Genomic DNA, 57671 nt, shown 5'->3' with positions numbered 1-57671 from the left:
GGATATGCAGATCGACAGAGCTGTCGAATTTGGTGCAGTTGATATCTTTTACAAGGGTAGAAGCATCCTTCAGACTGTAGATCTTATTTTTGTCCACCTTTGTGTCAGCCGCTTTTCTTTTCTTAGTTGCCATTTGTCAATGTGTTTTTAAAATTGCCCGTTAAAAAGGGCGTTGACATAATTAGTTTTCCCAGGGAGCTTTACCATCTACGGTGATACCCATACTGCGCGCAGTACCGGCTACCATGCTCATAGCGCTTTCCAGCGTAAAGCAGTTCAGGTCGGACATTTTATCTTTGGCGATAGCCTCGATATTTGACCAGTTCACCTTACCTACTTTATTACGGTTAGGCTCTTTGGAACCACTCTGCAACTTCGCAGCTTCCAGTAACTGAACGGCTGCGGGCGGCGTCTTGATTACGAAGTCAAAGGATTTGTCGGTGTAAACGGTCAGCAATACAGGCAATACCTTACCCATCTTATCCTGGGTACGGGCATTGAACTGCTTGCAGAACTCCATGATATTCACACCCTTGGAACCTAAGGCAGGTCCGATCGGAGGCGCAGGGTTAGCCTGGCCACCCTTTACCTGCAATTTTACGTACGTTGCAATCTCTTTTGCCATAAATGTGTGTTTTAATTTGGTGAAAACGTCCCGCTCGCCGCGGAACTCCCAAACTAAAAGGTGTTAAAATCTAATCTTTTAATTAAATTTTGCCTTTTAAAGGGGATGCAAAGGTAGGTAATATAATTAAGTTGACAAAAAGTTTTCAAAGTTAGGCATTCTTTTTGCTCACTATGAAAATTTTTTACAATTCTATTGCAATTCTCCGCTATTTTGTTAGCCACCAAACCCGCGTATTTTATAAAATAATGTTTTACGGAACAGCTTGCCGGTTTTCAGGTACTTTGTTACAAAAGCCTGCTCCTCCTCTACCCGTTTTTCCAACCCGGTCTGGGAATCCCGCAGTGCTTGTATGTTCTTCCCTAATTCGGCGTCCGGCCCCTCCAGCCCTGACAGCTCCTGTTTTGATAACTGCAGGGAGGACGCAATACTGTCTATCATGCCCCTGATCTCCGCATCTGGCCGGGAAGGCCTGAACTGATTATTTCTATAGTTCACATATTCGTTAAACTGGTTTACCGCCATATTATAATGGTCGCCGCTGCTGTTGTAGCGGTGTACTACCCCATTCCGCGCATCTATGGTCTTATTCTGCTGCATGGCCGCTACCGCATTCTGCAGGTACTGCAGTTGTGTGCCGGTAAAGGTGTTGGTAATGCCGTTCCGTATGATCCGGTCTGCCGTATGCTGGTACCGGCTCAGCTGGTCCTCCTTATTATATATGGCCAGGCTGTCCTGGTAATGGAATACCGGGCGGCTGGCTGCGAGGGCCCAGTTGTTATCCCGGAACTCCTCCTGCCTGAACGGATGCTCCAAAAGCTGGAACAAAGGATCAAAAGGCATATGCGTTTTCACGAAATTGCCAGGCTGCACCAGGAAGAAACTCCCGTTTGCCCGCCGCACGAACTGCCCGTTTACAAGCGCGCCGGCGCCCCAGGTAGGATCCGTCATATACCAGGTATTATCAATATTTACCGCAACCCAGGCATGGGCTGCGTCAGCCAGTTTGCCATTGATCTGGGTATACCCGGCTACCAGGTATACCGGTATGCCGGCTCTTCTACACACCATGTAATACAGGGAAGCGTAGCCCTGACATACACCCTGCCGGGTAGCCAGGGTCTTATTAGCCGCATCCGCGGTATCCTTATAAAGCCCTGGTTGGTACATGGCCGCCACATCATAACTCACATGGACGGTGATCCAGGTAAACAGCTGTTTTACGAAATCGCGTGCCGATGAGGTATGTCCTGCCAGGTAATCGCTTAACTGTTCAGGCGTATGGGTAACGGAATCAGGTATTATAAATGCGGGTGCGGGTTTAGCCGTGGGCGCCTGGGCCTGTGCATTCAGTGTCATTCCGAACAGGACCGCCAGCAATAACATTACTCTCATAGATATTCTCGGGAAAAACCAGGGCAAAGGTACGGAATAATCGTCAGCTAACCTGACTGCTCCCTATTCGCAGTATCTATCGTAACTTTAGATAAACTCACCTGTATGAAATATCTATTGTTATCAGCCGCCCTGCTTTGCCTGTTGCTCCACCATCCTGCACAGGCCCAATCAGCAGACGAGCAGGCTGCCCAAAAAGCCTGGATGGAATACATGACGCCCGGTCCCATGCACCAGATGCTTGCCAAGGCAGACGGGGACTGGACTTACGAAATGACTTCCTGGATGAGCCCCACTGCGCCCCCGACAAAAAGCACGGGTAATTCCACTAACCGCATGATCCTGGGCGGCCGCTACCAGGAGTCCAAAATTACCGGCACCGTTATGGACATGCCTTTTGAAGGTCTGGGCAACATGGGCTACGACAATGCCAAAAAGGTATTTGTGAGCTCCTGGGTAGACAACATGGGCACCGGTATTGCCTACATGGAAGGCAAATGGGACGACGCCACCAAATCCATCCATTTCACCGGCAAAATGCTGGATCCCATGACAGGCAAAGATTGCGAGGTGAAACAAAATGTCTACATGGTAGACGAGAACACCCAGAAAATGGAGATGTTCACTGTAACTGACGGCAAAGATGTTAAAACCATGGAGCTTACCATGAAACGTAAGCAGTAAAGGGTTAACCAAAAACAGCAACGCCACAATCACGGATGATTGTGGCGTTGTCTTTTTATAGTTTGTCAGCCTTAGCTGATCTTTTCTACCTGCATAAAGTTGAGCTCTACCGGGGTAGCGCGGCCGAAGATCTTTACAGTCACTTTCAGCTTTTTCTTGTCTTCTATCACTTCTTCAATGATACCGTTAAAGTCATTAAACGGACCATCGATGATCTTGATGGTTTCGCCTACGATGAACGGCTCGCTCATGGTAATGCCCTGGTCGCTCATCTCATCCACCTTACCTAACATCTTGTTCACTTCTGCCTTACGGAGGGCGATGGGATGTTCCTTACCCAGGAAGTGAATAACGCCGGAAACGTTACGGATGGACTGGATCACTTCGTCGGTCATTTTACCGTCGATGGCTTCGATCATCACATAACCGGGGTAGAAGTTCTTTTCGCGCATCACCTTTTTACCGGCCTGCACTTTATATACTTTTTCCACGGGCAGGAAAACCTGTGTAATTACATTGCCCCAATCGGAACGGCGCACCTCAATATCCAGGTACTCTTTCACTTTCTTTTCCTTGCCACTAACAACACGCAGTACGTACCACTTTGTTTCCTGAGTAGGGTTATTGGTATTGGTATTGGATGCATCCATCATTTAAAACATTTTATAATATTGAGTTAGCACTACATTGGAAAGCGCATCCATGCCCCAAACTACCAGTGTGATGATAACCGTAGCTATCAGCACGATCATGGTAGAGGATTGCAGCTCTTGCCATGTAGGCCAGGATACCTTATGAACCAGCTCGTGATAAGACTCCTGAAAATAAGTTCTGATTTTGTTCATGGTATAAAGTTAACCGTTGGGTTACTGATAATGCTAAAAGTGAACGGTGATAAGTGAATGTTTTGTGTTTGCAAATATCATTCACCTGTCACTATTCACCTTGCATCTTTTTTCTTTAGCACGGGCAACAGGATTCGAACCCGTATCAACGGTTTTGGAGACCGCTATTCTACCATTGAACTATGCCCGTTTGAAGTTGTAAGTCGCAAGTGGCAAGACGTAAGTTAATTTATTATTATCTAATTACAAACTTACAGCCCACTACTTGCAACTTACAACTATATTTCCAAGACCGTTAATTATTTGATGATCTCAGTAACCTGACCAGCACCTACGGTACGGCCACCTTCGCGGATAGCGAATTTCAGACCTTTATCCATAGCGATAGGCTGGATCAGTTTTACAGTCAGAGACACGTTATCACCAGGCATAACCATCTCAACGCCAGCAGGCAGTTCAACTTCACCGGTAACGTCAGTTGTACGGAAGTAGAACTGAGGACGGTATTTGTTAAAGAACGGAGTGTGACGGCCACCTTCTTCTTTGCTCAGTACGTAAACTTCGCATTTGAATTCAGTGTGCGGGGTGATGGAACCAGGTTTACAGATAACCATACCACGGCGGATCTGGGTCTTTTCAATACCGCGCAGCAGCAGACCAGCGTTATCGCCAGCTTCGCCTTCGTCCAGTATTTTCTTGAACATTTCCACACCAGTACAGGTAGATTTCATTTTTTCAGTCTGCAGACCAACGATCTCAACTTCCTCACCTACCTTGATACGGCCCAGTTCGATACGACCTGTAGCCACGGTACCACGACCAGTGATAGAGAATACGTCTTCTACGGACATCAGGAACGGCTTGTCAACCGGACGGGGAGGCAGGGGAATGTAAGAATCCACAGCGTCCATCAGTTCGTCGATAGCACCAACCCATTTAGCGTCGCCAGCCAGCGCGCCGGTAGCGGAACCTTTGATGATAGGAGCGTTATCACCGTCGAAGCCGTTTTTAGACAGCAGGTCACGGATCTCGATCTCTACCAGTTCCAGCAGTTCAGCATCATCAACCAGGTCAACCTTGTTCATGAATACTACTATACGGGGTACACCTACCTGCTTAGCCAGCAGGATGTGCTCCCTTGTTTGCGGCATAGGACCATCTGTAGCGGCAACCACCAGGATAGCACCGTCCATCTGCGCAGCACCAGTGATCATGTTTTTCACATAGTCAGCGTGGCCCGGGCAGTCAACGTGAGCATAGTGACGATTAGTTGTCTGATACTCTACGTGTGCTGTATTGATGGTAATACCTCTTTCTTTTTCTTCAGGAGCCGCGTCGATCTCGTCATAACCTCTCTTCTCTGCCAGACCCTTGTTAGCCAAAATGGTTGTAATGGCAGCAGTCAAGGTAGTTTTACCGTGGTCCACGTGGCCGATGGTACCAATGTTTACGTGGGGTTTATCCCGCTTAAAGGTTTCTTTTGCCATTGTATTTTCTTTTTAGATGGTTTGTAAAGATTGTATTAATAGTTGTTTTTAAAACTGTTTTACAAACTTGCGCAGTTGATGAGAATTGAACTCATTTCTTTTTCCGGTCGCGGAACTGCTCTGCCATTGAGCTACAACGCTTAGTCATAAAAACTTGATCAGCAGGCCGAAAAAGGTGATACTGAAACAATGTTTGAATCTGATGAACCTGTTTGGAGAAAATTGAACTTACGACTTCCCGCAAGCCGGGGCATAAAAATCGTATTTCTTTAATATCCTGTTTCAAAGATGCCGCCGCCTGAAAAACAAGCGCCGGCCATTTGATAAAAACAGTCGTCATAAGACTCTTGAGCTGTTGATGAGAATTGAACTCATGACCTCCCCGTTTCCACGGGATGCTCTTCCATTGAGCTACAACGCTAAAATTACTGGGCGATTGAGGAGTGCCTCCTTGTTTCGCCAAACTTACTGAGCTGTTGATGAGAATTAAACTCACGACCTTCCCGCTACCGCGGGGTGCTCTTCCACTGAGCTACAACGCCTAAACTTACTGAGCTGTTGATGAGAATTGAACTCACGACCTCTTCCTTACCAAGGAAGTGCTCTACCCCTGAGCTACAACAGCTTATATAATAATTTTTGAAGGCCGGTCTTACACGCTTTTGGTATGTAAGCGCCGGTGAATAATACTCTTTCGATCAGCTATTGCGCTTCAACAGCTTAAGTGTGAGCGGGAGACGAGGTTCGAACCCGCGACCTACAGCTTGGAAGGCTGTCGCTCTACCAACTGAGCTACTCCCGCGTATTATTTCCAAAAAAACATTTCCAAAGAACAAACCTCATTCAACAACTAAATTCCGCCTCTGCAAAAGGCAAAAGCGGAACTACTTTTGTTGTGGGCAGGAGAGGATTCGAACCTCTGAAGTCGAAAGACAGCGGATTTACAGTCCGCCCCATTTGGCCGCTCTGGAACCTGCCCGTAACATTCCCAATCCTCCCGCCGTGGGAGGATTATCAGGGAGCCAGCAGAGGGATTCGAACCCCCGACCCACTGATTACAAATCAGTAGCTCTGGCCAACTGAGCTATGCTGGCATACCAAGTATTTATGAACAAGAACCCGGTAAAGAGAGCGCAAAAATAACAGCTTTGTTGAAATCTCAAAATTGTTTTTTTACTACCCGGATATTCTTAAGATTCTACCTGATCAATTTGGGCTAAAATGCCCTACAGTAAAGAACTTTACTACCTTCGCCGACCCTCTTTTTGAATCGGGATGGCAAAGGTAGTAAAGAGGTTTTTACTTTCAAAATATTTTTCAGGATTTACTGAAATTTCTTCTCTTTTTGGCGCTTGATCTGATTTACAGCGGCTGCAAGGGCGAGATCGAAGGATTCTTCAAAGGATTTAGACTCGTGCTTTACAAATAGGTCGTGGCGAGGGATACGGATTTTTATCTCTGCTATTTTGTCTTTGATCTGGTGTGATAAGTTATCCAACTTTAAGAAAACATCCACGCTTACAATCCGGTCATAAAAATTGGTTAGTTTCTGGACTTTTTTGTTCACATGGTCAATCAATTTGGAATCCGCATCAAAATGCACAGTTTGAATTTGAACGTTCATGACACTAATTTTTTTAATATTTAACAATCTCAATTCGAACTGGTATACATCATTTCATAGGCTATTTTTTATGATGTTCAGGTAGGTGACAAACTCTATTACTAATATAGAGATTTTTGTTCGCTTTAGCACTTTAAATACTTAATAATTTGTTAAAGCGTGGCGTATTTAACATTCTCCGTTAGTAGTTGGGGACTGGCTTTCAGCCGGTAGCGCGGGTTTGCGCGTATTGGTAAACATAGCAGATCTACTACCCTGCTGAAAGCGATGAGTGCAGCGTGATTTTTTAGACGTGATGAACAGCTAACCGCTGATCAATCATGCCTTTGGGTGCGCCTGCTTAAACACATCCTTCAATTTTTCGATGGTATTATGGGTATACACCTGGGTAGCCGCCAGGCTGGAATGCCCCAGCAACTCCTTGATGGCATTGATATCTGCCCCGTTGTTGGTGAGATGGGTAGCGAAAGTATGCCGCAACACGTGCGGGCTTTTACGCGTAATGGTGGTGATCTGGTGCTCCGACAGGTAACCGTTTACTACATTGTACACATATTTGGAGTACAGCTTGCGGCCGTTCCGGTGGTTAACGATGAGTACCCCGGCGGCAAGTTCTTCCAGCTCTTTACGCTTGCGGGCGCTATAAGCCTGTACCTGCTGCAGCAGTTCCCGGCTGATGGGGATGATACGTTCCTTATTGCCTTTTCCCAGCACTTTGATGGTGAGATTGGCCGCGTCTACATGCCGCTCCTGCAAATTGATCAGCTCCGACAAACGGATGCCGGTATGGTACAGCAGCTCAAAAATGAGCCGGTGCGTTTGTCCTTCCAGGTCGTCTGCAAAGATGGGCAGATCTTCCTGCCCCCGGCGCATGCTGCGGTTATCTTCCACCGCCTGCATGCCCTTTTCGTCAATAAACCCCGGCAAACGGCGGCTTATCTTGGGCGCAGTGACCTTCACCATCGGCGTTTGCAGGACAAGGCCCTGCCGGACGGTATACTTAAAAAACGATTTTAATGCGGAAATTTTGCGGTTAACGGTGCGCGCCTGCTGTTGCTCCGCCATCAGCGCAGCCAGCCAGGAACGGATGTGCAGGTGGCTAATAGCGGAGAGCTCCGGTATCCCATCATACTGGGCCTGCAGGTATTCAAAAAACTGGTAGAGGTCCTGCCCGTAGGCAGCCACCGTATGGGCGGAATAACGCTTTTCCAGCGCAATGTAAGCTAAGAACCGGACTGCTACCGGGTGTGTGGGCTGCTTGCTCAAATACAAAAAATTGATGATTGTAAAGTTATTACAAAACCTTACAATCATCAAGTATTTTGAACGGCCGCTTCGGCAACCGGATTAATCTTCAAACTTGCCGTTGGCCATCTGCTGTTTGTAAACAGCTTTCAGCACCTGGTTACGACGCCTGATAGAAGGTTTGGTGAAGGACTGACGTGAACGTAACTGTAACAGTATACGCGCCTTCTCAAACTTCTTTTTGTATTTTTTAAGCGCCTTGTCAATGTTTTCGCAATCTTTGGAATCGATGATCAACATAATATATGCTCCTGATTTAAATATTTTTAAGGAAGGCAAAGATACGGGTTTGTTTTAAAAAAACAAACTTGATATACGGATGAGCGGAGGAGACAAGCAGCGGCAGGGCATTGGCGAATGAGCAGAGGAGACCGGCGGCGGCAGGCGTTGGTGGATGGCAGAGAGACAAGCGGCGGAGGCAGACATTGGCGACCAGGCAGAGAAGACAAGCACAGATCCAGCGGCAGAGAATGTGCGGGGATGCTGAGCTGCGAAGCTACAGCAGCAAAGACCCATGAAAATACAACCATGCAGACCGGAGCGACGATCTTAATCCGTTAATAACTATATTCGCGTGGATCATTTATTAGCAAATCAGCATATTATGTTTACGGGTATCATAGAATCATTAGGAGAGGTTGTATCTACCAAACAGGAAGGCGGTAACCTGTTGATTACCATTCAGTCCGCGCTCGCGCCGGAGCTTAAAATAGATCAGAGCATTGCCCATAACGGGGTATGCCTGACCGTAACCGGCATACAAGGCGCCAACTATGAGATAGTTGCGGTGGCAGAAACCCTGCAAAAGACCAATTTAGGCCAGCTGGCCCCCGGGCAGCAGGTGAACCTGGAAAGGGCCATGGTATTCAACGGGCGCATAGACGGGCACCTGGTACAGGGCCATGTAGACGGCGTTGGCGAGTGTATTTCCAAAACCCCGCAGGATGGCAGCTGGGAATACCGCTTCCGCTACCCCGTGGAATTTGCCTCCCTGCTGGTGGAAAAGGGCTCTATCTGCCTCAACGGCATCAGCCTCACCATATTTAATGTAACTGACCGGGAGTTTTCCATCGCCGTGATCCCTTACACTTACCAACATACCAATATATCTGCCGTAGCACCCGGCCACACCGTTAACCTGGAATTTGATATATTAGGGAAATATGTAGCAAGACAATTACAGGTAAGCGGCCGTTAGCAGACAAGGGCAGTCAGCCAAACCTGCCCGCCGGCTAAGGACCGTCAGCTGCCAGCTAAATACATCAGCCATGAATCTCCTCAACATCCAACACCCTATTATTCAGGCGCCTATGTTCCTTGTCAGCAATGAGGCCATGGTTAAAGCAGCCATGGACAACGGCATTGCAGGCACCTTCCCTTCCCTCAACTTCCGTAAGGAAGGCGAGCTCAAAGCGCTGCTGGAACGCCTGAACCAGCACCTGGCCAGCACGTCCAACGGCACATACGGGGTTAACCTTATCGTACAAAAGACCAATCCCCTGTACGTAAAACATCTCCAGGACTGTGTACAGGCCAAAGTACCGTTTTACATCACCTCCCTGGGTAACCCGCAGCAGGTGATTGAGGCCGCCCATAGCTATGGCGGCAAAGTACTGTGCGATGTGACCAACCTGCAGCACGCGGAAAAAGCCGCCAAAGTGGGCTGCGACGGTTTTATTGCCGTATGCGCCGGCGCAGGCGGACATGCCGGCCCCTACCCTATGCATGTACTGGTGCCGGCCCTGCAGAAAGCATTCCCGGACAAATTCCTGGTAGCCGCCGGCGGCATTGCCACCGGCCGGCAAATGGCCAGCGCTTTTGTGCTGGGCGCTAATGCCGTATCCATTGGCACCCGCTTTATCGCCAGCGCCGAAGCCGGCGTAAGCGACGACTACAAACAGGCCATCCTGGAATATGGGATGGAAGACATTGTATTAACGGAGCGCCTCTCCGGCACCCCCTGCAATGTGATCAACACCCCCGCTGCTAAAAAGATAGGTTACAAGCAGAACTGGTTTGAAAAAATGCTGAGCCGCAACCCACGCACCCGCAAGTATTTTAAGATGCTGGTGCAGGTAAGGGGCATGAAGAAGCTGGAACAGGCTGTACGCCCCGGCTCCTATCAGCATGTATGGAGCGCCGGCCAGAGCGTGGAAATGGTAGAGGATATCACCTCCACCCGGGAGATCGTGGAAAGGCTGATGCAGGAGCTGCATGCTACCATGCAGGAAGCCAGGAGCCTGCCGATCTAAAATCCCCCGTTCCCGGAACCAGTAATTAACCCACCGCGGGCCCTCATTCCCTGGAGAGCAACGCTTTTGGACAAAACAATCCCATTGCGGATAACAGCACCGGAGAGGGCGGCGCTAAAAACCGGCGCGTAGCACTGGTGAAGCTATAATATCCGTTATTTTTGCTGGATGGGATACAAGTGGAAGAAGCCGATAAAGAACAGCCTGTTGCTGCCGTTTTTATGCACGCCGTTGTTACTATCCGCCCAAAAAGCGGAAATAAGCGGAGTGGCTGCCTACTACGACAGTACCTCCATCGTGGAGCTGTATGATCAAACGCCCGTAGGACTGGAGATCACCTATAAAAACGGCGATACCCGCCAAACGGAAGGTTTTATGCAAGGCGATTACCGGTGGAAATATATTAAGGTCACCACCCCGGATGGCGTTTTCCGTAACGGCTACCTAAGTTTTGACCGGCATAAGGTGGCGCAGCAGCATTACCAGGTAAAACTGGAAGTAACCCTGCCCGAAGCAGCCGGCCAGGCGTTTGAGACCACCTTACAGCTGCCTTATATCACCGGTATCCGGTTTAATCATTATGCGGACAGCCTGAAAAGAGGTATCCATTTTTACCTGAATGTGGAAGCCCGTTTCAGTACGGGTAAAATATACCCGCTGGATACGGCTGCTGTGCGGTTCGAAACCTCTGCCGGCAAACTGCTGGGGCAAGACCTGCTGCTGCCGGAGGGCGATACCACCCGCTTTATTACGGTAAAAGCGGTATCCAGGACCAATCCCAAGCTGGCTATCAGCTCCGTAATACCTGTAAAGCAAAAACCGGATGATGACTCTATGATCATCAACGATGAAAGGGATGTACTGGATAAAAGGAAAAAGCGGAAGGGGTAGGCTGGTTAAAGAGATTAAAAAAGTCCTGCACGTGTAAGTGCAGGACTTTTTTATATCAAAGACTGAGTACTGCTAGATCAGCATCCTTGACTTCAATTCTAAATATTTATTGATCACCTGTACGGTCAGCTGCTGCGGGGTGCATAACAGCGACAGGATGCCATATTGTGACAATTCCCGTGCGATGAGGCGCTTTTCATATACAAACTGCTGGGCAATTACCTGTTTATAGATCCCTTCTACGCTGGTAGCGGATTGCTCCGTTACCTTTTTTAACGCGGTATTTTCGAAGAACACCACCAGCAGCAAATGATGACGCGCCAAACGGCGCAGATAGGGCAGCTGCCGGCGCATACCGGACGTGGACTCAAAATTGGTGAAGAGGATCAGCAGCGAGCGTTGTGACAGCGAGGTCCTTAAAGAGGCGCTTAGCTTTTCGTAATCGCTTTCCTGCCACTGGGTTTCCTGTGCGTACAGCATATCCAGCACTTTATTGAGCTGCGTTTTTTTGTTGCTGGCCGGGAGGATATCCATCTGCTGTGCGGTAATAGTAGCTACACCGGCTTTATCTCCTTTTTGCAGCACAATATTGCTGAAGATAAGGGTGGCGTTGACGGCATAATCCAGTAAAGTAAGCCCGTCAAAAGGCATCTTCATGGTACGGCCCTTATCTATCACGCAGTATACCTGCTGCGAGCGTTCTTCCACATAGGTGTTCACCATCAGGTTACCCCGGCGGGCGGTGGCTTTCCAGTTAAGACGGCGCACATCGTCACCACGGCTATATTCTTTGATGTGATCAAACTCCATACTATGCCCTACTACCCTTTTCTTGTGGATGCCCAGCTCCTGTAGCCGGTCTGCAAAGGATTGCAGCGTATATTCCCGCAGTTGCGCAAAAGCAGGGTAGGTTTTTACTACCTGCGGCTGTTCAAACACCAGCCGCCGTTTTACCAGGCGGAAAGGGCTGGCGGCAAATACATTGGTATTACCAAAATGGTAGGCGCCTCTTTCCAGCGGCCGTAAGGAAAAACGGAACTCATGACCGGCGCCGGGCTTTAGCCGCGCTTTGAGCACATGATTCCGCTGCTGGAACTGAAAGGGCAATTCATCCATTACTGACAGGAATACCGGGAAACGGAAGCTACTAAACACGCTGATACTGACCCCATTCTCATCCCCATTACTGAAACGGGCAGCCACATGGCGTTGCAGCTGCAACGGCGCGGCAGTGGAGAACAGCAATACCAGATCCAGCAACACCAGCACCAGCAATACCACAAACGCCAGCTGCGCTATAAAGAACAATGCCGGGAAAAAATAAGACGCCACAAACAGCAACACCGTGCTCCCCATGCTCAAATAGCACCGGACGCCAAAAAACAGGGAACGATATAGTGTTATAATATTCATGTTGCTGAGTCCAAAGGTGACGAATCGCCTGAAATAACCACTTCTATCACCATTAGTAATTAGTAATTAATAATTTGTAATTACCTGGGTACTTCTACCGCTTTGATGATCTGGGCAATTACTTCGTCCTCTGCGATGCCTTCCATTTCCCGCTCCGGCGTTAGCATGATACGGTGGCGCAGCACATGCGGCAGCATCTCCACGATATCATCCGGCGTTACAAAGTCGCGGTTACGCATGGCGGCTACGGCCTTGGCGCAGTTCATCACTGCCAGGGAGGCGCGGGGCGATGCCCCCAGGTATAAGGAAGCATTCACCCGGGTTTCCTGTACCAGGGCCGCTATGTAATGCAACAGCTTCTCTTCAATATGCACCTTACGCACCTGCGCCTGGAACTCCATTATCTGCGTGGCGGTCACCACCCGGTTCACCAGCTGTGTTACATCCGGTATACCATTATGCTGGTGCATAGCCTGCAGCATGGCCACCTCTTCTGCCAGGGCAGGATATTTTACTTCTATCTTGAACAGGAAACGGTCCAGCTGGGCCTCCGGCAGGCGGTAAGTGCCCTCCTGCTCTATGGGGTTCTGCGTGGCGATCACCATAAAAGGCAGCGGCAGCGCATGGGTAATGCCATCATTGGTCACCTGGCGTTCTTCCATCACCTCAAACAGCGCGGCCTGCGTTTTGGCGGGGGCGCGGTTGATCTCGTCTATCAGCACCAGGTTACTGAACACCGGGCCTCTTTTATATTCAAACTCCCGGCTTTGCGGGTTAAATACAGAGGTGCCCAGCACATCCGCGGGCATTATATCCGGTGTGAACTGTATGCGTGAAAAGTCTGCGTCCACACAACGGGCCAGCAGCTTAGCGGTGAGCGTTTTAGCCACCCCGGGCACGCCTTCTATAAGCACATGTCCTTGCGTGAGCAGCCCCGTAATTAACAGGTCCACCATCTGGTGCTGGCCGGCAATCACTTTGCCTATCTCCGCCCTTATGGCCTCTACTGCTTCGTAAAGGGTAGAAAGATCTGACCTGGTTTCAAAGGTGTTAACGTCCATCTCTATTTCGTATTTAGGTAAAATGCTTGTATACTCCTGTAAAATTGCGCCAGATAATCGTCACTGATGTATTCTGACAGGTGGATATGATGAATGCTATCCACGATCTCCTGAACGGCAGGCTGCGACATGCCGGATTTATGCGCCAGCGTATGGATGAAAGCCGTGTTCAGGTGTGCCGTATTCAGGTAAAACCGGTTACGTACATACTCTGTCCAATGCACGATCATCTTTTGCGCCAGGTTACGGTTATTACCCTGCTGATAATATAACTGGCCCAGGGTATCCGCAAACTCCAGGGAGTTGTTGGTGAGCAGTTCCCGGTCCGGGATAATGCGCTGCCGCCGTTTTCCTTCAAACAGCACATAGATCAGGACAAGCGCCAGGAACAGCCATAGGGCCCATCGCAGGCCCGGATAGCGCATGAGCACTTCCCATTCGCTGAAATCGCGGCGCGGGCCGTTCAGGTATTTATAATATTCGTCCCAGTAAATGCCCGAAGGATTATTGTAGGTATATGCTACCTGCTTTTCCAGCGATGCGATATTATACTGGTGCATTAAAAAATAGTTCGTGAGGCTGGAAGGGTTCAGCAGCAGGAACACATCTCCTTTACCATGGGAGATCCGTACAAAATTAGCATGCCGCCCGTCCGTACCCAGGATAGTGGTTTGCGCGGTATCCAGCCGCGTGAAATACGTACCGCGGTTAATATCCTCCTGGGTAAAGGAAGTATCCGGCGCCAGGTAAGGATTTACGTAATGTTGCCGGGTACCTTCCCGGTATAACCTGTCCAGGTCTGCGCTGTCTGTTATCGCGTCTGTTACCTCCACGCCCAGCCGCTCCTTCAGCAGGCTATCCGGGTAGTTCACGGCCAGGAACAGCTGGTTGCCGGTGCTTACAAACTGCAGCATATCCGCTACATCCTGCTCGCTGGGATAGAGCTGGTTGGCCACCAGCAGGTAGAGGATGCCCTCCCCTTTCAGGTAGCTGTCTTTCTTATAACTGCGGGCAAACGGTTTTGTCATCACCTTGGCCCGCTCGCCGTTATACAGGTGCTGCAGGCTCTGAAAAGCCACATAACACCCGCCCGGCTGTTTATCCTTATGGGAAAAGCTCTGCTGGGCCAGGTCCCACAAGTCCGTACTCTTGTCAGCCGATTGCTTGCCTGCTACCAGGAACAGTATCAGGCAAAACAGCAAGGGCACGCCTATGATGATGAGTAATTTCGGTTTCACTTTTTGGCTTCTCTATTGATTATCCACGGACCGCATGAACTGCCGGAACTGGCCATGGATCTGGTCAAATTGTTCTGTATTTACCGGCATCTCCCCATACCAGATATATTCATAGTCCCTGGTTAGCCGTGCAAATGGCTGGTACCAGGGGGTTTTCAGTAATCCGCGCAGGTAATCGGCATTCGTCTTATCCTTGCCCAGGGTGATGAGCTGCCGGGCTGCCATTACATATAACGCCTGCAGGTGCAGGTAACGTACCGCCATCCGGAAACGCCCGTTGGCAATAGCGTCCTGGATCTGTTTTTCATACCCTTCGCTGCCGCCGGTTTCCGCCGCCGCATCCGGCAGCGTTTCGTTCCATTGTTTTTTAAACAGCCGGAAGCCCTGCTGGCGCATAAAGTTGAATATCAGCAAGGCCAGACCACAGCCCAAACCGATGTACAATATAACACGGATACTATCCATGAAACCAAGCACATTCACAAGCGCGCGCAGGAGCCAGGGCGCTTCCACCTCTTTGGGCGCCTTTTTATGGTATTGCAGGTCCTTATCCGCCTTTAGCTGGTTGAAGATCTTTACGGGGATCTTACGTTCCACCAGGCTGCCGCTGCTCCACCATTCTTCTGTACTGTCTATATTCAGGGGGCGCTGCCGGTCCCAGAAATAATGGGTCTTTACTTCCTGTTCTTCATGACGGCCCGCAGTATCCTCCACCGGCGCTGCGGTATAGAAGCTGTCTTCCGCGGCGGCCGTATCCATGTACTGCTGGATAAGTGCCGCAGAGCTATCAACAGACTGCGCCAGCAGCAGCATGGGCAGTATGAGCCCTGCCAACAGCAGCCAGCAGCGTGCAGATCCCTGCATTATATGCCTGTATGAGGAAGTTATCATATTGCGGGCGTTGCTTTTTCGGGCTTTATCAATGCGCCCGTGTCACTGAGCCGGTAGCCTTTGCGTTGCACATATACCGGGTACACAATAAAATAACCTATTATAAAACTGAGCGAGACCAGTAGTATTAAGATACTGAGCCATAGCGGCATAGCGGTATGGCGGGTGACAAATCCTTCGAGGAAAGCCGCTATAACGATCACCGGTATGATGCTGGAGATCACTTTTACGCCGTCCCGGGCCGTTTTCTTCAGCGCGTCCAGCCGTTTGCGGGTACCAGGAAAAAGCAGGCCGCTGCCCATGATCATGCCCGCCGCGCCGGCAATTACAATAGCGGAGATCTCCAGCACCCCATGTATGCCCACTACCAGCACAGATTGCCAACCCAGGCCCCTGGCAAAAAAGAAGTATTCAAAAGAGCCCAGCATAATGCCGTTATGGAACAGGATCCACAGGCTGCCCACGGCAAATACGATCCCGCCCAGGAAACATTGCAGGGCTACGGATACGTTATTGTAGGCGATCTTTACAAACATGATCCACTCATTCTCGTTCTTATAGATGCCAAAGGGATCGCCGTTGCTGATGTTCTGCTCCGTCATGTTCACATACTCATCACTGAGCACGCCGCGGATAAAAGTTTCATCGTGCCCGGCAGAAAACGCGCCGGCTATTACAAACAGCAGGAAGTAAAGAAAGGTATATAGGAGTATGCGGTGATATTTGCGGATCACGAGGGGCAGCTCGTATTTAACAAAGTTCCGTACCCTTCCGGCGTCTGCACGGCGGTTGCGGTAGATATGCTGGTAAATGGCCGCGGCCATTCCATTGATATAGCGCGTAACTTTACTGAAGCTGTAAAAGGTCTTGGCATAAGCGAGATCATCCAGCAGACTGGTGAACCGTTCCGCCATTACATCCGGATCGTCACTGGGCTCCTGCTGGTATTGCTTCCACCGGGGCAGGTTCCTTTTAATGAAGGTGGATTCTCTCATGACTAACAAACATATACATTAATTAGTAGATTTGTACATGGCCGCTATAAAAATACCCACGGCATTTAATATTGACCTGGAATATGAGACAGGCGATTTTGGGCGCCGTCTTGTTGCCTGGCTGATCGACCTGGCCATACGGATCGTATACCTGCTGGCCATGTGGGCCATGGCGGTACGTATCACCTATGTTTCCGGCTCTCCGGTTATCGGGGAACTGTTCCAGTTCTGGGTACAGCAGGTGCCCATGGCGCTGTATTTCCTGATATTTGAGCTGGCCTGGAAAGGGCAATCACCCGGTAAAAAGATCATGCACCTGAAAGTGGTCAGTTTATCAGGCAACCAGCCCGGTTTTAGCCAGTATATGATCCGCTGGGTATTCCGGATCATTGAAACGCCTTTTCTGCTCTGGTTCCTTATTCCCTATATGCTGGATGAATACGGCAGTTATGGCGTATACCTGGGCATATTCCTGATACTGATCTCCCCTGCCGTTCCCGTTGTGACCATGATCCGGTCTAAATACAACCAGCGCCTGGGCGATCTGGTAGCTGGCACCATGGTGGTAAGCACCAAAACCAAAAGCACCCTGGATGACACCATTTTCCGGGAAGTGTCCCAAACAGATTACAAGCCTCAATTTCCCCAGATCCTGCGCTTATCCGATAAAGACCTTAACAAGGTAAAGGAACTGCTGGACATGGCCCTGCGCACCCGCAACCTGGAGCTGGCCGCCAAAGTTTCCTACCGTGTAAGGGATGTGCTGAAGATCGAGACGGAAATGGACCATATATTCTTCCTCGAGACCCTGCTGAACGATTACAATTATTATGTGACCAAGGATCAGTGATCTGCCGGCCGTTTGGCCACCAGGGTATCCGTCCACCGGTCATGCCAGGGCGCATCGTCAAAGCCTGACAGTAACTCAAAAGGCGCAATCCGGGAAAGACTCCTGAAAAACGCCGTTTTAAAGGTAAGCGGTTTGCCCGTGCTAAAAACGGCATAGGTACCGGTAGCCAGTTTGCCGATGGTGCGGCCTTTATTGAAGCATTCCATCAGCGTATAGTACAGTACATATGCCAACATAGCCAGGATGGCGACGCTCAGCTCTGACCAGCCATCATCCGGCCCGTTATCCTGCGGGTTGATAAGATTTTCCCAGGTCATATCCAGCACGAAAAACACGATCACCAGGAGGTATACGATCACCAGGTCTATCAGGTAATTCAAAAAACGTTGTCCGCGGGAGGCGCGGTTCAGCACCACTATATCGTCCAGGTCCCCCAACAGGTCTTCTTTTCCCACCGCAGTTTTCATCGGCTCCATGCAGGTAATCGGTTTTATACTAATGTAACCAATATTTCCGGGGTTGCCTACATATCAGCCATTCATAGGAGCTGTTTACTTAAGTGGTTATTATCCCATATACAACTGGTATATAACCGGTAGATAACCGGTATCTATAAAGGGACGGCTTATATACGGCTTATATACGGGTCAGATACGGGTTATATACCGGTTATCTATAAGAAAGCATCGTCCGGGCTGGTCCTGGAATAGGTTATCTTACAGCAGGAAGGGGCGCCCATCACTGGACGCCCCTTCCTGCTGTAAGATCGTAATGCTCAATTACTTCATATCCGCCCCAATGCCCCGGATCTGGTCATTAACACTGCCGGCGTTGGGGTTACCGGCCGGGCCGCGATACTGGATGGTGCGGTCAAAAGCCATAATGGGCAGGAAAATAAAGCCCAGGAAGATGAGGCCAAGGGTAAATCCTATGTCCTTGCCAAAGCTTTTGCTCAGCAGGTTGGTGGCCCATACGCCAAATACAAAGCCTACACAGGCCACCAGGGAAAACCCGGCGCCGGCTCCCGGCATCCTGTAAGAAAACATGTAGCCAAAAGAAAGGCAAAGCAGGATGGTCCACCACCAGGGTTTGCCAATGATCTTTGTCAGGATGTAATAATTGTAAATAGGGACAATAGCCGCCCAGCCTGGTTGGCCGGCTTTCTCGTAGATCTTCCACACGCAATACGCATAAAAAACACAGACAGCGAGGATAAACAAGCTCAGGATGATGATAAGGCCTGTTGCAACCGTTTCCATAGTAACGATGGTTTAAGGTGAGGAGATTAATCCATACAAATCTGCAGGAAATGTCTTAAATGATATATTATTTTTTATCACACATTATCAGTATATTATGGATGATATGCAGCAACAGGTTTGCATCAGTAATTTTAAAGTTGCTTCAATAAGTTTGCATTAAAGTTTGCTTTTTATTGTAATTCCATTACCTTTGCAACCGGCAAGTCTTATACGACCAGCTCCTGCTGAACTCCCCCAGGACAGGAATGTAGCAAGGGTAGGCGGTTGTAGCGGTGCGATGTAAGTAACTTGCCGTTTTTTTTTCTCTTTTAATTCCAAAGTTTTTTTGTCATTAGTTCATGTCAATAGTCATTAGGTGGCTATTTTCCTCCACCGCTGATGGCCCGTTGCTCAAGTGACCTATCCGCAACATCTGTTACCTAATTACAATTATTACAGTGAAGGAAAATGCATGAGACGTGAAATGGCGCTCATGGAGAGCAATAATTAAGAAAATACAAACACTTTTTCATATGAAATTCTTTATAGATACAGCGAACCTTGCACAGATTCAGGAAGCACAAGACCTGGGCATTTTAGATGGCGTAACCACCAACCCTTCATTGATGGCTAAAGAAGGCATCAAAGGCGAAGAGGCCATCATGAAACACTACGTAACCATTTGCGAAACCGTAAAGGGTGATGTTAGCGCAGAAGTGATCTCTACAGACTTTAACAGCATTATTGAAGAAGGTAAGAAACTGGCTGCATTACATCCCCGCATTGTGGTAAAGGTGCCCATGATCAAAGACGGTGTAAAAGCCATCAAATGGTTCACTGAGAACAAGATCAGAACAAACTGTACACTGGTATTCTCTGCTGGTCAGGCTATCCTGGCTGCTAAAGCAGGCGCTGCCTATGTATCTCCTTTTATAGGCCGTATCGATGACAGCAGCTGGGATGGTGTGGACCTGATCGCACAGATCGCCAACATCTACAGCATGCAGAGCTTTAAGACAGAAATACTGGCAGCTTCTATCCGCAGCCCTTTACACATTGTAAAATGTGCAGAAGCCGGCGCTGACGTATGTACCTGTCCGTTAGATTCCATCCTGGGCCTGCTGAAACACCCTCTCACGGATATTGGCCTGGCCAAATTCCTGGAAGACGCCAAGAAAACAAGGTAATTTCCATAAACATACTTTTAGATGGTAAAGAGCGAAGGGCATAAGCCTTTCGCTTTTTTTTATTACATTGCTACACACCCACCACGTTATTATCATGCAGGGAAAATATATACTATCACTGGACCAGGGCACTACCAGCTCCCGCGCTATTATCTTTGATCAACAAGGTACTGTGGCCGCCGTGGCCCAGAAAGAGTTCCACCAGATCTATCCGCAGCCCGGATGGGTGGAACATGATCCCATGGAGATATGGTCATCCCAGGCCGGCGTAGCCGCAGAAGCCATTATCAAGGCCGGGCTGGATGGCGGGCGTATAGCCGCCATTGGCATCACCAACCAGCGGGAGACCACTATTGTATGGGACCGCGCCAGCGGCAAACCGGTGTATAATGCTATTGTGTGGCAGGACCGGCGCACCTCCTCCATCTGTGACGGGCTAAAAGAGCAGGGCCTGGAGCCCCGTATACAACAGAAAACAGGGCTGGTGATAGACGCCTATTTTTCCGGCACGAAAATAAAATGGATCCTGGATAACGTGCCCGGCGCCAGGGAGAAAGCGGAGAAAGGAGAACTGGCTTTTGGTACGGTAGATAGCTGGCTGATATGGAACTTCAGCAAAGGCAAACTGCATGTAACAGATGTTACCAATGCCTCCCGCACCATGCTGTTCAACATCCATACCCTGCAATGGGACGATGAGCTGCTGCAGCTGCTGAACATCCCCGCATCCATGCTGCCGCAGGTAAAAAGCTCCAGCGAAGTATATGGTCATACAGAAGCTACCCTCACTCCTTTTAACATACCCATAGCCGGTATAGCCGGCGACCAGCAGGCCGCTCTTTTCGGGCAGATGTGCATACAACCGGGTATGGTCAAAAATACTTACGGTACCGGCTGTTTTATGGTGTTGAACACCGGCAGCAAGGCCATACCATCACATAATAACCTGCTTACCACCATTGCGTGGCAGATCAAAGGTGAAACCACCTATGCGCTGGAAGGCGGCATTTTCATAGCCGGCGCCGTAGTGCAATGGCTGCGCGATGGACTGGGTATTATCCGCCACTCCGCCGATGTAGAGAAGCTGGCCACCTCCGTTAGCAGCAGCGACGGCGTATATATGGTGCCCGCCTTTGCCGGCCTGGGCGCGCCTTACTGGAACCAATATGCACGCGGCACCATGGTAGGCATTACCCGCGGTACCACGGCCGCGCATATAGCCCGTGCCGCGCTGGACAGCATTGCCTTTCAGACCATGGATGTATTGAAGGCCATGGAGGCAGACGCCGGCCTGCATATACAGGAATTGCGGGTAGATGGCGGCGCTACCGCCAACGACCACCTGATGCAGTTCCAGGCAGATATCCTTAATACCAAAGTGGTAAGGCCCCGTATTACGGAGACCACCGCCCTGGGAGCAGCCTATCTGGCCGGCCTGGCCGTAGGTTTCTGGGATAGCATGGATACCATCAGCAGCCAATGGCAGCTGCAGCATACCTTTACGCCCGCCATGGAAAACGACCAGCGGACGCAGTTAAGCAAAGAGTGGCAACGGGCGGTGAAGGCCGCGCAGGCGTGGACAGAAGAGTGATGGGTTAAAGTATGGATGTGCAGATATGCAAATGTGCAGATGATGAATGCGATGACAGATAAACTGCTGCACACGAATGAATGGCACATCATACCGGCGCACAAGATCACCGGGTTACCTAAGACAATCATGCATTTTTAAATCATTGCACGTCTGCATATAAGCATATTTGCATATCTGCATATTTGCACATACGCATATCAGAACTATGAACTCCTTTGCAGCAGAATTATTTGGTACCGCCCTGCTTATACTCCTGGGCGATGGCGTAGTAGCCAATGTGGTGCTTAACAAAACAAAAGGCGGCAATTCCGGCTGGATCGTGATCACGCTGGGTTGGGCCATGGCTGTATTTACCGGCGTTTTCTGCACCGCCAAGTATAGCGGCGCCCATCTGAGCCCCGCGGTTACCATTGCGCTGGCAGCCACGGAAAAATTTGCCTGGTCTAAAGTGGCTTCCTATATTATAGCCCAGCTGCTGGGCGCTATGCTGGGAGCATTGCTGGTATGGATCTGTTACAAACAACATTTTGACAATACCCCCGAAGCGGATAATAAGCTGGGCGTGTTCTGTACCATCCCAGCCATACGTAACCCTTTTTATAACCTGCTTACCGAGATCATAGCCACTGCGGTGCTGATCCTGGGTGTATTGTACATTGTATCGCCCGGGGTTGCATTAGGTTCGCTGGATGCATTGCCTGTAGCCTTGCTGGTGCTGGGTATAGGCCTTTCGCTGGGCGGCCCTACCGGGTATGCCATTAACCCCGCCAGGGATCTGGGACCACGCATCATACACTTCCTGCTACCCATCTCCGGAAAACGTAATAGCGACTGGTCTTATGCCTGGGTACCGGTAATTGGTCCCATCATAGGCGCACTGCTGGCAGCCGGCATTTACACCTGGCTGCAGTAAGATTGCAGTGGGAACAAAATGAATATTTTTTTATTAAAATGAACATGGTTGTTTTAAAATAAATATTTAATTTCCTCTGCATGCGCCGCCATGCTAGTAGAACCGCCGTTATATATGCCTTTTTCCGTGCTATAGAGGACAGCCGTCCGGCGCAGGACCGGCTGTTTGATGATCCTCATGCAAAAATGTTCCTTACCAAAGTATTGAAAATGTGGATCTTGCTATCAACCCGTAGCCGCTTTTTCCGCTGGTTCGTACCCTGGTATGTGCAGTTGCGCTGGCCTGGTTCCCTATCATCTGTAGTAGCGCGTACGCGCAAAATAGATGACCTTACCCGTGAATCCATCGAAAAACACGATGTTTACCAGGTGGTGATACTGGGCGCCGGGTATGATACCCGCGCATGGCGGCTGGCGCATCCTAAGGTGCAGTTTGTGGAAGTAGACCGGCCCATGACGCAAACATATAAGACGGCCATGCTGCAGCCATATGCAGCTACATTGCCGGTGCCGGTGGATTATATAGAAATGGATTTCAAGACCCAGTTACCAGAAAAAGCGATCTCTAAATTATTGCTGCAGGAACATTATAAAACGCTGATCATCTGGGAAGGGGCGGTGAATAACCTTACGGCCTCCCTGGGTAATAAGATGTTCCGTTACTTCCAGGAGTATCCTTCCGGCACGCGTATCATCTTTAACTATGTAGATAAGAAAATGCTGGATAACCCGCGCAGCTTCTATGGCGCTACCCGGGTAGCCCGTATGCTTAAGAAGATGAAGGAGCAATGGGATACCGGGCTTACGCCCGCTACCCTACCCCATTTTCTGGCTAATTATAACATGGAGCTGCTGTATGATGAAAATGCGACTACTTACCGGGAGTTGTATGCCAGCGGCAGCCGTGATCATAAGAAGATGAGAGGATATGAGTTCCTGCGGTTGGCCATGGCGGTGTTGAAGTGAGGGGAGCTGGTACAACAGCTTATCATCTTACCTCCAGCACTGCCAGATAACCGCTTACTCCCACTGCTCCGTAATGTTCCGCCACAACAACCTAATATCTTTTTAGCCCGGTTTGTGTACCCCATCTACCCCAAATCAATGCCTTTAGCATTAACTAATTTTCATTATTTTCTGAAAGTTTAGTAATTTTGATATCCGATAATGCAGCTACGCTATTTGCTGGTACAGCATTTGTCGCCGTAATAGTATGGCGTAACTACAGATTGTCTGATTATTAAATAATTATCTATGATGCAGCCCAATATTCCGGAAACCGGTCAGCCCCGTGTAGTGATTGTAGGAGGAGGCTTTGGAGGTATACACCTGGCTAAGAAACTTAGACATGCCCCTGTACAGGTAGTATTGCTGGACAGGAACAATTATCATCTTTTTCAACCCTTATTATACCAGGTATCCACCGCAGGACTAGAACCTGACAGCATTGCCTTCCCCCTCCGCGGCATCTTTGGCCGGCAAAAGAATTTCCATTTCCGTATGGCAGAGGTTATAGGCGTACGCCCGGCAGAGAACGTATTGGAAACAGGTATTGGCGATATTCGTTATGACCATCTTGTTATCGCCACCGGCAGTAATACCAATTTCTTTGGCAATAAGCTGATAGAAGAGCATGGCATTGGCATGAAATCGCTGATAGAGGCCGTGCAGATCAGGAATTACGTAGTAAAACAGTTCGAGGAAAGCCTGCTAATGGCGGACGAGGCCGAAATAAAGGCCAAGCTCACCTTTGTAGTAGTAGGCGGCGGCCCTACCGGTGTGGAAATGGCCGGCGCTATTTCCGAGCTGCGTAAGTACATATTGCCCAAGGATTACCCCGAACTGCCCCTTCATTGTATGGATATTTACCTGGTAGAAATGGGGCCGCGCCTGCTGCCGGCCATGAGCAACTATTCTTCAGAAAAAGCCCAGGAAGGCTGCGAGCGCCTTGGCGTTAAAGTACTGCTGAATACCGCTGTTAAAGATTATGACGGTCAAACCCTGCTATTGGGCAATGATCAGCGCATTGCCACTAAATCCCTGATATGGGCCGCCGGCGTAAAAGGCGTACCGGTCAAAGGGCTTCCTGCAGATATAATACTGCCTAACGGCCGTATACTCGTGAATGAGCAATGCCAGGTAAAAGGCTACACAAATATCTTTGCCATAGGCGATATTGCACAGATGACCAACGATCCCAGGTTCCCCAAGGGATACCCCATGGTGGCGCCCGTAGCAATACAACAGGGAAATCTGGTATCCGAAAATATACCACGGCTGATCAAAGGCCAGGCGCTACAATCTTTCCATTATACAGATAAGGGCAGCCTGGCTACCATCGGGCGGAACAAGGCGGTGGCAGAAGTGGGTAAGATGAAATTGAGCGGGCGTTTTGCCTGGCTTATATGGATGGTCGTGCATCTCATGAGCCTACTGGGCTTCCGTAATAAAATGGTGGTGCTGATCAACTGGTTTTACCGCTACCTGACGTTTGACAGGGGCACGCGGATCATCATTAAACGTGGCGCGGCTAATATTGTGAAGCTACGGCAAAGCGTATTGACGGAACCGGAGATAGTAGGGAGATGATGGAACAGCGGTTAGCTTTTAGCTGTTAGTGATTGAAGCGGATAGATACCAGCCGTTAGCTTTTAGTGATTGAAGCGATTGGATAGCATTTAGCGCTGTAAAGCATTAAAAAGAATTAGCTTTTAGCGGCAGGGCGGATTATCCATCCGCGCCAGGCGCTAAAAGCTAATAGCTAACGGCTAACAGCTGACAGTTTATTTCCTGTTCAGCATACTATTCAGGTTCACCATGCCTACCAGCTCATCGGCACGGCCGCCAAGGGCTTTGTAGTAGATGAGGATCGTATAGTTATTCTCTGCTTCCCAGTGATTGCCTTCCGTATATTCCGTGCTGAATTTACTGTTGGCCACTGTTTTGTCTATCAGCCCGTAGATGTAGTTATAATAGCCCTGTTTCAGGAACAGGGTGCCTTCATAGGCCTGCTTTTCGCCATTATATACCATCTTGTTGCTCTCGTTGCATTCATAGCTGGTGAGCTCCCCAAAGATGTACATATCATAACCCGCATAAGGCACCTTGGCCGGAAAAGTGAAATGCACGGCGGCATAATCACCCTCGAAATTGGGATCATAATTATCCAGCGTAAGCAGCTGGTAACGGCCGTTGATATCTTTGATGAACTGGTACAGGATAGTTGAGCGCTCAGGATCTGGGCGGGCCCAAATATCCGTGCCATTACGCCGATAGTCTGATTTCTCTACCCTTTCTGTTTGCAGGCGGAAACTGCGCAGGTCTATCCAACGCCATTCCTTGCCAGCCGGGAACACACAATCTACCTCCGTATTGTACACGATGTCCGTTCCTCTGAGGAACATGGGCTTTATGCCGCTAACGGCGTTATCCCAGCGGTAGTTCTGTAATATGTATACCTTGATCTGGTCAAAAGGATTATTGATATTTAACGCTGCCGTATTTACGGAAAAATTCACTTTCTGGTGGGTACGGAACAGCTTGGGGCTTACCGGCTGCTGTATAAAACCGGCCACCCCGGCCTTGGGATCCAGTACCAGCATACGGCGGGTAAAGGCCAGCTGGGAAGTATCGCTATCCAGGTACACTTTTAACAGGTAATTACCGGCCTTTTTAGGAGAACTGTTTGGGTTAGGCAGCGTAACACTGTAATGGGTATACTTTTGTAAGGCGATGCTGGAAAAACGGTAGTTCTGGATCCTGTTCTCTGAAAAACCCTGCAGGTAATCGAATGTGGTTACCTGTGCCAGCGACCAGTCTGCATTACATAATACAAAAGTATAGTAGTAGTTTTTGGTATCATTGTCCAGGTCATCAAAGCTGAGGTCCAGCTTATCACCGGAGTTAAGCTTTATAACCGGAAGGCTCAGCGGATCGCCGGCGCCATTGAATTTCACAGATTTAATATTGTTGAAGTAGATATGGTCTGGCGTAATGGCGTTATCCTGGGCGGCCGCCTGATAGGCAACTGGCAGTATAAATGCCATCATTAACAGTAAAACGGGTTGTAGCTTCATAAAACGTAAATAGGGGTTTAAGTTACGATTATTTGAGGAAAGGGGGAAGTACGGGAAACCCTGGGGGATGCCCTGTCCGCTTTTTATTTTTTATTTTTACTTTTTACTTTTTTACTTTCACTCCATGGGCTTACCTTTTTTCATTGCCAGGCGGATCGCGTTCAACAAGGGCTCTTCCTTTTCGAGGTTCATCATCAACATTGCCATTATTGCCACCGCCATCAGCGTAGCGGTGATGATACTGGCTACTGCCCTGGTGAACGGCTTTCAGCAGGTAATACAGGAAAAGATCTTCAGCTTTTGGGGGCATATCCATATTACCCAATACCAGGTAAATGCCGGTCCGCTGACAGAGCAGATCCCCTTTGCCGCCGATACGGCGTTTGCACAGCGCCTGGAGCATGAACCGGGTATCACCTCCATTAGTGCCTATGCCACCAAATCTGCTATCCTAAAGGCGGAAAAGGATATTGACGGCGTGATCTTTAAAGGCGTAGACGCCCATTACAACTGGCAGCACCTGCAACGCTTCCTGACACAGGGCGGCCCTCTGCACTACCCGGATAGCAGCTATGCGCCGGAAGTCATCATCTCCGAAAGCCTGGCCAAAGAGCTGCAGCTGAAACTGAATGATAAGGTGATCGTTTATTTTATACAAGGGGCCGGCCAGCCTCCCCGCGCCCGCAAGCTAAACGTAACGGGTATCTATAAAACAGGGATAGAGGAGTATGATAAGACCTATATTATTGGCGACCTGGAACTGATCCGCAAGCTCAATAACTGGAACCCTACGGATATTGGCGGCTACGAAGTATTTGTGAAAGACTACCGGCAAATGACCAACGTGGCCATCGGCATAGACTCCCTGCGGCCGGATAAACTGTTTACCCGCACCATCCGCGATATCTATCCAAATATATTTGACTGGCTGCAGCTGCAGAACAAAAATGAGGTGATCATTATTGTGATCATGACCATTGTGGCCATCATCAACATGATCACCGCTATCCTGATACTGATACTGGAACGCACCAATATGGTGGGTATTGTAAAAGCGCTGGGCATGCGCAACTGGTCTATACAGAACGTGTTCATTTACCAGGCGGGGTATATTGTGCTGACAGGGGTGCTGTTGGGCAACCTGCTGGGCCTGGGGCTGGCCGCACTACAGCAGTACACCGGTTTCTTTAAACTCCCGGAAGAATCGTATTATATGTCTGTTGCGGCTATAGACCTGCGCTGGTGGGAAGTAGCACTGATAGATGCAGGTACTTTTGGGGTATGTATCTGCGTGTTATTGATCCCTTCGCTTATTATCAATAAAATAACGCCGGTAAAGGCGATACAGTTTAAGTAGCAGCTGTTAGCCCAAAAGCATTCTTCCACAAATAATCCCTGCTGCCACCGCCGCATTCAAAGATTCTGCGCCGCCCAGGCGGGGAATGGTGATGCGGTATGTGCAATGTTCCAGCACGGCATCGCTCAGGCCGCGGGACTCGTTGCCAATAAGCAGGATACCTTCTTTGATAGCGTCAAATTCCGTGATATCGCGGCCATGGAGGGTGGCCGCATAGGAGGCAACATTTGCCTGCTGCAAGAAGGGGATGATATCACTCTCTATGATCTGCACCCGGGCAATGCTGCCCATGGTGGCCTGGATGGTCTTAGGATTATAAGCGTCTACACAGTCTGGCGAGCAGATGATCTGCGGAATGCCAAACCAATCGGCTATACGAATGATGGTGCCCATATTACCGGGGTCCTGGATGGTTTCAAGGGCCAGGGCTATGGTACCGTTCAAAGGCCCGGGCGCTGCGGCCGGCGGTATGTCCAGCAGGGCCATGGCCCGGTTGGGCGTGGTAAGGGCAGAGAGCTGTTTTAACAGGGGCGGCTCCACTACCTCCAGCCGTAGGCTGGGAAGCTGCGCCAGTAAAACCTGTTGTTCCTCCACCCAATCTGCAGTAGCATATACTTCCAGCACCCGCCCGTCCCGCAACAGTTCCTGCACGATCTTATCGCCTTCTGCCGTGAACTGCCTGGATTTTTGACGGTATTTTTTGTGCTGTAATGCTTGAATATACTTAATTTGCGCCTTTGACAACATAACGTCAAAACTATTTAAAAAATATCATAATTGTTTTCGCCGAGATGCAGCCGCCACATAGTTCCCATGCATACCACCTGAACTATACAGTACTACTGCTCGCCATGCTAACCCTGGCGGCCTGCTCCAATATCAAGTACCTGCAAAAAGATCAGCACCTGTATACCAGCAGCACCGTAAAAGTGCAGGGCGAGGGCCTGGTAGCGGCAGATAAACAGGACCTGCGCAGCTCCCTCAGCTCCAAATCACTGATGCTGCAACAAGCCAACGGCAAATTTGTGGGTACCCGGATCAAAGTATTCCTGTACAACCAAAAGTATAACGAAAAAAAATCCAACTGGTTCTGGAACCTGATGCTGTCCCCACGTAACCTGGAAGCGCCGGTCGTTTACGATTCCATCAAAACAAAAGAATCCCTGAAAAGGATGGTCAGCTATCTGAATAACCAGGGATATTTCTACGCTACCGCTACCTATACAGAAAAGCTAAAACACCAGAAAGCCAGCGTTACCTATGAGGTGAACACCGGTAAGAACTTCATGGTGAATAATATCAGCTATGAGGTGGAAGACTCCGCCATTTACCGGCTGGTAAAGAGCTCAGAGCAATTTTCGCTCATCAAAAAGAATATGCCTTATAAACAGGATGCATTGGTGAGCGAGCGCGAGCGGATCTTGCGCCTGGTAAAAAATGCAGGGTACTTTAAATTTAGCCGCGATGCTATCGAGTTTGAGATAGATACCCTACACAAAGCGCTGTTCCGCAACCCTCTGAACCCTTTTGAAGGTATCACCAATATCTTCAACGAAAGAAAAGGGCTGGAAAAACCCACCATGGATATTACGATAAAGATCAAAAACCCGGAGGATACGCTGACCGCCTGGGAGGCTTACCGTATTGATTCCATTTACGTATACCCGGATTTCCCTATCAATGGCAATCCAAATGATACCAGTTTTAAAACAGACAGTCACCGGTTCATCACCATCCGCAGACGGCAGGAGATCCTGAAACCGCGCGTACTTTCCCGGTCCGTGCTGCTGCGCCCCGGCGATCTGTATTCCCAGCAACAGCAAACCAATACCATCAACAAACTGTACGACCTGGGCGTTTGGCAGTTTGTGACCTTACAATACAAGGAAAAGAAAGATACGACCAACAAACTGGACGCCATACTATTCCTCACCCCCAAACGCCGGCAGGAATTGGGCGCTAACTTCGAATTAAGTACCAGTAGCGACTATAACGTGGGTAGCGGCGTAAGCCTTAACTACCGGCACCTGAATGTGAACCGGGCGGCCAACCAGCTGGGCGTAAGCCTGAACGCCGGCCTGGAGATGATCCGCAACCAGGAAGGCAATTTTGTGCTGCAGGCCAAACAGATAGGCGGACAGGTAGACCTGACCTTTCCACGTTTTATTACGCCATTCCGCATCCGCTCCGGCAACCGCGGTACCATCCGTACCCGCCTGAGTGCCGGTATGGACTATCTTTCCAGGATTGACCGTTTTAAGATCACGAACATCAACGCCTCTTTTGGGTACGAGTGGAACGAATCCATTTACCGCCGCTGGATTGTAAAACCCATCTCCCTGAACTATGTAGGCGTAAGCCTGAACCAGGATTTCCGCGATACGGTGGTGGATAAGAACCCTTACCTGCGGCGCAGCTTTGAGCCGGCATTTATAGGCGGGGAAAATATCACCTATATCTTCAGCAATAATGATGTTTTCCATAAACGCCATAACTCCTATTTCCGCGCCAATATAGAGGAATCCGGCCTGTGGCTGAATGGCATCAACAGTATCATGGACGGCATTTCCGGTAATAAGAGCAACCTGGAATCCGTGACGGGGCTTACTATCTCGAACTTTGTGAAGGTGGAAGCAGACTATCGCCATTACTGGAACTTTGGCCTGCATAGCTCCCTGGCTACCCGGGTGTATGGCGGGGTGGGTGTGCCCTATGGGAAATCTTCCGTACTGCCCTATATCCGCCAGTTCACCGCCGGCGGCCCGCTGAGCATACGGGCCTGGCGGCTACGCTCCCTTGGCCCGGGATCATTTAAGGACAGCTCAGACATTGCCCGCATATTCCCGGACCAAACCGGTGATATGAAGCTGGAAGGCAATATGGAATACCGCTTTGACCTGATCCGTATGTTTAATGGCAGCGTTAACCTTAAAGGCGCTACTTTCCTGGATATTGGTAATATATGGATGCTGAGCCAGGACGATTCCCGTCCCGGTGGTGAGTTCCATCTCAATAAACTGTATCATGACCTGGCAGTAGGTACCGGCGCAGGTTTGCGCCTGGACTTTACCTTTTTCCTGGTACGCCTGGACTGGGGTATCCCGTTAAAAGTGCCTTATTATACCGGTCAGAAGAATGGCTGGTATATTAGCGAGTGGGACCTCGCTGATAAACAATGGAGAAGGGATAATATTATCTGGAATATTGCGATAGGCTACCCTTTTTAATTACAACTGTCAATTACGGAACGGACGCTTTTGCTTTTCCGATGCTGCGCTCCGGATGTTGGCGCTCATCGCTCCGGAGCCCTTACACTGCCTGCGGCGTAGCGGCAATCTATCGTCAACTGCACTCGCGGCGCACGACATGGTCCCAATTTCGTAATGGAGAAAATGCCGATTTATTTCTTCAGGCTTTCTATAAAATCCGCTACTTCCAACGCGTTTTCCAGCTTAAACTCCCCTATGCGCGTTCTGCATAAACTGCTCAGGTAACCGCCGCAACCCAGGGCTGCGCCAAAATCATTGGCCAGGGAACGGATATAGGTGCCGGTGCTGCATACCACCCGGAAAAACACTACAGGCATTTCGATCTTTGTGAGCTCAAATCCTTTGATCACCACACGGCGCGGCTCCACTTTTACCTCTACCCCCTGGCGGGCCAGGTGATAAATGGGCTTGCCGTTCTGTTTAATGGCGGAATGGATAGGCGGCAGCTGTTGCTGCTCTCCCAGGAAACGGGCTACGGTAGCCTGTAAAAGCGCTTCATCAATACCGCTGGTATCTTTGGGTTGCTCCGGCTCTGATTCCAGGTCGAATGTGGGCGTAATTGCGCCCAGGGTAAAGGAGCCGGTATATTCCTTTTCCTGTGCCTGGTATTCGTTGATCTTTTTGGTCATTTTACCGGTACAGCAGATCAGCAGCCCGGTAGCCAGCGGGTCCAGGGTGCCGGCGTGGCCTATCTTAGCTTTGGTAGCATTACGTACCTTACGCACTACGTCAAAAGAGGTCCAGCGTAAGGGTTTATTGAACAACAGCACGGCTCCTTCCTGGTAATTATTTTTTTCCTGGTCTTGATTCATGGCGCAAAGATAAACAGTTAGCGCTTAGCTTTCTGCCGTTGGAGGCGCGTATTATCAATAGGACGAAAATGTTAAAAGCGGACAACAGGCAGGTAAATGCGCTTGGCAAATAGCTTTTTTTTCTAATTTAGCAGGCTATGGCTTTACAACATCATAAAGACGCCACTTTAAGATACCAGCAACAGGTGGATAATTCGCGGAACTATGTGATCCCTTTCATTGAACAGGCCATGCCCATACAACCGGGCACCCGCGTGATGGAAATAGGGTGCGGAGAAGGCGGCGTATTAACGCCCCTGCTGGAAAAAGGCTGTCACTGCGTAGGGGTAGACCTGGACCATCCCAGGATAGAGCTGGCCAATCAATTCTTAGGCAATTATGTACAGAACGGACAGCTGCGGCTGATCACCCGGAATATTTATGATGTGGATTTCCTGGGCGAGTTCCGGAATGCTTTTGATCTCATCATCCTGAAGGATGCCATCGAACATATACCGGACCAGGCAAAGATCATTGGCTACCTGAAGAACCTGCTGGCGCCCAAAGGACAGGTGTATTTCGGTTTTCCGCCCTGGTATATGCCACATGGCGGCCATCAGCAGATATGCCAGAGCAAAGTGCTGGGCATGCTGCCTTATATACATCTCCTGCCCCGCCCCTTGTATCGCGGACTGTTACGTGCGGCAGGCGAGCATAATGGCACTATACAGGAATTAATGGATATACGGGATACCGGTATTTCCATAGAGCGTTTTGAGAAGATCGTGCAGCAGCAGGGATTTGCCGTTACACGTAAACAACATTACCTGATCAATCCTATCTACAAATATAAATTTGGGCTACAACCCCGCACGCAGTGGGGACCGGTAAGTAAACTACCGTTTGTGCGGAATTTTCTGACGACTTGCGTGTATTATATGATAGGGGAAAATTAATGTGATAATGTGCTGATGTGCTAATATGCTAATGAACTGCAACGGAATTTAGTAATAACACATCAGCACATTATTTTATTTCATTAGCACATCAGCATATTAGCGCATCCGCACATTAATTATTGTTTCTCATTCCATATTTCCCAGCTCGCTTCTGCCTGCAGTACCAGCATTTCATGGCCATTTTTTATAGCGGCGCCCTGTGCTTCTCCCTGCTGCAGGAATAATGTTTTCTCCGGGTTATAGATCAGATCATACAACAGGTGATGTTTAGTGATAGCGTTGTAAGGCAGCGCCGGCGCGGTGTCTGTTTGCGGGTACATACCCAGCGGGGATGTATTGATGATAATGGTATGGGCAGCTATCACCTCTTTATCCAGGCTCTCGTAGGTAACTACGCCGGGTTGCGCCTTGCGGCTTACTACCGTAAAGGGGATACTGAGCGCTTCCAGCACAAACATCACCGCCTTGGCCGCCCCGCCGGTACCCAGTATCAGGGCATGGGTATGATGCGGTTTCAGTAAGGGTTGCAGCGATCTTTTAAAACCGGTGACATCCGTATTAAAACCAGTTCTTTTGCCGTCATGGAAATGGATGCAGTTAACGGCCCCAATCTGTTCTGCAGCCGGGCTCAGCTCATCCACCCAGGGCAGTACCGCCTCTTTATAGGGGATGGTCACATTGAGGCCGCAGAGCGTTGGCTGCTGTTCCAGCAGCTTGGGAAATTCCGCTATATCTGCCAGGGGAAAGTTCTCGTATGCACAGTCCAGTATGCCCTCCTTTTTGAATTTCTCCGCAAAAAAGCCTTTGGAGAAGGAATGGCTTAAGGGGTAACCAATTAGTCCGTACAGTTTCATATCAATTACGAATTACGAATGATCAATTGTGAAATGCAAATTATGCCGGTCTGAAAAAACGTATTCATGAGCACTACAGTTTTGAAGATATTCATGATACAGATAATTACGGACATTGAAGATAAACAGGATATTCAAATCCAGCTATAAACATTCCGGATAAACCGGGTGATCAGATCAGGTAAAGGGACCCACCCGTTTGTAATTATCCGCATCTGTACATTGTCAACAGTGCCCGTGAATACGTTCAGTTATTGATCATCTAATGATGTGGATTATTCTTTATCCAGGAATAGGTGGAAAGTATCGCCGCGTAAGCCGATGCGCATAGCTTCCAGGGCAATCACTTCATGCGGGGCCAGGTTGCCCAGGTTCACATTACAGCCTACCAGCTCCAGGAAGTACAGCTGTTGCGCTTTCTGCGGCGCTTCCCAGATGATCTTCTCTGCCGGTATCTTAGTCAGGATCTCCTGTACCAGGCCTTCCCTTACTTCGCCGCTGCCGCGGTAAATGCCTACGTTACCGCTCTCGCGGGCTTCTGCGATCACATAGGTGGCGCCTGCGGCCAGTTCTGCGCTCATCAGCTCAATCCATTTATAGGGCGGGATAATATGCTCTGCATCTTTGGAGCCTACTTCGCTCAGTACAACGCCTATTTTGGCCAGCTTCTCGATATAACCGCATTTCTCCGCATGCGGGATGGTGATGGAACCGTCTGATACCTCCATATAGGAGATACCATAGTCCTTTACCACTTTGATATATTCATCCAGCTGATTACGGATCAGGAAAGCCTCAAACAGGGTACCGCCAAAATATACAGGGATATTATGCGCCTGGTAAAGCTCGATCTTTTCACGCAGCCGGGGGGTAACGAAAGAGGTGCCAAAGCCCAGCTTCAGTATATCTACATGCGGCGCGGACACTGACAAAAAATTTCTGGCTTCTTCCAAACTAAGTCCTTTGTCCATCACCATGGTCAATCCATGGGTGCGTGGCTGCCTGGTACGGTCCGGGATCTGTGTGAGATTAAAATTCATCTGCGTTAGTTGTCTTTAAGCATAAATCAAATACCAAATGGAAAACCGGCGCAAAAATAAGAACTATCTCTAATTTATAAGCCCCTTTTCCGCAGGGCGGTCAAATGGTCAGGCGATCCGCCACGGAGTGCGGCTGTCACTGCCGGAAATTAAAAGGGAATGTACCGGAATAAAAGAGGGTGTATCAAAAATATGATACACCCTCCTGAATGTTCTTTTATTGTTTACTGTTACTATTTCTTTTTACTACGGTAGCGGGCTATCAGCTCCACTACGCTGCTATGCTGCAGCAAGGCGGGATCCAGCTCCACCATTTTCTTTAACTGACGGGGCGCCAGCTGCAGGGCGGTCTCCAGCTGCAGCAGCCCTTCTTTACTACGGCCCTGTGCAATGAGCACGGCGGCCCGGAAATAGATAAATACCGGTTTACGGCCCAGTTTCTGCTCCGCTTCGTCCAGTTGCAGAATGGCCTCGTCATAGAAACCGGCTATATACAGGGCGCGGATAAACTCCTGCCAGGAACTGATCGTATTGGGCTTCAGGCGCAGGGCGCTCATGAATTGAATAAGGGCGTCCTTGAACTTGCCCAGCTCCAGGTAACACTGTCCCAGGGCGATATAATAGTCCGCGCTGTTCTTATTGATCTTTAAGGCGCTGGCAATGCTCTTTACGGCGTTGTCCCAGTTGGACTCCATCATATAAGCCACCGCGATCTTATAATACAGCTTATCATCCTGCGGGCTTAAGTGCGTTGCTTTGCGGTAATAATAGCGGGCCTGGGTGAATTTGCGCATCTTTTCGTAGCAGTGGCCAATGGCCTCGTAGATCACATCTTCCGGCTTGGCTATCTCCAGGTGTTTACTGAGCACCTCGATGGCATCCTGGAACTTGCGCAGGCGGATATAGGCATCGCCCATATTACGGTAGGCATAGTCGAACTTCTCGTCAATGGCTACGGCATACAGGTAGGCGTCTATGGCTTTTTCATAGAGCTTAAGGCCCTGGTAGGCCGTACCCAGGTTAAACCAGGCCAGCTGGTTATACGGGTGCTCATTAATGACCTGGGTATGCAGGCGGATGCTCTCTTCATTGCGACCGGTATATTCTGTCCAGAAGCAGATCTTGTGCAAGGCTTCCTCGTTGTTGGGATCATGCTCCAGCGCTATCTTCAGGCAGTCAAATACACGGTCAAACTCTTCCCAGTCATCGTATACGTCTGCCAGTTCCAGCAACAGCTCCGTACGATCGTCCCCATCAAATTGTTTGATCTGTTCTTCCAGTACGGCAGCGGCTTTTTCATGCTGGTTCAGGGCCAGGTAAATATCCGTTTGCAGGATATACAGGTTGATATCCGTGCTATCCAGGATAGCGGCTTTTTCCAGCAGCTCCAGCGCGTCTGAGTACTTCTTGGTCTCTATAAGCAGGTTTGCTTTTTTCAAGAGCAGGGTGGAAGAATAGGGAAATTGTTCGATGGCTATTTCTGCAGCCTGTATGGCATTAGGCAGTTCGTCATGTTCGTCGTAATAGTCGATGATCTGTTCAAAGGAATCTTCATCCAGGAAGGAGTGAGACCGGCCAGCTCTGAGGTTTTCGAACTGCTGCAAAAGGTCCCTCAACTCCTCAAAATCCTCGTTAAATAATGGAAAGTCTTGATTCATTACTGTAAATATAATAATTTTATCCAACCACGCAAATCCGGGCGATCGTCGCCATTTTCCCACCGTTTATATAATATTTAACAGTTCTTTAGGATTTTTTTGTAAATTGCGTTAAGAATTTGTTATATGATATATTGAAAAGTTTGTACATTTGTGATACAATGAAAACGAGAACCTTCATATTGCAGTCTTTTTCATTGTCCTGCTTACTGGCAGGCATCCTGGTTTTTGGCGCTTTAACCGCCAGTGCTAACGATCTTGCCCTCAACAGTGATAAAGACAAAGGAGCTAAAAAGACGGAGAACCGCTTTTTACTGGGTGCGATGCCCAAGATGAACCTGAGCATGGACGGCTTCCGGTCTACCGGTATGCTGACCTCAGAGTTTAAATTGACCCCTTCCAATTCCTGGAATATCAAGTCAGTAATGACGTATAAGAGAGGAAATGTGACTTATGTGCTGCCGTACAATGTACAGATACAGCAGCCGTCAAACATGGAATATCATAAACTTAGGATCATCCTTCCCCTGAAATAATATTTTTCAGCCTTTTTACCAGCCAAAAGCTGAAAGCCTAAAGTAGAAGCAATTGCATTCGACTTTAGGCTTTTTTGTTTATAAGATTTTGCGGTACAGGCTGGTGGTTAACAGGAAGCGGCTAACAAGATAAACAGGCATATTGGGTGCTGGTTTACGGCGCCGGTTCGAACGGCTCAGGGGCTGCGCCTTTACAAACATGCTTTTTAACATCCCCTCAGCTTCCCATTTTCTGCAATTCCTCCTTACTGATCAGCTTATACCCAGACACCGGTACCTCAAACAAGGAGGCCGGCACCGGATGCAGATCCAGTTGCGTAGCAATAACACTCATCTTAGCCCCTGCCCGGGTAATGATCTCAAACTCCAGCGGCAACCCCTTCAGGTTCACAAAACGGCGGTTGTAATGTTTATTCTCCGGTACCAGGTCAGGCGTATAATACACTTCAAAGGTCTTCCCATCCGGCATAGTGCCAATGGCCTTTTTACAGGTATACCCTACCAGGTCCTTGGTGCCTGGTTCATCCTTAAAATGGATACCGGCATATTGTTTCAGTTCCTTGTCATACTCGTCCTTATCGGAGCGGATCAGGTATTTATCTCCATGGTTATCGATCAGCGTTACCAGGTTCTGCTCCCGGCTGTTGATGAGATAAGTGTAGGATACCACATTCAGGTTCATATCAATACGGCTCAGCGGCCCGCGGATGTATTGGGTAAGGGTGCTGCCCTCGAGCAAGGCGTCTGTTTGCAGTTGCTCCGGTGGCAGCTGTAGCTTATAAACGATCTTCACATCGGATACCAGGCGCTGCGCGCACAGGTGACCGGCGGTGAAACCCAGCATAAGGAAGGTCAAAAACAAGCTGTTGGGCAATTTCATATATATGATGCTTAAATTTTTCATAGGTCAGGCGGATTGAATACAATGACGGATCATTAGATACGCATTACGAATAAATAAGTTGTTTCGATCCATTTATTTCGGTGAACAGTTGTAGTGTGACATATACTATCTTTTATCAAAGCCCGCAATCAACCTGATATCAGTAAATATGCCATTACCATACCAGTTTCTCTTTATTCAGGAAAGCCTGGATCCCTTTTTTACACTCTGCATGCTCCCGGGTAGCGGCATTTAACCGCGCGGCATGCTCCAGGGCTTCGTCCAGGGGCTTATCCAGTACCATTCCAATCAGCTTTTTGGTCATAGTAAGGGAGTTGGCGGCGGCTTCTTCGCACAAGGCTGTGGCTACCTTGTTTACATAGTCGGCTATGTTGGCGGCGGGTACTACTTCGTTAATAAGGCCATACTCCTGCGCTTTTTCCGCGCTTATCAGCTTACCGGTGAGCAGCAGCTCCCGGGCCCTGCCCTCCCCTGTTTTTCTTACCAGGAATACGGAAACCAGGGCGGGTATGAACCCTATCTTCACTTCCGTATATCCCATACGGGCTTCCGGTACGGCGTAGCTAAGGTCGCATAGGGTTACCAGGCCGCAACCGCCGGCAATGGCGTGGCCTTGTACCTGGGCTATCACAATCTTATCATGGTAATAGATCTGTTGCATTAAGCGCATGAGCGCCTGGGAGTCTTCCAGGTTTTCATCAAAGGTATTACGCTGCAACTGTTGTAGGTATTCGAGGTCTGCGCCGGCGCAAAAGGCCTCGCCAGCCCCTTTCAGTACGATCACCTTTACCGCATCGTCAGCGCCAGCCTGCTGGAAAGCCTGCTGTAATTCCGCTACCATTGCCCCGTTGAGCGCATTCCGCTTGTCCGGGCGGTTAAGCGTTATGGCAGCAATACGCTGCTCCACCTCATAGGTAATGTAGTCAAAGGTTATGGCGCGACTGTGTGACAAGGTGACAATTTTAATCTCCGGCAAAGCCGGATAGCAATATAGTCAAAAATGTGCGAATCTGCAGATATGCAAATGTGCGGACGAAACGCAGCAGGTCACCGCATTCCATCCGCACATTTGCACCTATTTTTCATTTGCACATCTGCATATTCGCAGATCTGCACATTATCTGGTTATTTCTTCGATCACCTTACCTACGTTGCCGCTGGGCATCTGGATATGCAGCATGGCCGCCAGGGTAGGCGTAATATCCGTCATGCCGGTAGTGCGGTTGCTTTTACCAGGCTTTACGCCCCACCCGTACCATACCAGTGGAATATGGGCGTCATAAGGATACCACAGGCCGTGGGTGGTGCCGGTAGCGGCGCCTTCTATCCATCCCGGGTTCAGTACCACCTGTATATCGCCGCCACGTTTAGCGTTAAAGCCGTTGTTTATCATGCTGCGCATAGGTTCCGGCAGGGTGGTGAGCATCAGCTCCCGTAAGGGGAACGCATTGGCTACCGCCGGCAGGCGTAACAGCTCCCGGATCAGGAAGTCAACGATCTCCTTTTCTGATTTGCCGGCTTTTTCGATGGCGTCATGGTTCAGGTACAGCTGGTAATTGGTGTTGGCCATCACCACATTGGCTACGCCAAAGCGGCTGTTAATCTGATCATTCAGCGCTTTCAGGCTGGGATTGGCCACGCCGCCAGGCAGTTTATTTTCCTTCAGAAAACCCGGCACGTGTGCTACGCCATGATCTGCGGTAATGAAAAAGGTATATTGTCCTTTACCGATCTTTTTATCCAGGTAGTCAAAAAAGGCTGCCAGGTCTTTGTCCAGGCGCAGGTAGGTATCTTCTATCTCTACGGAGTTAGGGCCAAACTGGTGGCCTACATAGTCTGTAGAGGACAGGCTGATGGCCAGGAAATCTGTTTCGCTGCCCTGGCCAAGGTTATACCCTTCTACCGCCTTTTTAGCGAATTCCAGCGTCATGGTATTGCCAAAGGGGGTAGAGGCGATGGCGCCAAAAGCATTGCCAAACTCGCCACCCAAAGCGTGCGGGAAAGAGGTGTTATCCGCTCCTTTATACCGGCCTTCGTAAGGCTCCTCATCGGTAGTGCTCTGTTGGTAGGAGGTTACAGGATACAGGGTGTTCCAGGGCTCTTTCAGGTAACGGGCCGGCCATTGCTGGGCGTTGAAATTCTGTGCCCAGGACGGCAGCTCATTCATGTAATAAGTGCTGGTGATCCAGTTACCGGTGGTACCATCATACCAGAAAGCCGCATTGGCGCTGTGCCCTGCGGGCAGAATGGCGCCACGGTCCTTAATGGCCACACCCACTACCTTACTTCGGAAATTGGTAGCCAGGCGCAATTCATCGCCAATAGTAGTTACCAGCATGTTGCGGGGGCTCATTTTGCCCGCGGCAGAGGTGCTGCCTACCGTATTTACGCTGGTATCCTCCGCGCAGTACATATTACGGCCCAAATCCCGGTTATACCAGTCATTACCGATAATACCGTGAATAGCTGGCACGGAACCTGTATATACACAGGTATGCCCGCAGGCTGTAATGGTAGGGGTATAATTAATTAACGTATTTTCGCAGGAGAAGCCATCCTGTAACAGCCGCTTAAACCCGTTGGCAGTATAGCGGTTGGTATAACGGTACAGGTAATCCCACCGCATTTGGTCTACCACTACACCCACCACCAGTTTGGGCCGGCCGGCTGTTTTAGCTGCAGGGTCCGCCGGGCGGTACATAGGTTTAGGAGACGTTGCTTTTTGAGCGGTTGTTCCGTGTGAAGTGAGCAAAAATGCCGAAACCAATAATTTCATCCATGTCATGGCCGAATAACGATTTAAAACTGTTCCTATGAATCCATACAACGGGCGTTCATCCTATAAAAAGATGCCATTGTTCCTGTTTTCATAAAGTGAGTGAAATAATTAATTTATTGTTCTGGTAAGTGCCAACAAATGTAATCTAAGATTACAAAAAGTAATATTTTAATACATTTGTGCACGATTTTAATGATCACAATTAATCATTAATTAACATTATGGATATTTTTGAAAAACTGCTGAAGCATAGAGGTCCTATCGGGGAGCATTCCGAGAGGGCACATGGCTATTTTGCCTTTCCAAAGCTGGAAGGGGAAATAGGCCCCCGTATGAAATTCAGGGGCAAGGATAAGATTGTATGGAGCCTGAATAACTACCTGGGCCTTGCCAACCATCCGGAGGTACGCGCCGCGGATGCAAAGGCGGCAGCAGATTTTGGCCTGGCCTCTCCAATGGGCGCCCGCATGATGAGCGGTAACACCAATTACCATGAGCAACTGGAGCGGGAATTATCCAATTACATGGGCAAAGAAGATACTACTTTGCTGAACTACGGTTACCAGGGCATTATGAGCGCCATTGACGCTGTATGTAACCGCCGTGATGTGATCGTATACGACGCGGAGTGCCACGCCAGCATCATAGATGGCCTGCGCCTGCACCAGGGCCACCGCTATGTGTTCAAACATAATGATATTGCAGATTGCGAAAAGCAGCTGAACCGCGCCGTAGAACTGACCAAGACCACCGGTGGCGGTATACTGGTAGTAACGGAAGGCGTATTTGGCATGGCCGGCGACCAGGGTAAGCTGAAGGAAATAGCCGCATTGAAGGATAAGTATGAGTTCCGCCTGATGGTTGACGACGCCCACGGCTTTGGCACCATGGGTAAAACCGGTGCTGGCACCGGCGAAGAGCAGGGCGTACAGGATAAAATAGACCTGCTGTTCAATACCTTCGCTAAATCCGGCGCTTCCATAGGCGCATTTATGAGTGGCGATAAGGATATTATCAACTACCTGCGCTATAACATGCGCTCCCAGATCTTCGCTAAATCCATTCCTTTGCCTATTGTGATAGGTCATTTGAAACGTGTACAGCTGATGCGTAGCAAACCTGAGATGAAGGAAAAACTGTGGGATAACGTAAATAAACTGCAACGCGGCCTGAAAGAAAGAGGATTTAACATTGGCCATACCAATTCTCCCGTAACGCCTATCTACCTGCAGGGCGATATTCCGGAAGCAACCGCCATGTGCCTTGATCTGCGTGAGAACTACAACATATTCTGTTCTATCGTAGTATACCCGGTGATCCCAAAAGGCCAGATCATTTACCGTCTTATACCTACCGCTGCGCATAGCGATGAAGATATTGCCCTTACCCTGGAAGCTTTCAGCGAAACCAAGCAGAAGCTGGACAGGAAAGAATATAAAGTGGCAGAGATACCGATGGTGTAATAGCCGTTGTTACATAATGAATTCCGGATCCGGGTTGTACGAGGTGCAGCAAGGGTCCGGAATTGTTTTTTACAGGGAAAAAGCGGTGCAGGAAGCCGGGGGTTATATAAAAAAAGCGGGTCAGCTGGTTAGACTGACCCTTTCAACAAATCGTTCTTTCACTAGGTGTAATTTCACTTAGCATTTCATTAGGACATGGTAGAACAATTGGTCTTCATAGAACAGGAACAACCGAATTGAACTAACAGAATTTTATAATAAGGTTTGAATTTTCTCGTGATTAATGATGCTGTATTTGCTTCTCTTGTATTATCAAAATTAGGGTGTTATATCCTATAAAACATCACACAAATGTGCCATTTTGTTAATGTCTTGTTAAGCGATTTCCAATGAATAACAATCTACGGTTTTAAACGTTTAGCAAATTTTTTTACTGCTTATCTGAGTGGTGCTCCTCTCCTTCCGGCAATTTTGACGGCCGCAATTCACCTTTCGGGTGGTAGCTTATACCTATTTAGCTGATTTAGTGCCGTTATTTTTTGACACACGATTGCAAAGACTGCAATAACGACAGTGGCTATTCCGCTGTTTTGCGCGCCGGCCGGGCATTGCAGACCCGGCAGTAGTGATGGTACAGGGGTAACCTACGTGTTATATATAGAAAAGCTCAACGCAACGTCCTGGTTTTTCAGCGGCAGCCAGGTATTACCAAACAGGCAACGATTCTCCTCCTCACGCAGCATAAAAAAACCGGGAGCAAGATAACTTGCTCCCGGTTGTAAATTTATCGCTTTCGCGCTTATGCGAGATGATGTTCTACGGCAGTATTGTACTGTTGTTTCCAGTCGGCTACCTTGCCCCAGTCTTCGCCATCCACTATCACATGCTCACCTTTTACCACGCCTATCTTTTCATGACGTACAGAGTGATCTGTAGTATCTACCAGGCCATGTAACACCGCTTCGAACTTTTCCTGGTCTTCCGGCCTGATGGTTACCACCACACGGCTTTGGCTCTCGCCAAACAGGTAAGCGTCTTTACGGAAATGATTATTGGTGTGGATGTCAAAGCCACGGCCGCTGGCCATAGCGCTTTCCAGCAGGGTGATGAACAGGCCGCCTTCGCTTACATCGTGGGCAGACTGTATCAAATGCGCTTTATTCAGTTTGGCGATAGCCAGTTGCAGCTGGTGCTCCTCTTCCAGGTGGAAGTGCGGGGCCGGGCTATATTCAACACCGATCAGCTTATGCAGGTATTCGGAACTGTTGATATCGTTACGGCTGCGGCCTACCAGGTAAACCAGGTGGCCATCTGCCTTATAATCCAGGGTGATGCGCTGATCCAGGCTATCCAGGATACCCAGCATACCGATGGTAGGCGTGGGATACACTGGTCCATCAGGCGACTGGTTGTAGAAGCTTACGTTACCACCGGTAACGGGCGTATTGAATTTGCGGCAGGCCTCGCCCATACCCTTGATGGCATGTACAAACTGGTAGTACACTTCCGGATCATAGGGGTTGCCAAAATTCAGACAGTTGGTGATAGCCACCGGCTCGCCGCCGCTCACTACGATATTCCGCGCTGCTTCGGCAACGGCGATCTGTCCGCCGATGTGGGGGTTGGCGAATACATACCGGCTGTTACAATCTGTAGTAACGGCCAGCGCTTTTTTGGAACCTTTCACCAGTACGATGGAAGCATCGCTGGGATTGTTGGTGCTGGCATTCGCCGTGCCTACCATGCTGTCATACTGGGTAAAGATCCAGCGTTTGGAAGCAATGTTAGGCAGCTTTACCAGTCTTTCCGCTACGGAGCGGGGATGTTTGGTATCTCCTATATCCTGTATATCAAAAGCATTGATCTTGGCAAAATAAGCCGGCTCCGTGTAAGCGCGGTGGTATTGCGGTGCGCCGCCGCCCAGTACCAGGCTTTCTGCAGGCACATCTGCCTCCAATACGCCGTTCATATAGAACTTCAAATTAGGCTCTTTGGTCACCTCGCCGATCTGTACGCAGTGCAGATCCCATTTTTCGAACACTTTCAGTATTTCTGCTTCGCGGCCTTTATGCACCACGATCAGCATACGCTCCTGGCTTTCGCTCAGCAGCATTTCCCAGCCCTTCATATTTTCCTGGCGGGTAGGCACTTTATCCAGGTAGATGTTCATGCCATGTTCGCCTTTAGCGCTCATTTCTGCAGTAGAACAGGTGATACCGGCAGCGCCCATATCCTGCATACCTACCAGCGCGCCTGTTTTAATCACTTCCAGGCAGGCTTCCAGCAGTTTCTTTTCCTGGAACGGATCGCCTACCTGTACGGAAGGCAGATCTTCCACGCTTTCTTCTGTAATATCTGCGCTGGCAAAAGAAGCGCCGCCTATACCATCCTTACCGGTGGAAGAGCCTACAATGAACACCGGGTTACCGGCGCCGTAGGAAGTAGCGGATACTGTTTGGCCAACTTTTACGATACCAACGCTCATGGCGTTTACCAGGGGGTTTGTACCGTAGCAGTCCTCAAAATAGGTTTCGCCGCCAACGGTAGGTACGCCAAAGCAGTTGCCGTAGTGGCCAATGCCATGCACAATACCTTTTACCAGGTGCTGCGTTTTTTTATCTGTGATATTGCCAAAGCGCAGGGAGTTGAGCGCGGCAATAGGGCGTGCGCCCATGGTGAAAATATCGCGGTGTATGCCCCCTACCCCGGTAGCTGCGCCCTGGAAAGGCTCAATAGCGCTGGGGTGGTTATGGGACTCGATCTTAAATACACAGGCGTAACCGTCGCCTATGTCCACCAGTCCTGCATTCTCCTCTCCTGCCTTTACCAGCAGGCGCTCGCCATCACGCGGCAGGGATTTGAGCCATACGATGGAATTTTTGTAGCTGCAATGTTCGCTCCACATTACAGAATACATGCTGAGCTCCGTAAAGTTAGGGATACGGCCCAGGATGGTTTTTATGCGTTCAAATTCGTCTGCGGTAAGTCCAAGTTGTTCTGCAGTTTCTACGGTGGTATGCATTAATTTATCTGCGGTTTCTACAGTGCTTTGCATGTAAGTAAAGTATATGTAAACACAAGTATTGGAAAGAAGATGCAAACCTAGCTTTTTTCCGGCAATTGGCAAACAGTGAGCTAAGGTATGGTGGTGGTTTGCGGGAGGTATTTTGGGGTTGACGGGATGCCTGGCGGCGTGTGGGCGTGGCCTGGTTATGCAGGTTTGGTGGAGAATTAGGGGTGTTTGGCTGGTACTGGCTGGTATAGGCATGAGATAAAAAACGCCTGGTGACTTATCTTGATGGTATATAATAATAAAGGAGGTGCTCGTAGTGCTATCACATGGTTAAAGATACTTGCCATGCGGGGAACGGACTCACCAGGGCTACCCCATCCGCCTAGCGTGCAATCTGTGTTGCCGGCAGGTTCCTCCTGCGGGCATTGGCTGGCGCGGTTCCTGCAGCCTACTTTTCCAGGCGAACACCCCGCGGCAGGCGCAGCCCGCAGAGGAACCCTGCCGGCATAGCTTATCTCATTCCTCCACCTAATATTCTTCCTCCGCCTATTATCCCTGGCTGGCGCGGCTCCTACAGCCAACCTGCAAAACAACATCCCGCGGCAGGCGCAGCCCGTAGAGGAACGCTGCCGACATAGCCTATCTCCTCCACCACTAACTGCCCCCACACCAAGACTGGGCGTGCCCACCACCTCATCCCTAACGACCTGTGTCCCAACACTCTTTGTCCACTCCCCTTTCACAACTGCCACTCCCCTGCAGTACTCCCCACCTCCCAAAACAAGCCATCATGGCCACCTTCCCCTTCTTTAACCCCATACCAGCCGCCACGGACCTGCAACTCACCATCATCCACCCTTCTAAAACAAATTATCTTTTTTTAAATACATCAGTTTTAAAACTGCTCCAACCATATTTTTTATTCAATTATCAAAAAAACGTCTCTTTTTCCTGCCGAAATGAAATTTTTTACCAAAAATTAATAAACTTCTTGTTTATATAGTATAATGGCCGTTTTTTTGTATAAAATTACTTTACTTAGTATAAAACCTAATAACAGCATGCAATCTCTACGCTTCACTGCATTGGAGGGTCTCTCCGGTATGGATTTAAAAATTAAGCCAGAACAGCTGAACGGGAAAATTACCGAAGTGTTTGGCAGCAATGTCTTCACCGGCAAAGCCTTAAGGGAGAATCTGACTGATGAAGCTTACAAAAGCTTAATGAACTCCATTAAATCTGGTTCCAAGATCGAGCGCAAAATGGCGGAGCAAATTGCTGCCGGCATGAAACAATGGGCTATGAAAAAAGGCGTAACCCACTTCACTCACTGGTTCCAGCCCCTTACCGGCACTACTGCAGAAAAGCATGACTCTTTCTTCACGCTCAAAAGCGATGGCTCCGCTATCGAAACTTTTGACGGCGATGCCCTGGTACAACAGGAGCCGGATGCTTCCAGCTTCCCCAGCGGTGGCTTACGCGCTACTTTCGAAGCCCGCGGTTATACTGCATGGGATCCTTCTTCTCCTGCTTTCATCATGGAACAGGGTTACGGTAAAACACTGTGCATACCTACCATATTTGTAGCCTACACCGGCGAATCCCTGGATTATAAAGCGCCTCTGCTGAAAGCGCTGTCTGCCTTGGATAAAGCGGCTGTAGACGTATGTAACTATTTCGATAAGAACGTTACCAAAGTAACCGCTACCCTGGGTTGGGAGCAGGAATACTTCATCGTAGATGAAACCCTGGCTAACGCCCGTCCTGACCTGGTAATGTGCGGCCGTACCGTAGTTGGCCACGCTCCTTCCAAAGGCCAGCAGCTGGAAGACCACTACTTTGGTTCTATCCCTGAGCGCGCCTACGATTTCATGCGCGATTTCGAAGAAGAGTCTTACAAACTGGGTATTCCCCTGAGAACCCGTCACAACGAGGTGGCTCCTTCCCAGTTCGAGTGCGCTCCTATATTTGAAGAAGTGAACATCGCAGTGGATCATAACTCCCTGCTGATGGACGTAATGAATAAAGTGGCTAAACGTCACAGACTGAGAGTGCTGCTGCATGAGAAACCTTTCGCTGGCATCAACGGTTCCGGTAAACACAACAACTGGAGCATGGCTACTGATACCGGTGTGAACCTGCTGGGCCCGGGCAAAACCCCGAAGACCAACCTCATGTTCCTCACTTTCTTTGTGAACACCATCAAATCCGTACATGACTATGCGGACCTGATGAGGGCTTCCATCGCTTCTGCCAGCAACGATTTCCGTCTGGGCGCCAACGAAGCTCCCCCCGCTATCATCTCTGTTTTCGTAGGTAAATACCTGTTCGAAGTACTGCAGGAAGTTAAGACCCGCGTAAACAACAAGTTCGATGAGCAGGACGAAGCTATCCTGAAACTGGATCTGCACCGTCATATTCCAGAACTGATGCTGGATAACACCGACCGTAACCGTACTTCTCCCTTTGCCTTCACTGGTAACAAGTTCGAGTTCCGCGCCGTAGGTTCTTCCGCCAACTGTGCTTCCGCAATGACCGTGTTGAACACCATCATGGCTAAAACCCTCCAGACTTTCAAGAAAGACGTAGATGCGCTGATCGAGAAAGGCGAGAAAAAAGAGATTGCTATCATGCAAACTCTTCGGAAATATATTGTAGATTCGGAGAAGATTTTGTTCGAAGGTGACGGCTATAGCGAAGAATGGGCTGCTGAAGCTGAAAAAAGAGGCCTCCCCAACGTTAAAACTACTCCGCAGGCACTGGATGCGCTGGTTACGCCTAAAGCGGCCAAGCTGTTCACAGAAACCGGTGTTTACAACGAAAAAGAATTACATGCCCGCCATGAAATACTGCTGGAAGATTATGTGAAGAGAGTACAGATCGAAGCTCGTGTGATTGGCGACCTGGCTACAAATACTATTCTGCCATCTGCTATCAGCTACCAGAATGACCTGATCCAGAATATCAGGGGTCTGAAAGAAATAGGTCTGGGAGAAGAAGCCATCAAAGCGCAAAAACAAATAGCTGGTAAGATAGCTGAGCATATTAATGTCATCAGTGATAACGTACAGGCTATGATCGAAGCGCGCAAAGTGGCTAACAAGCTCACAGACAGCCGTCAGAAGGCAATAGATTATTGTGAAAAAATTAAGCCGTACTTTGATGTGATCCGTTACCACTCCGATAAACTGGAGTTCCTGGTGGATGACAAAAAATGGGCACTGCCCAAGTACAGAGAGCTGCTTTTCTTGCGATAAAACCGTAAGATTGTTTTGGTGTATGATTAGCCCGCGGTTTTCACCGTGGGCTTTTTCTTTTTAAACCTTTCCCCTGTTATCCCGTCTATAATATGGATGAAGCTGTTACTGTCTATATTATTACTATCCTTTAGCACACATATGCTGGCACAGGCCCCGCCTATGCCCGGCAAAAAGCTGAAGGAGGCCCTGTCCCTCACTGCCCAGCAATACAATGAGCTGCACCGCCTCACCGCAACATACCGTCAGCAAATAAAAGATATACAAGGTAACGGCCAGCTAACGGATACGCCGCAACTGGCACAATTGAAAGGCCTGCAACAAACGTATGATGCTAAGGTAAAAGGGCTGTTGAACGGGCCACAGTATGAACAATTCCTGCAGTGGACCGCCAAACGACAGGCGCAGGTACAACGGGTGCAGCAGCTGCAGGACCGGCAGCTACCCGGCAGAACATCCCCCGGCAAAACATAAAGGACCGTCATGGCTATTTCAGATAAGAACAATTAGGTTAAAGTAAAACGTATCCCCGTCCGCCTTTTGGTGGACGGGATTTTTTTTACTTTTACCAATACAAAAAAGGAAACGTCATGCGAAAAAGATACGTGCTGCTGGTCGTGTGCCTGCTTGCCTGGGGATTTACCGTTGCCCAGCAAAAGACCTGGTGTAATCCCATCAACCTGGATTATGGCTATTGCCCCATCCCCAATTTTGTAACACAAGGCAAACACCGCGCTACGGCAGATCCTACCATTACCCTGTTTAAAGGCGACTACTATCTTTTCTCCACCAACCAGTGGGGATACTGGTGGAGCAGCGATATGCTGCAATGGCATTTTATGCCCCGTAAATTCCTGAAGCCCTGGCATCATGTATATGACGAGCTGTGTGCACCTGCCACCGTGGTTTTGGGCGATACCTTGCTGGTAATAGGCTCTACCTACACCAAAGACTTTCCCCTGTGGATGAGCCAACACCCCCGTACAGATAACTGGAAGGAAGCGGTAGACTCTTTCCAGGCCGGCGCCTGGGACCCCGCCTTTTTCCTGGATGATGATGGCCGCCTGTACCTGTACCATGGCTCCAGCAACGATCATCCCCTCTATGGGCAGGAAGTGGACCGGAAAACCCTGCAGCCCATCGGCGAACGCAAAGACCTTATCCGCCTCCATGACGATGAGCATGGCTGGGAACGTTTTGGCGAACATAATGATAATACCTTCCTCAAACCTTTTATAGAAGGCGCCTGGATGAACAAACATAATGGCCTGTACTACCTGCAATACGGCGCGCCAGGCACAGAGTTCAGCGGATATGGCGATGGCGTGTATATAGGCAAACAACCTATGGGGCCTTTCACTTACCAATCACACAACCCCTTCTCTTATAAACCCGGCGGGTTTGCCCGGGGCGCCGGCCATGGCGCCACCTACCAGGATAAATATGGCAACTGGTGGCATGTATCTACCATCAACATAGTGGTGAAGAATAATTTTGAACGGCGCATAGGTATATGGCCGGCCGGTTTTGACAAAGACGACTTGCTATACTGTAATACTGCCTATGGCGACTACCCGCATTATATGCCGGATGCCGCCATACCAGCAGGTAAAGACCTTTTTACCGGCTGGATGCTGCTGAACTATAATAAACCGGTACAGGTATCCTCCACCTATGGCGGTTATTCGCCCAATAATGCGGTAGATGAAAACATCAAGACCTACTGGAGCGCCGCCACCGGCAATAAAGGAGAATGGATCCAGACAGACCTGGGCCAGGTAAGCACCCTGCATGCGGTACAGATCAATTATGCTGACCAGGATGCCACATTCATGGGTAAACAACCCGGTTTATACCATCAATATAAACTCTACAGCTCCCTGGATGGCAAGACCTGGAAACTGCTTACAGACAAAAGCCGCAATACTACTGATGTGCCGCATGATTATATAGCGCTCACCGCCCCGGTGCAGGCCCGGTACCTGAAACTGGAGAATATACATATGCCTTCCGGTAAATTCGCCATCAGCGGGCTGCGGGCATTTGGCTTTGGCAAAGGCGCCGTGCCGGATACTGTTAAGGAGTTCATCGCGCTACGGGGTAACAGTGAGCGCCGGAATGCCTGGCTCAAATGGGAGCAAAATAACCAGGCCACTGGTTATACCATCTATGCCGGGATAGCGCCGGATAAACTGTATACCAACATAATGGTATATGGCGCCAATGAATATTATTTTAATGCCATGGATAAGGATAAGCCTTATTATTTCTGTATTGAGGCATTTAATGAGAATGGGATCGGGAAACGTACCCAGGTAATGAAGGTGGAATAAAGGGCGGAAAGTGATAGTATTTTAACAGTTTTTAGAAAAGCTTCTCCTGGCCTTCTCCTGGCTCATAGGTAGCTTTAAGGTTGCTCCAGGCATTTTGGTAAGATAGTATCACTGGCGAGGAGCCTTTTTCCAGTATATTTGAAGGTTTGCATAAAAAGAGGGTGTATCAAAACGTGATACACCCTCTTTTATATAGATAGCCTACCTTGCCACATGCTGCTCAGGCCAGGCTTTCTTTTAAACTTATACCAGCTTAAACGTTTCCGTGAACTTGGTGGTAAAGTTGCCTTTACGGAAGTTCTCGTCACGCATCAGCTGCTGATGGAACGGGATAGTGGTTTTTACGCCTTCTATCACAAACTCGCTCAGTGCGCGCTCCATGGTATTGATGGCTTCTTCGCGGGTTTGCGCGATCGTGATGATCTTGGCTACCATGCTGTCATAGTAGGGAGGGATCACATAACCTGCATAGATATGCGAATCTACCCGCACACCGTGGCCGCCTGGTATATGTAATACCGTGATCTTGCCCGGTGAAGGACGGAAATCGTTATACGGGTCTTCCGCGTTGATACGGCATTCGATGGCATGCATCTGCGGCGTGTAGTTCTTACCGGAGATGGGGATGCCAGCCGCTATCTTGATCTGTTCCTTGATCAGGTCAAAATTGATCACCTCTTCTGTTACCCCATGTTCCACCTGTATACGGGTGTTCATTTCCATGAAGTAGAAGTTGCGGTGTTTGTCCACCAGGAACTCGATCGTACCTACGCTCTCGTAATTAATGGCAGATGCCGCCTTAATGGCTGCCTCACCCATTTTCTCACGCAGCTCCGGCGTCATGAACGGAGAAGGAGATTCTTCCACCAGCTTTTGGTGACGGCGCTGTATAGAGCAGTCCCTTTCGCTCAGGTGGCATACCTTGCCGTATTGGTCGCCTGCAACCTGTATTTCAATGTGGCGCGGCTCTTCCACGAATTTCTCCATGTAAATGCCGTCATTGCTGAAGGCGGCGCGGGCTTCTGTCTTAGCCATGTTATAGGCATTTTCCAGCTCCTTCATATCCCATACCACGCGCATACCTTTACCACCGCCGCCGGCTGTGGCTTTCAGGATCACGGGCAGTCCCATTTCCTTAGCCAGGCTGTGGGCCTGCTCCAGGCTTTCCAGCAGCCCTTCGGAACCGGGTATTACCGGTACGCCTGCTGCGATCATGGTTTCTTTAGCGGTCATTTTGTCCCCCATTTTCCGGATCATCTCCGGCGTGGGGCCAATGAACTTAATACCATGCTCGCCGCATATTTCGGCAAAACGGGCATTTTCTGCCAGAAAACCATAACCAGGGTGAATAGCATCCGCATTAGTGATCTCAGCGGCTGCCATCAGGTGAGGGATGTTCAGGTAGGATTCGCTGCTCTGCGGCTTGCCTATACACACAGCTTCATCTGCAAACTTCACATGCAGGCTGTCTTTATCCGCAGTTGAATAAACAGCCACCGTTTTGATACCCATTTCCTTACAGGTGCGTATAATACGCAGGGCAATCTCTCCACGGTTAGCGATCAGTATCTTTTTAAACATTGCTTTCTACATTAAAAAAGCCGTAAGTCATGAGTGGTTAGCCGTACGGGATTATAAAACAATACCAACAGCTAACAACTGATTACTTACGACTATCTGCTTTTTATGGTTCTACTAAAAACAAGGGCTGATCGTATTCTACCGGAGAGGCGTCGTCTACCAGCACTTTTATGATCTTACCGCTTACTTCGCTTTCGATCTCATTGAACAGCTTCATAGCTTCAATGATACATACCACCTTACCGGGGGTTATATCATCACCTACATTCACGAACGCTGCTTTATCCGGGCCGGGGCTGCGGTAAAAAGTGCCGATCATAGGGGATTTGACAGTAACCAGGTTATCTGCTTTTGCAGGAGCAACAGGCGTTCCAGCGACAGGAACCGTGGCAGTGGCCACAGGTACTGCTGCGGTAGCCGCGGGTGCAACTGCCTGCACAGCTGCTACTGCAGGCACAGTGATCACCTGCTGTACTTCGTTATCCTTTTGCTTTATTGTAATCTTAAACTTGTCTTCTTCTATGCTCAGTTCGCTGATGTTGGACTTATTCACCATCTTTACCAGCTCCTGAATCTGTTTAAAATCCATGTAGACAGTTTTTGGTTTAGAAATGTTCGTTGTGAGATATGGATTATTCTTTTACTCTTTCAATGTATTCGCCGGTCTTGGTGTTTACCCGGATGGATTCTCCTTCATTTACAAACAAAGGCACCATTACCGTAGCGCCGGTTTCGATAGTAGCGGGCTTTAAGGTACGGGTAGCGGTATCGCCTTTCATACCCGGCTCAGAATAAGTGATCTTCACCACTATCTTATCAGGCAGTTCTACGCTCATAGGCTGCTCAGTTTCTGTATTGATCATCACAAACACTTCTTCACCTTCTCTCAGGAACTGGGGAGCATCCACCATTCCTTCTGCCAGGGCTATCTGCTCAAAGGTCTCTTTATCCATGAAATTATAGCCACTGTCGTCCTGGTATAAATATTGGAACGATTTTTTCTCTACACGTACGGGGAAGATGTTATCGCCGGAGTTCCAGGTGTGCTCTATAGAACGGGCATTATCAACGCCTTTTAATTTTGCCCATACCTTGGCGGCGGCGCGGGCGGTTTTGTTCTGACCAAACTCTACAACAGAATATAAGCTGCCATCCAGCTTTATGATCAATCCTGTTCTGATATCTGCAGTGGTAGCCATAAAATTAGGATACTTATTTAGTTTAAAAATTTCAGATTAGGATAGCAAAAGTAAACCATTCTGCGAATTACTCATGAAATCCTTAGTGGTACTGCTTTCTACGAATTAATTAAATTCTAATATATCCGCGATGCACACCCATTATTTTTTTTAGGAATGCAAACATAAGGTAAGGACAGGTAATCTAGTAATTTTTTTGGAAAAAAATCAATTTACCGGTGTCATTCAGACCGTTCTACACTATTTTTAGCACTCATTTACAAAAATCAGCACATACCATGCGTTATCTAGTATTATTATGCCTGTTCGCTTTTCCCGTATTGGCAAAAGCGCAGGGAACCGCTGCACCAGCCAAGGCGCCTTACGAGCAGTATCCTACCATCCCGGCTTTCCCCCTCACCCTGCCGGATGGGCACGTCATCACCAAAAACGATCTCCGGAAGAATATCCCTACCATCGTATTTGTTTTCAGCGTTGAATGCGACCATTGTAAACTGCTCACAGAAGACCTGCTGAAGAATATTGACAAGTTCAAGAAAACACAGATCGTCATGATCACCCCTTTTAAAGTGGAGCAGATGAAGGAATATTATGATCAGTATAAAATCAAGAACTATTCTAACATCATTATGGCCAGCGAGCCTACCCGCCAGATCATGTACTTCTATAATATGCACTACTTTCCGGGAATGTTCGTATACAATAAGAAGCAGGCCTTTGTAAAGGGATTTGAAGGAACGGTGAAACTGGATCAGGTGCTGCAATACCTGAATTAACAGTTTATGCTTCTTTTAGCATTTTGCTGTATGCTTTTTACTTATTTTTAGTTAAATATTCTTCACCTTAAAATATGTAAGTAAAATGAAAGTTACTGTTGTAGGAGCTGGCAATGTAGGCGCTACCTGTGCTAACGTGTTGGTCCACAGAGATTTTTTGCAGGAAGTTGTGTTACTGGATATTAAGGAAGGCACTGCTGAAGGGAAGGCACTGGATACCTGGCAACAAGCCCCTATCGATTATTATAGCACCAAGATCACTGGCGTAACCAACGATTATGCTAAAACCGCTAACAGTGACGTAGTGGTGATCACCTCCGGCCTGCCCCGCAAACCCGGTATGAGCCGCGATGACCTGATCTCCACCAATGCCAACATCGTAAAATCTGTTACCGAGAACATCAACAAATTCTCTCCCAACGCTATTATTATAGTGGTAAGCAACCCGCTGGATGTAATGACCTACTGCGCTTTCCTGACTGCCAAAAAAGACAGCAGCAAAGTATTTGGTATGGCCGGCATCCTCGATACTGCCCGCTACCGCGCGTTCCTGGCAGACGAAATAGGTTGTTCCCCTAAAGATATACAGGCTATCCTCATGGGCGGCCACGGCGATACCATGGTGCCCCTGCCCCGTTACACCACTGTAGCAGGTATACCGGTTACAGAGCTGGTAGCAGCAGATAAACTGGAAGCCATCATCCAACGCACCAAAGTAGGCGGCGGCGAGATCGTGAACCTGCTGGGCACTTCCGCCTGGTACGCCCCCGGTGCTGCAGCTGCGCAAATGGTAGAAGCCATCCTGAAAGATGAAAAACGCATCTTCCCCTGCTGTGCATGGCTGACCGGCGAGTACGGCCTGAAGGATATTTACCTGGGCGTGCCTGTGGTATTGGGTAAAAATGGCATCGAAAAGATCATCGAGCTCAAATTGGATGCAGAAGAAAAAGAGCTGTTGACCACTTCTGCACAGCACGTAAAAGAAGTAATGGATGTGCTGGACAACATGAAAGTGACTGCGTAATTAACTGATAATTATACAACAGCCCTGCCGGATCAATGTCCGGCAGGGCTGTTGCTTTAAAGCAGATAGTGTACAATCAACACATAACAATTTACTACTCATGGCCTTCCGGCTTGTTTTTTGTATTGGTGCTTTTATTATCTTCACAACACCTAAACTTTATGCTGTTCTAAATTATGTCGAATATCGAAAAATTGCTTTCGCAGAAGGCTTTCAATAGTGAGTATACCAAAGGATTAGTAAGCCTCATATTTGTAGGTAACTGGATTGTCAGCCGTCACCAGCAATTCTTCAAGAAGTTTGACATTACTATGCAGCAGTTCAATATCCTGCGTATCCTCCGCGGCCAGCACCCCAAAGCGGCCAATATTAATATGCTTAAAGACAGGATGCTGGACAGGATGAGTGATGTATCCCGCCTGGTGGAACGCCTGCGCAAGGCAGAATTGCTGGAGCGCAAAAGCTGCGAAGCAGACCGCCGGGCTGTGGACGTGAAGATCACGCCCAAAGGCCTGCAACTCCTGAAAGTAATAGACGAAGAAATAAGGCAGCTGGAAGACAGCCTGCAGGCGCTCAATCCAAAAGAGATCGCACAACTTAACAAGCTGCTGGATAAAGTACTGGAGCAATATTAACCGGGATCCGGCGCTATTACACCTCTTCCACGTAGTTTAATTCCTTGCCAAACGTTTCCTCTACCGTATAGGCAGTGATCAATGCCACGCCTATGCAGATAGCCGCTACAATACCACCGCTCTGCAGATAGGTGAACCGCGACTGTAAACTGGCAAACAATAAGGTAATAAGCGGCAACAGGCCCCTGGCAAAATTAGGCACCGTGGTGGCTACCGTAGCCCGCAGATTGGTGCCAAAACTTTCGGCAGCAATGGTTACAAAAATCGTCCAGAAGCCCACGCTAAAGCCAAGCCCCGCACAAACGGCGTAGAACTGCCATTTGCTGGCGCCATGCTGCTGGAAGTAAATGAACACAAAAGCGGCTGTCAGCAACAGGAACAGCAGCATCACCTTCCGCCGGCTTTTCCATAACTGGCTGATCAAGCCGGTAGAGAAATCGCCCAGGGTAAGCCCTGCATAAGTGAAAGCAATGGCGTCACCAGGGCTGATGGCATCCCGGACGCCCATTTCCAATGCAAATTTGTTAGAAAAAGCAATGAGCACGCCCACCACAAACCAGGTAGGCGTACCCAGCATCAGGCATTTGAAATATCTTAAGAAACGATCCTTATTAGTGAATAACTGCAGAAAATTACCCCGGCTGGCAGTACTCTCCTTCAAAGAATGGAACATCTGCGACTCCATTACGCTAATGCGCAGCACCAGCAAAGCCAGGCCCAGCCCCCCTCCTATAAAGTAACAGATGCGCCAGTCCTGCACCATCTTGGCAATAAAATTAGCTACCACCGCCCCGGAAACGCCTACCGTAGCCACGATCATAGTACCATAACCACGTTTTTCCTTGGGTAATATCTCCGATACCAGGGTAATACCCGCACCCAGCTCGCCGGCCAGCCCTAAACCCGCCACAAAACGCCATAACAGATACGCGCCGGTACTCTGCACAAAACCATTGGCAATATTGGCTACGGAATACAACAGGATGGAACCAAACAATACGCTGAGGCGCCCTTTCTTGTCGCCAACAATACCCCAGAAAATGCCCCCTATCAGCATACCCGCCATCTGAATGTTAATGAGTAATACCCCTATACCAGTGTCTATTTCGTTCTGCGGCACGCCCAGCGCTTTCAGGCTGGGTACCCGCACAATCGTAAATAACAGCAGGTCATAGATATCCACAAAGTAACCCAGGGAGGCTACGATAACGGCTATGTTAAAAATAGACGTGGAGCGGTTCTCGGCATTCATAAGGTAGGTAAGTAAGTTATGCTTGGATAGTTAGTTTTTTATGACAATGTGGAATCCGTAGGCGCTTTGGTGTCTTCATGCACATGCGCCGGATGTTTGGTCTTTCCAAAGAAAAGTTTGATCAGCACCGGCAAGGTAGTGATCAGCACTATCACCAGTATGATCAGCTCCAGGTGCTCCTTCAGTGACGGGAACGCCTTATCCAGGTAGTGACCGGCCAGCATCATGGAAAATACCCAGGCAAAAGAGCCAACAATATTATATAACATGAATTTCTTGCCGTCCATCTGCACAATACCCGCTACTATAGGGGCAAACGTACGCACAATAGGCAGGAAACGCGCCAGGAAGATGGCGCCGCCCCCATGTTTTTCATAGAATTCCTTAGCCTGGTACAGGTACTTCTTCTTAAACAGCAGCGTATC

At 49.0% G+C, this 57671-nt stretch carries 52 protein-coding genes, 7 tRNA genes and 1 other RNA gene (2 of these 60 running past the window's edge); 22 read left to right on the top strand and 38 right to left on the bottom strand.

Features of this window, described 5'->3' with window-relative positions; translation table 11 throughout:
- The 3 genes from rplA to F0L74_RS17335 all read right to left on the bottom strand — a co-directional run.
- Positions 1-133, bottom strand: the 5' end (the start) of a protein-coding gene (rplA, locus tag F0L74_RS17345) for a 50S ribosomal protein L1 (RefSeq protein ID WP_149839151.1). The gene continues 557 nt to the left of window position 1, outside the view; 133 of the gene's 690 nt are visible here — the first part of the coding sequence; its start codon is at positions 131-133; the stop codon falls past the left edge of the window.
- A gap of 48 nt (positions 134-181) precedes the next feature.
- A complete protein-coding gene (gene rplK / locus F0L74_RS17340; protein WP_149839150.1) occupies positions 182-625 on the bottom strand; it encodes a 50S ribosomal protein L11 in 444 nt (147 codons plus the stop codon).
- A gap of 216 nt (positions 626-841) precedes the next feature.
- Positions 842-2020 carry a transglutaminase domain-containing protein gene (locus F0L74_RS17335; protein WP_149839149.1) on the bottom strand — a complete coding sequence of 393 codons (1179 nt, stop codon included), beginning with the start codon at positions 2018-2020 and terminating at the stop codon, positions 842-844.
- 105 nt (positions 2021-2125) lie between these two features.
- Here F0L74_RS17335 and F0L74_RS17330 point away from each other — a divergent pair, with 105 nt between their 5' ends.
- A complete protein-coding gene (locus F0L74_RS17330; protein WP_149839148.1) occupies positions 2126-2704 on the top strand; it encodes a DUF1579 domain-containing protein in 579 nt (192 codons plus the stop codon).
- A gap of 71 nt (positions 2705-2775) precedes the next feature.
- Here the strand turns inward: F0L74_RS17330 and nusG are convergent, their stop codons facing one another.
- The 13 genes from nusG to rpsU form a co-directional block, all read right to left on the bottom strand.
- The gene (gene nusG, locus F0L74_RS17325; RefSeq protein WP_149839147.1) at positions 2776-3357 is read right to left on the bottom strand and encodes a transcription termination/antitermination protein NusG; all 582 of its coding nucleotides are present in this window, start codon (positions 3355-3357) and stop codon (positions 2776-2778) included.
- Entirely contained in the window at positions 3358-3549 is a 192-nt protein-coding gene (secE, locus tag F0L74_RS17320) for a preprotein translocase subunit SecE (RefSeq protein ID WP_149839146.1), read from the bottom strand.
- 119 nt (positions 3550-3668) lie between these two features.
- Positions 3669-3739, bottom strand: a tRNA-Trp gene (locus F0L74_RS17315).
- Between the two features lie 109 nt (positions 3740-3848).
- A complete protein-coding gene (gene tuf, locus F0L74_RS17310) occupies positions 3849-5036 on the bottom strand; it encodes an elongation factor Tu (protein ID WP_149839145.1) in 1188 nt (395 codons plus the stop codon).
- Between the two features lie 70 nt (positions 5037-5106).
- Positions 5107-5176 (bottom strand) — tRNA-Ser (locus F0L74_RS17305).
- A gap of 213 nt (positions 5177-5389) precedes the next feature.
- Positions 5390-5454: transfer RNA gene (locus F0L74_RS17300), tRNA-OTHER, on the bottom strand.
- A 135-nt stretch (positions 5455-5589) separates the two neighbouring features.
- Positions 5590-5661 (bottom strand) — tRNA-Thr (locus tag F0L74_RS17295).
- A 104-nt stretch (positions 5662-5765) separates the two neighbouring features.
- Positions 5766-5838: transfer RNA gene (locus tag F0L74_RS17290), tRNA-Gly, on the bottom strand.
- 94 nt (positions 5839-5932) lie between these two features.
- Positions 5933-6015: transfer RNA gene (locus F0L74_RS17285), tRNA-Tyr, on the bottom strand.
- A gap of 41 nt (positions 6016-6056) precedes the next feature.
- A tRNA-Thr gene (locus tag F0L74_RS17280) sits at positions 6057-6130 on the bottom strand.
- A 230-nt stretch (positions 6131-6360) separates the two neighbouring features.
- Positions 6361-6660: an HPF/RaiA family ribosome-associated protein gene (locus F0L74_RS17275; RefSeq protein ID WP_149839144.1), complete on the bottom strand. Its 300-nt coding sequence runs from the start codon at positions 6658-6660 to the stop codon at positions 6361-6363.
- A 318-nt stretch (positions 6661-6978) separates the two neighbouring features.
- The gene (locus tag F0L74_RS17270) at positions 6979-7926 is read right to left on the bottom strand and encodes a phage lytic cycle repressor MrpR family protein (RefSeq protein WP_246197750.1); all 948 of its coding nucleotides are present in this window, start codon (positions 7924-7926) and stop codon (positions 6979-6981) included.
- Positions 7927-8007: 81 nt separating this feature from the next.
- The gene (gene rpsU / locus F0L74_RS17265; protein ID WP_149839142.1) at positions 8008-8205 is read right to left on the bottom strand and encodes a 30S ribosomal protein S21; all 198 of its coding nucleotides are present in this window, start codon (positions 8203-8205) and stop codon (positions 8008-8010) included.
- 364 nt (positions 8206-8569) lie between these two features.
- On the opposite strand from rpsU, the gene F0L74_RS17260 reads away from it, so the two are divergent.
- The 3 genes from F0L74_RS17260 (at position 8570) to F0L74_RS17250 (ending at position 11108) form a co-directional block, all read left to right on the top strand.
- The gene (locus F0L74_RS17260) at positions 8570-9163 is read left to right on the top strand and encodes a riboflavin synthase (RefSeq protein ID WP_149839141.1); all 594 of its coding nucleotides are present in this window, start codon (positions 8570-8572) and stop codon (positions 9161-9163) included.
- Positions 9164-9233: 70 nt separating this feature from the next.
- The gene (locus F0L74_RS17255; RefSeq protein ID WP_149839140.1) at positions 9234-10217 is read left to right on the top strand and encodes an NAD(P)H-dependent flavin oxidoreductase; all 984 of its coding nucleotides are present in this window, start codon (positions 9234-9236) and stop codon (positions 10215-10217) included.
- Positions 10218-10385: 168 nt separating this feature from the next.
- Complete coding sequence (locus F0L74_RS17250; RefSeq protein WP_149839139.1) at positions 10386-11108, top strand: hypothetical protein; 723 nt, start codon at positions 10386-10388, stop codon at positions 11106-11108.
- A gap of 72 nt (positions 11109-11180) precedes the next feature.
- Here F0L74_RS17250 and F0L74_RS17245 read toward each other — a convergent pair whose 3' ends face one another.
- From F0L74_RS17245 to F0L74_RS17225, 5 genes are all read right to left on the bottom strand, one after another.
- Complete coding sequence (locus tag F0L74_RS17245; RefSeq protein WP_246197749.1) at positions 11181-12464, bottom strand: DUF58 domain-containing protein; 1284 nt, start codon at positions 12462-12464, stop codon at positions 11181-11183.
- Between the two features lie 137 nt (positions 12465-12601).
- Positions 12602-13582, bottom strand: coding sequence for an AAA family ATPase (locus F0L74_RS17240; RefSeq protein ID WP_149839137.1), 981 nt, complete (start codon positions 13580-13582; stop codon positions 12602-12604).
- A 2-nt stretch (positions 13583-13584) separates the two neighbouring features.
- Positions 13585-14820, bottom strand: a complete 1236-nt coding sequence (locus tag F0L74_RS17235) for a DUF4350 domain-containing protein (RefSeq protein WP_149839136.1) — start codon at positions 14818-14820, stop codon at positions 13585-13587.
- Positions 14821-14832: 12 nt separating this feature from the next.
- A complete protein-coding gene (locus F0L74_RS17230) occupies positions 14833-15684 on the bottom strand; it encodes a DUF4129 domain-containing protein (RefSeq protein WP_188316044.1) in 852 nt (283 codons plus the stop codon).
- Between the two features lie 23 nt (positions 15685-15707).
- Complete coding sequence (locus F0L74_RS17225; protein WP_149839134.1) at positions 15708-16706, bottom strand: stage II sporulation protein M; 999 nt, start codon at positions 16704-16706, stop codon at positions 15708-15710.
- Positions 16707-16743: 37 nt separating this feature from the next.
- Between F0L74_RS17225 and F0L74_RS17220 the strand changes: the two genes are divergently transcribed.
- Entirely contained in the window at positions 16744-17556 is an 813-nt protein-coding gene (locus F0L74_RS17220) for an RDD family protein (RefSeq protein ID WP_149839133.1), read from the top strand.
- Here F0L74_RS17220 and F0L74_RS17215 read toward each other — a convergent pair.
- Positions 17550-18032 carry an RDD family protein gene (locus tag F0L74_RS17215; RefSeq protein WP_149839132.1) on the bottom strand — a complete coding sequence of 161 codons (483 nt, stop codon included), beginning with the start codon at positions 18030-18032 and terminating at the stop codon, positions 17550-17552. The genes F0L74_RS17220 and F0L74_RS17215 overlap by 7 nt on opposite strands.
- A 303-nt stretch (positions 18033-18335) precedes the next feature.
- On the bottom strand, positions 18336-18815 hold the full coding sequence (locus F0L74_RS17210; RefSeq protein ID WP_149839131.1) for a DUF5684 domain-containing protein: 480 nt from the start codon (positions 18813-18815) through the stop codon (positions 18336-18338).
- Positions 18816-19015: 200 nt separating this feature from the next.
- On the opposite strand from F0L74_RS17210, the gene ffs reads away from it, so the two are divergent.
- From ffs to F0L74_RS17180, 6 genes are all read left to right on the top strand, one after another.
- An RNA gene (ffs, locus tag F0L74_RS17205) (signal recognition particle sRNA small type) lies at positions 19016-19115 on the top strand.
- Between the two features lie 215 nt (positions 19116-19330).
- Positions 19331-19984 carry a fructose-6-phosphate aldolase gene (fsa, locus tag F0L74_RS17200; RefSeq protein ID WP_149839130.1) on the top strand — a complete coding sequence of 218 codons (654 nt, stop codon included), beginning with the start codon at positions 19331-19333 and terminating at the stop codon, positions 19982-19984.
- Between the two features lie 94 nt (positions 19985-20078).
- Positions 20079-21575: a glycerol kinase GlpK gene (glpK, locus tag F0L74_RS17195; protein WP_149839129.1), complete on the top strand. Its 1497-nt coding sequence runs from the start codon at positions 20079-20081 to the stop codon at positions 21573-21575.
- 208 nt (positions 21576-21783) lie between these two features.
- Positions 21784-22491: an MIP/aquaporin family protein gene (locus F0L74_RS17190; RefSeq protein WP_149839128.1), complete on the top strand. Its 708-nt coding sequence runs from the start codon at positions 21784-21786 to the stop codon at positions 22489-22491.
- Positions 22492-22571: 80 nt separating this feature from the next.
- On the top strand, positions 22572-23456 hold the full coding sequence (locus F0L74_RS17185) for a class I SAM-dependent methyltransferase (protein WP_149839127.1): 885 nt from the start codon (positions 22572-22574) through the stop codon (positions 23454-23456).
- A gap of 288 nt (positions 23457-23744) precedes the next feature.
- A complete protein-coding gene (locus F0L74_RS17180; RefSeq protein WP_149839126.1) occupies positions 23745-25079 on the top strand; it encodes an NAD(P)/FAD-dependent oxidoreductase in 1335 nt (444 codons plus the stop codon).
- A 194-nt stretch (positions 25080-25273) separates the two neighbouring features.
- Here F0L74_RS17180 and F0L74_RS17175 read toward each other — a convergent pair whose 3' ends face one another.
- A complete protein-coding gene (locus tag F0L74_RS17175) occupies positions 25274-26566 on the bottom strand; it encodes a type IX secretion system plug protein (protein WP_149839125.1) in 1293 nt (430 codons plus the stop codon).
- A 124-nt stretch (positions 26567-26690) separates the two neighbouring features.
- Between F0L74_RS17175 and F0L74_RS17170 the strand changes: the two genes are divergently transcribed.
- Positions 26691-27923 carry an FtsX-like permease family protein gene (locus F0L74_RS17170; RefSeq protein WP_149839124.1) on the top strand — a complete coding sequence of 411 codons (1233 nt, stop codon included), beginning with the start codon at positions 26691-26693 and terminating at the stop codon, positions 27921-27923.
- A 6-nt stretch (positions 27924-27929) separates the two neighbouring features.
- On the opposite strand, the gene F0L74_RS17165 is transcribed toward F0L74_RS17170, so the two are convergent.
- On the bottom strand, positions 27930-28670 hold the full coding sequence (locus F0L74_RS17165; protein ID WP_149839123.1) for a TrmH family RNA methyltransferase: 741 nt from the start codon (positions 28668-28670) through the stop codon (positions 27930-27932).
- Between the two features lie 44 nt (positions 28671-28714).
- Here F0L74_RS17165 and tamL point away from each other — a divergent pair, with 44 nt between their 5' ends.
- Positions 28715-31150 carry a translocation and assembly module lipoprotein TamL gene (tamL, locus tag F0L74_RS17160; RefSeq protein ID WP_149839122.1) on the top strand — a complete coding sequence of 812 codons (2436 nt, stop codon included), beginning with the start codon at positions 28715-28717 and terminating at the stop codon, positions 31148-31150.
- 173 nt (positions 31151-31323) lie between these two features.
- Here tamL and truB read toward each other — a convergent pair whose 3' ends face one another.
- A complete protein-coding gene (truB, locus tag F0L74_RS17155) occupies positions 31324-32004 on the bottom strand; it encodes a tRNA pseudouridine(55) synthase TruB (RefSeq protein ID WP_149839121.1) in 681 nt (226 codons plus the stop codon).
- A gap of 137 nt (positions 32005-32141) precedes the next feature.
- Here truB and F0L74_RS17150 point away from each other — a divergent pair, with 137 nt between their 5' ends.
- Positions 32142-32939 (top strand): class I SAM-dependent methyltransferase, encoded by a 798-nt coding sequence (locus F0L74_RS17150; protein ID WP_149839120.1) that lies wholly within the window; start codon positions 32142-32144, stop codon positions 32937-32939.
- Between the two features lie 119 nt (positions 32940-33058).
- Here the strand turns inward: F0L74_RS17150 and F0L74_RS17145 are convergent, their stop codons facing one another.
- The 3 genes from F0L74_RS17145 to F0L74_RS17135 all read right to left on the bottom strand — a co-directional run bounded on the left by F0L74_RS17145 (position 33059) and on the right by F0L74_RS17135 (position 36494).
- Positions 33059-33796, bottom strand: a complete 738-nt coding sequence (locus F0L74_RS17145) for a shikimate dehydrogenase family protein (RefSeq protein WP_149839119.1) — start codon at positions 33794-33796, stop codon at positions 33059-33061.
- Positions 33797-34071: 275 nt separating this feature from the next.
- Positions 34072-34836, bottom strand: a complete 765-nt coding sequence (locus F0L74_RS17140) for a phosphosulfolactate synthase (RefSeq protein WP_149839118.1) — start codon at positions 34834-34836, stop codon at positions 34072-34074.
- 233 nt (positions 34837-35069) lie between these two features.
- Complete coding sequence (locus F0L74_RS17135) at positions 35070-36494, bottom strand: tetratricopeptide repeat protein (protein WP_149839117.1); 1425 nt, start codon at positions 36492-36494, stop codon at positions 35070-35072.
- A 161-nt stretch (positions 36495-36655) separates the two neighbouring features.
- On the opposite strand from F0L74_RS17135, the gene F0L74_RS17130 reads away from it, so the two are divergent.
- A complete protein-coding gene (locus tag F0L74_RS17130) occupies positions 36656-37030 on the top strand; it encodes a hypothetical protein (RefSeq protein ID WP_149839116.1) in 375 nt (124 codons plus the stop codon).
- A gap of 217 nt (positions 37031-37247) precedes the next feature.
- On the opposite strand, the gene F0L74_RS17125 is transcribed toward F0L74_RS17130, so the two are convergent.
- From F0L74_RS17125 to pafA, 3 genes are all read right to left on the bottom strand, one after another.
- Positions 37248-37934, bottom strand: coding sequence for a hypothetical protein (locus tag F0L74_RS17125; RefSeq protein WP_213087000.1), 687 nt, complete (start codon positions 37932-37934; stop codon positions 37248-37250).
- A 154-nt stretch (positions 37935-38088) separates the two neighbouring features.
- Positions 38089-38886 carry an enoyl-CoA hydratase/isomerase family protein gene (locus tag F0L74_RS17120; RefSeq protein WP_246197748.1) on the bottom strand — a complete coding sequence of 266 codons (798 nt, stop codon included), beginning with the start codon at positions 38884-38886 and terminating at the stop codon, positions 38089-38091.
- A gap of 165 nt (positions 38887-39051) precedes the next feature.
- Positions 39052-40719 (bottom strand): alkaline phosphatase PafA, encoded by a 1668-nt coding sequence (gene pafA / locus F0L74_RS17115; RefSeq protein ID WP_246197747.1) that lies wholly within the window; start codon positions 40717-40719, stop codon positions 39052-39054.
- Positions 40720-40934: 215 nt separating this feature from the next.
- Between pafA and F0L74_RS17110 the strand changes: the two genes are divergently transcribed.
- Positions 40935-42176, top strand: coding sequence for an aminotransferase class I/II-fold pyridoxal phosphate-dependent enzyme (locus F0L74_RS17110; RefSeq protein WP_149839114.1), 1242 nt, complete (start codon positions 40935-40937; stop codon positions 42174-42176).
- Positions 42177-42975: 799 nt separating this feature from the next.
- Here F0L74_RS17110 and purL read toward each other — a convergent pair.
- Positions 42976-45231 carry a phosphoribosylformylglycinamidine synthase subunit PurL gene (purL, locus tag F0L74_RS17105; protein WP_246197746.1) on the bottom strand — a complete coding sequence of 752 codons (2256 nt, stop codon included), beginning with the start codon at positions 45229-45231 and terminating at the stop codon, positions 42976-42978.
- Between the two features lie 1019 nt (positions 45232-46250).
- Here purL and F0L74_RS17100 point away from each other — a divergent pair.
- The 3 genes from F0L74_RS17100 (at position 46251) to F0L74_RS17090 (ending at position 50779) form a co-directional block, all read left to right on the top strand.
- The gene (locus F0L74_RS17100) at positions 46251-48446 is read left to right on the top strand and encodes a glutamine synthetase III family protein (protein WP_188316043.1); all 2196 of its coding nucleotides are present in this window, start codon (positions 46251-46253) and stop codon (positions 48444-48446) included.
- Between the two features lie 96 nt (positions 48447-48542).
- Entirely contained in the window at positions 48543-48920 is a 378-nt protein-coding gene (locus tag F0L74_RS17095) for a hypothetical protein (RefSeq protein WP_149839113.1), read from the top strand.
- Between the two features lie 116 nt (positions 48921-49036).
- The gene (locus F0L74_RS17090) at positions 49037-50779 is read left to right on the top strand and encodes a family 43 glycosylhydrolase (protein WP_149839112.1); all 1743 of its coding nucleotides are present in this window, start codon (positions 49037-49039) and stop codon (positions 50777-50779) included.
- 243 nt (positions 50780-51022) lie between these two features.
- Here the strand turns inward: F0L74_RS17090 and accC are convergent, their stop codons facing one another.
- The 3 genes from accC to efp form a co-directional block, all read right to left on the bottom strand.
- Positions 51023-52360: an acetyl-CoA carboxylase biotin carboxylase subunit gene (accC, locus tag F0L74_RS17085; protein ID WP_149839111.1), complete on the bottom strand. Its 1338-nt coding sequence runs from the start codon at positions 52358-52360 to the stop codon at positions 51023-51025.
- A gap of 103 nt (positions 52361-52463) precedes the next feature.
- Positions 52464-52949, bottom strand: a complete 486-nt coding sequence (accB, locus tag F0L74_RS17080) for an acetyl-CoA carboxylase biotin carboxyl carrier protein (protein ID WP_149839110.1) — start codon at positions 52947-52949, stop codon at positions 52464-52466.
- A gap of 43 nt (positions 52950-52992) precedes the next feature.
- On the bottom strand, positions 52993-53559 hold the full coding sequence (gene efp / locus F0L74_RS17075) for an elongation factor P (RefSeq protein WP_149839109.1): 567 nt from the start codon (positions 53557-53559) through the stop codon (positions 52993-52995).
- Between the two features lie 278 nt (positions 53560-53837).
- Here efp and F0L74_RS17070 point away from each other — a divergent pair, with 278 nt between their 5' ends.
- The 3 genes from F0L74_RS17070 (at position 53838) to F0L74_RS17060 (ending at position 55994) form a co-directional block, all read left to right on the top strand.
- Positions 53838-54335, top strand: a complete 498-nt coding sequence (locus tag F0L74_RS17070; protein ID WP_149839108.1) for a peroxiredoxin family protein — start codon at positions 53838-53840, stop codon at positions 54333-54335.
- Positions 54336-54420: 85 nt separating this feature from the next.
- Positions 54421-55359, top strand: a complete 939-nt coding sequence (gene mdh, locus F0L74_RS17065) for a malate dehydrogenase (RefSeq protein WP_149839107.1) — start codon at positions 54421-54423, stop codon at positions 55357-55359.
- Between the two features lie 176 nt (positions 55360-55535).
- Complete coding sequence (locus F0L74_RS17060) at positions 55536-55994, top strand: MarR family winged helix-turn-helix transcriptional regulator (RefSeq protein ID WP_149839106.1); 459 nt, start codon at positions 55536-55538, stop codon at positions 55992-55994.
- Between the two features lie 16 nt (positions 55995-56010).
- Here F0L74_RS17060 and F0L74_RS17055 read toward each other — a convergent pair whose 3' ends face one another.
- Both F0L74_RS17055 and F0L74_RS17050 read right to left on the bottom strand, forming a co-directional pair.
- Positions 56011-57246 carry an MFS transporter gene (locus F0L74_RS17055; protein ID WP_149839105.1) on the bottom strand — a complete coding sequence of 412 codons (1236 nt, stop codon included), beginning with the start codon at positions 57244-57246 and terminating at the stop codon, positions 56011-56013.
- Between the two features lie 38 nt (positions 57247-57284).
- A protein-coding gene (locus tag F0L74_RS17050) for a DedA family protein (protein WP_149839104.1) crosses the window boundary here: on the bottom strand, positions 57285-57671 show its 3' portion. The gene runs 300 nt beyond the window's last position; the window shows 387 of its 687 coding nt (coding positions 301-687); the start codon falls outside the window, past its right edge; the stop codon is at positions 57285-57287.

It is taken from the genome of Chitinophaga agrisoli, assembly GCF_008386695.1.
In the GTDB taxonomy this organism is placed as follows: Bacteria; Bacteroidota; Bacteroidia; order Chitinophagales; family Chitinophagaceae; genus Chitinophaga; species Chitinophaga agrisoli.
The sequence above is the reverse complement of the archived record's forward strand: the minus strand, read 5'-3'. Positions and strand labels throughout refer to the sequence as shown.

What these genes read in the sequence shown, in the direction of transcription:
- rplK (WP_149839150.1), bottom strand. Translation starts at nt 625, where the DNA reads ATGGCAAAAGAGATTGCAACGTACGTAAAATTGCAGGTAAAGGGTGGC.
- F0L74_RS17335 (WP_149839149.1), bottom strand. Translation starts at nt 2,020, where the DNA reads ATGAGAGTAATGTTATTGCTGGCGGTCCTGTTCGGAATGACACTGAAT.
- F0L74_RS17330 (WP_149839148.1), top strand. Translation starts at nt 2,126, where the DNA reads ATGAAATATCTATTGTTATCAGCCGCCCTGCTTTGCCTGTTGCTCCAC.
- nusG (WP_149839147.1), bottom strand. Translation starts at nt 3,357, where the DNA reads ATGATGGATGCATCCAATACCAATACCAATAACCCTACTCAGGAAACA.
- secE (WP_149839146.1), bottom strand. Translation starts at nt 3,549, where the DNA reads ATGAACAAAATCAGAACTTATTTTCAGGAGTCTTATCACGAGCTGGTT.
- tuf (WP_149839145.1), bottom strand. Translation starts at nt 5,036, where the DNA reads ATGGCAAAAGAAACCTTTAAGCGGGATAAACCCCACGTAAACATTGGT.
- F0L74_RS17275 (WP_149839144.1), bottom strand. Translation starts at nt 6,660, where the DNA reads ATGAACGTTCAAATTCAAACTGTGCATTTTGATGCGGATTCCAAATTG.
- rpsU (WP_149839142.1), bottom strand. Translation starts at nt 8,205, where the DNA reads ATGTTGATCATCGATTCCAAAGATTGCGAAAACATTGACAAGGCGCTT.
- F0L74_RS17260 (WP_149839141.1), top strand. Translation starts at nt 8,570, where the DNA reads ATGTTTACGGGTATCATAGAATCATTAGGAGAGGTTGTATCTACCAAA.
- F0L74_RS17255 (WP_149839140.1), top strand. Translation starts at nt 9,234, where the DNA reads ATGAATCTCCTCAACATCCAACACCCTATTATTCAGGCGCCTATGTTC.
- F0L74_RS17250 (WP_149839139.1), top strand. Translation starts at nt 10,386, where the DNA reads ATGGGATACAAGTGGAAGAAGCCGATAAAGAACAGCCTGTTGCTGCCG.
- F0L74_RS17245 (WP_246197749.1), bottom strand. Translation starts at nt 12,464, where the DNA reads ATGGGGAGCACGGTGTTGCTGTTTGTGGCGTCTTATTTTTTCCCGGCA.
- F0L74_RS17240 (WP_149839137.1), bottom strand. Translation starts at nt 13,582, where the DNA reads ATGGACGTTAACACCTTTGAAACCAGGTCAGATCTTTCTACCCTTTAC.
- F0L74_RS17230 (WP_188316044.1), bottom strand. Translation starts at nt 15,684, where the DNA reads ATGCAGGGATCTGCACGCTGCTGGCTGCTGTTGGCAGGGCTCATACTG.
- F0L74_RS17225 (WP_149839134.1), bottom strand. Translation starts at nt 16,706, where the DNA reads ATGAGAGAATCCACCTTCATTAAAAGGAACCTGCCCCGGTGGAAGCAA.
- F0L74_RS17220 (WP_149839133.1), top strand. Translation starts at nt 16,744, where the DNA reads ATGGCCGCTATAAAAATACCCACGGCATTTAATATTGACCTGGAATAT.
- F0L74_RS17215 (WP_149839132.1), bottom strand. Translation starts at nt 18,032, where the DNA reads ATGGAGCCGATGAAAACTGCGGTGGGAAAAGAAGACCTGTTGGGGGAC.
- F0L74_RS17210 (WP_149839131.1), bottom strand. Translation starts at nt 18,815, where the DNA reads ATGGAAACGGTTGCAACAGGCCTTATCATCATCCTGAGCTTGTTTATC.
- fsa (WP_149839130.1), top strand. Translation starts at nt 19,331, where the DNA reads ATGAAATTCTTTATAGATACAGCGAACCTTGCACAGATTCAGGAAGCA.
- glpK (WP_149839129.1), top strand. Translation starts at nt 20,079, where the DNA reads ATGCAGGGAAAATATATACTATCACTGGACCAGGGCACTACCAGCTCC.
- F0L74_RS17190 (WP_149839128.1), top strand. Translation starts at nt 21,784, where the DNA reads ATGAACTCCTTTGCAGCAGAATTATTTGGTACCGCCCTGCTTATACTC.
- F0L74_RS17185 (WP_149839127.1), top strand. Translation starts at nt 22,572, where the DNA reads ATGCGCCGCCATGCTAGTAGAACCGCCGTTATATATGCCTTTTTCCGT.
- F0L74_RS17180 (WP_149839126.1), top strand. Translation starts at nt 23,745, where the DNA reads ATGATGCAGCCCAATATTCCGGAAACCGGTCAGCCCCGTGTAGTGATT.
- F0L74_RS17175 (WP_149839125.1), bottom strand. Translation starts at nt 26,566, where the DNA reads ATGAAGCTACAACCCGTTTTACTGTTAATGATGGCATTTATACTGCCA.
- F0L74_RS17170 (WP_149839124.1), top strand. Translation starts at nt 26,691, where the DNA reads ATGGGCTTACCTTTTTTCATTGCCAGGCGGATCGCGTTCAACAAGGGC.
- F0L74_RS17165 (WP_149839123.1), bottom strand. Translation starts at nt 28,670, where the DNA reads ATGTTGTCAAAGGCGCAAATTAAGTATATTCAAGCATTACAGCACAAA.
- tamL (WP_149839122.1), top strand. Translation starts at nt 28,715, where the DNA reads ATGCAGCCGCCACATAGTTCCCATGCATACCACCTGAACTATACAGTA.
- truB (WP_149839121.1), bottom strand. Translation starts at nt 32,004, where the DNA reads ATGAATCAAGACCAGGAAAAAAATAATTACCAGGAAGGAGCCGTGCTG.
- F0L74_RS17150 (WP_149839120.1), top strand. Translation starts at nt 32,142, where the DNA reads ATGGCTTTACAACATCATAAAGACGCCACTTTAAGATACCAGCAACAG.
- F0L74_RS17145 (WP_149839119.1), bottom strand. Translation starts at nt 33,796, where the DNA reads ATGAAACTGTACGGACTAATTGGTTACCCCTTAAGCCATTCCTTCTCC.
- F0L74_RS17140 (WP_149839118.1), bottom strand. Translation starts at nt 34,836, where the DNA reads ATGAATTTTAATCTCACACAGATCCCGGACCGTACCAGGCAGCCACGC.
- F0L74_RS17135 (WP_149839117.1), bottom strand. Translation starts at nt 36,494, where the DNA reads ATGAATCAAGACTTTCCATTATTTAACGAGGATTTTGAGGAGTTGAGG.
- F0L74_RS17130 (WP_149839116.1), top strand. Translation starts at nt 36,656, where the DNA reads ATGAAAACGAGAACCTTCATATTGCAGTCTTTTTCATTGTCCTGCTTA.
- F0L74_RS17125 (WP_213087000.1), bottom strand. Translation starts at nt 37,934, where the DNA reads ATGAAAAATTTAAGCATCATATATATGAAATTGCCCAACAGCTTGTTT.
- pafA (WP_246197747.1), bottom strand. Translation starts at nt 40,719, where the DNA reads ATGACATGGATGAAATTATTGGTTTCGGCATTTTTGCTCACTTCACAC.
- F0L74_RS17110 (WP_149839114.1), top strand. Translation starts at nt 40,935, where the DNA reads ATGGATATTTTTGAAAAACTGCTGAAGCATAGAGGTCCTATCGGGGAG.
- purL (WP_246197746.1), bottom strand. Translation starts at nt 45,231, where the DNA reads ATGCAAAGCACTGTAGAAACCGCAGATAAATTAATGCATACCACCGTA.
- F0L74_RS17100 (WP_188316043.1), top strand. Translation starts at nt 46,251, where the DNA reads ATGCAATCTCTACGCTTCACTGCATTGGAGGGTCTCTCCGGTATGGAT.
- F0L74_RS17095 (WP_149839113.1), top strand. Translation starts at nt 48,543, where the DNA reads ATGAAGCTGTTACTGTCTATATTATTACTATCCTTTAGCACACATATG.
- F0L74_RS17090 (WP_149839112.1), top strand. Translation starts at nt 49,037, where the DNA reads ATGCGAAAAAGATACGTGCTGCTGGTCGTGTGCCTGCTTGCCTGGGGA.
- accC (WP_149839111.1), bottom strand. Translation starts at nt 52,360, where the DNA reads ATGTTTAAAAAGATACTGATCGCTAACCGTGGAGAGATTGCCCTGCGT.
- accB (WP_149839110.1), bottom strand. Translation starts at nt 52,949, where the DNA reads ATGGATTTTAAACAGATTCAGGAGCTGGTAAAGATGGTGAATAAGTCC.
- efp (WP_149839109.1), bottom strand. Translation starts at nt 53,559, where the DNA reads ATGGCTACCACTGCAGATATCAGAACAGGATTGATCATAAAGCTGGAT.
- F0L74_RS17070 (WP_149839108.1), top strand. Translation starts at nt 53,838, where the DNA reads ATGCGTTATCTAGTATTATTATGCCTGTTCGCTTTTCCCGTATTGGCA.
- mdh (WP_149839107.1), top strand. Translation starts at nt 54,421, where the DNA reads ATGAAAGTTACTGTTGTAGGAGCTGGCAATGTAGGCGCTACCTGTGCT.
- F0L74_RS17060 (WP_149839106.1), top strand. Translation starts at nt 55,536, where the DNA reads ATGTCGAATATCGAAAAATTGCTTTCGCAGAAGGCTTTCAATAGTGAG.
- F0L74_RS17055 (WP_149839105.1), bottom strand. Translation starts at nt 57,246, where the DNA reads ATGAATGCCGAGAACCGCTCCACGTCTATTTTTAACATAGCCGTTATC.